Origin of the sequence: Salinivirga sp. (genome assembly GCF_035268865.1) — a bacterium.
In the GTDB taxonomy this organism is placed as follows: Bacteria; Bacteroidota; Bacteroidia; order Bacteroidales; family Salinivirgaceae; genus Salinivirga.
In genome coordinates this window covers 1-57,671 of the sequence record NZ_DATFKB010000191.1, presented here as the reverse complement: position 1 = coordinate 57,671, position 57,671 = coordinate 1, and the positions used below count along the sequence as shown (strand labels likewise).

At 38.9% G+C, this 57,671-nt stretch carries 47 protein-coding genes; 27 read left to right on the top strand and 20 right to left on the bottom strand.

Translation table 11 applies throughout. The annotated features are described in order from the left end of the window. Positions 1–136: 136 nt before the first annotated feature. From VJ937_RS11645 to VJ937_RS11595, 11 genes are all read right to left on the bottom strand, one after another. Positions 137–637, bottom strand: a complete 501-nt coding sequence (locus tag VJ937_RS11645) for a DUF4252 domain-containing protein (protein WP_324067280.1) — start codon at positions 635–637, stop codon at positions 137–139. A gap of 24 nt (positions 638–661) precedes the next feature. After that, positions 662–1,102: a hypothetical protein gene (locus VJ937_RS11640; RefSeq protein WP_324067276.1), complete on the bottom strand. Its 441-nt coding sequence runs from the start codon at positions 1,100–1,102 to the stop codon at positions 662–664. Then, the gene (locus tag VJ937_RS11635) at positions 1,099–1,629 is read right to left on the bottom strand and encodes an RNA polymerase sigma factor (RefSeq protein ID WP_324067273.1); all 531 of its coding nucleotides are present in this window, start codon (positions 1,627–1,629) and stop codon (positions 1,099–1,101) included. The genes VJ937_RS11640 and VJ937_RS11635 overlap by 4 nt, the downstream gene beginning before the upstream one ends. Positions 1,630–1,807: 178 nt before the next feature. Continuing rightward, positions 1,808–3,046, bottom strand: a complete 1,239-nt coding sequence (locus tag VJ937_RS11630) for a M48 family metallopeptidase (protein ID WP_324067271.1) — start codon at positions 3,044–3,046, stop codon at positions 1,808–1,810. 7 nt (positions 3,047–3,053) lie between these two features. After that, entirely contained in the window at positions 3,054–3,995 is a 942-nt protein-coding gene (locus VJ937_RS11625) for a DUF6340 family protein (RefSeq protein ID WP_324067270.1), read from the bottom strand. A gap of 68 nt (positions 3,996–4,063) precedes the next feature. After that, a complete protein-coding gene (locus VJ937_RS11620; protein ID WP_324067268.1) occupies positions 4,064–6,109 on the bottom strand; it encodes a hypothetical protein in 2,046 nt (681 codons plus the stop codon). A 125-nt stretch (positions 6,110–6,234) separates the two neighbouring features. Next, positions 6,235–6,981 (bottom strand): 3-oxoacyl-[acyl-carrier-protein] reductase, encoded by a 747-nt coding sequence (gene fabG / locus VJ937_RS11615; RefSeq protein WP_324067266.1) that lies wholly within the window; start codon positions 6,979–6,981, stop codon positions 6,235–6,237. A 97-nt stretch (positions 6,982–7,078) separates the two neighbouring features. Continuing rightward, the gene (map, locus tag VJ937_RS11610; RefSeq protein WP_324067264.1) at positions 7,079–7,846 is read right to left on the bottom strand and encodes a type I methionyl aminopeptidase; all 768 of its coding nucleotides are present in this window, start codon (positions 7,844–7,846) and stop codon (positions 7,079–7,081) included. Between the two features lie 137 nt (positions 7,847–7,983). Next, positions 7,984–9,408, bottom strand: a complete 1,425-nt coding sequence (gene dnaA, locus VJ937_RS11605; RefSeq protein ID WP_057951324.1) for a chromosomal replication initiator protein DnaA — start codon at positions 9,406–9,408, stop codon at positions 7,984–7,986. Positions 9,409–9,704: 296 nt separating this feature from the next. Then, positions 9,705–10,946 carry an MlaD family protein gene (locus VJ937_RS11600; RefSeq protein ID WP_324067262.1) on the bottom strand — a complete coding sequence of 414 codons (1,242 nt, stop codon included), beginning with the start codon at positions 10,944–10,946 and terminating at the stop codon, positions 9,705–9,707. A 49-nt stretch (positions 10,947–10,995) separates the two neighbouring features. Continuing rightward, positions 10,996–12,105 (bottom strand): N-acetylmuramoyl-L-alanine amidase, encoded by a 1,110-nt coding sequence (locus tag VJ937_RS11595; protein WP_324067260.1) that lies wholly within the window; start codon positions 12,103–12,105, stop codon positions 10,996–10,998. 92 nt (positions 12,106–12,197) lie between these two features. Here VJ937_RS11595 and VJ937_RS11590 point away from each other — a divergent pair, with 92 nt between their 5' ends. The 15 genes from VJ937_RS11590 to VJ937_RS11520 all read left to right on the top strand — a co-directional run bounded on the left by VJ937_RS11590 (position 12,198) and on the right by VJ937_RS11520 (position 28,889). Further along, entirely contained in the window at positions 12,198–14,783 is a 2,586-nt protein-coding gene (locus tag VJ937_RS11590) for a putative LPS assembly protein LptD (RefSeq protein WP_324067299.1), read from the top strand. Between the two features lie 2 nt (positions 14,784–14,785). Beyond that, positions 14,786–15,349 carry a DUF2179 domain-containing protein gene (locus VJ937_RS11585; RefSeq protein WP_324067257.1) on the top strand — a complete coding sequence of 188 codons (564 nt, stop codon included), beginning with the start codon at positions 14,786–14,788 and terminating at the stop codon, positions 15,347–15,349. Between the two features lie 3 nt (positions 15,350–15,352). After that, positions 15,353–16,597 (top strand): CinA family nicotinamide mononucleotide deamidase-related protein, encoded by a 1,245-nt coding sequence (locus tag VJ937_RS11580; protein WP_324067255.1) that lies wholly within the window; start codon positions 15,353–15,355, stop codon positions 16,595–16,597. A gap of 116 nt (positions 16,598–16,713) precedes the next feature. Further along, positions 16,714–16,956: a 50S ribosomal protein L28 gene (gene rpmB / locus VJ937_RS11575; protein ID WP_057954794.1), complete on the top strand. Its 243-nt coding sequence runs from the start codon at positions 16,714–16,716 to the stop codon at positions 16,954–16,956. A 16-nt stretch (positions 16,957–16,972) separates the two neighbouring features. After that, entirely contained in the window at positions 16,973–17,158 is a 186-nt protein-coding gene (rpmG, locus tag VJ937_RS11570; protein WP_057954793.1) for a 50S ribosomal protein L33, read from the top strand. A 6-nt stretch (positions 17,159–17,164) separates the two neighbouring features. Next, positions 17,165–17,320, top strand: a complete 156-nt coding sequence (locus VJ937_RS11565; protein WP_081421605.1) for a DUF4295 domain-containing protein — start codon at positions 17,165–17,167, stop codon at positions 17,318–17,320. 97 nt (positions 17,321–17,417) lie between these two features. Further along, on the top strand, positions 17,418–18,359 hold the full coding sequence (gene ftsY / locus VJ937_RS11560; protein WP_324067253.1) for a signal recognition particle-docking protein FtsY: 942 nt from the start codon (positions 17,418–17,420) through the stop codon (positions 18,357–18,359). 50 nt (positions 18,360–18,409) lie between these two features. Further along, the gene (gene rimO, locus VJ937_RS11555; protein WP_324067251.1) at positions 18,410–19,705 is read left to right on the top strand and encodes a 30S ribosomal protein S12 methylthiotransferase RimO; all 1,296 of its coding nucleotides are present in this window, start codon (positions 18,410–18,412) and stop codon (positions 19,703–19,705) included. After that, complete coding sequence (locus VJ937_RS11550) at positions 19,698–20,651, top strand: bile acid:sodium symporter family protein (RefSeq protein WP_324067249.1); 954 nt, start codon at positions 19,698–19,700, stop codon at positions 20,649–20,651. Before rimO ends, VJ937_RS11550 begins: the two co-directional genes overlap by 8 nt. A 47-nt stretch (positions 20,652–20,698) precedes the next feature. Beyond that, positions 20,699–22,024, top strand: coding sequence for a 1-acyl-sn-glycerol-3-phosphate acyltransferase (locus VJ937_RS11545; protein WP_324067247.1), 1,326 nt, complete (start codon positions 20,699–20,701; stop codon positions 22,022–22,024). A gap of 1 nt (position 22,025) precedes the next feature. Continuing rightward, a complete protein-coding gene (locus tag VJ937_RS11540; RefSeq protein WP_324067245.1) occupies positions 22,026–22,817 on the top strand; it encodes an aminotransferase class IV in 792 nt (263 codons plus the stop codon). A gap of 238 nt (positions 22,818–23,055) precedes the next feature. Beyond that, positions 23,056–26,331: a preprotein translocase subunit SecA gene (gene secA, locus VJ937_RS11535; protein ID WP_324067243.1), complete on the top strand. Its 3,276-nt coding sequence runs from the start codon at positions 23,056–23,058 to the stop codon at positions 26,329–26,331. A gap of 12 nt (positions 26,332–26,343) precedes the next feature. Continuing rightward, complete coding sequence (locus tag VJ937_RS11530) at positions 26,344–26,880, top strand: DUF6913 domain-containing protein (RefSeq protein WP_324067240.1); 537 nt, start codon at positions 26,344–26,346, stop codon at positions 26,878–26,880. A gap of 13 nt (positions 26,881–26,893) precedes the next feature. After that, positions 26,894–27,787 (top strand): 4-hydroxy-tetrahydrodipicolinate synthase, encoded by an 894-nt coding sequence (gene dapA / locus VJ937_RS11525; RefSeq protein WP_324067238.1) that lies wholly within the window; start codon positions 26,894–26,896, stop codon positions 27,785–27,787. Between the two features lie 55 nt (positions 27,788–27,842). Next, complete coding sequence (locus VJ937_RS11520; protein ID WP_324067236.1) at positions 27,843–28,889, top strand: PQQ-binding-like beta-propeller repeat protein; 1,047 nt, start codon at positions 27,843–27,845, stop codon at positions 28,887–28,889. Positions 28,890–28,938: 49 nt separating this feature from the next. On the opposite strand, the gene VJ937_RS11515 is transcribed toward VJ937_RS11520, so the two are convergent. Genes VJ937_RS11515 through VJ937_RS11505 form a run of 3 tightly spaced genes read right to left on the bottom strand, consistent with a single transcriptional unit; the run spans position 28,939 to position 32,345 of the window. Then, positions 28,939–29,568, bottom strand: a complete 630-nt coding sequence (locus tag VJ937_RS11515; RefSeq protein ID WP_324067235.1) for a peroxiredoxin — start codon at positions 29,566–29,568, stop codon at positions 28,939–28,941. A 53-nt stretch (positions 29,569–29,621) separates the two neighbouring features. Then, positions 29,622–30,071, bottom strand: a complete 450-nt coding sequence (locus VJ937_RS11510) for a transcriptional repressor (RefSeq protein WP_324067232.1) — start codon at positions 30,069–30,071, stop codon at positions 29,622–29,624. Between the two features lie 60 nt (positions 30,072–30,131). After that, on the bottom strand, positions 30,132–32,345 hold the full coding sequence (locus VJ937_RS11505; RefSeq protein WP_324067230.1) for a bifunctional (p)ppGpp synthetase/guanosine-3',5'-bis(diphosphate) 3'-pyrophosphohydrolase: 2,214 nt from the start codon (positions 32,343–32,345) through the stop codon (positions 30,132–30,134). A 128-nt stretch (positions 32,346–32,473) separates the two neighbouring features. Here VJ937_RS11505 and VJ937_RS11500 point away from each other — a divergent pair, with 128 nt between their 5' ends. Together VJ937_RS11500 and VJ937_RS11495 are read left to right on the top strand one after the other, a co-directional pair. After that, entirely contained in the window at positions 32,474–33,493 is a 1,020-nt protein-coding gene (locus tag VJ937_RS11500) for a glycosyltransferase family 2 protein (RefSeq protein ID WP_324067228.1), read from the top strand. Positions 33,494–33,560: 67 nt separating this feature from the next. After that, entirely contained in the window at positions 33,561–33,743 is a 183-nt protein-coding gene (locus VJ937_RS11495) for a hypothetical protein (protein WP_057954780.1), read from the top strand. Positions 33,744–33,886: 143 nt separating this feature from the next. Here the strand turns inward: VJ937_RS11495 and VJ937_RS11490 are convergent, their stop codons facing one another. Continuing rightward, entirely contained in the window at positions 33,887–37,117 is a 3,231-nt protein-coding gene (locus VJ937_RS11490; protein WP_324067223.1) for a S41 family peptidase, read from the bottom strand. 118 nt (positions 37,118–37,235) lie between these two features. Between VJ937_RS11490 and VJ937_RS11485 the strand changes: the two genes are divergently transcribed. From VJ937_RS11485 to VJ937_RS11450, 8 genes are all read left to right on the top strand, one after another. Continuing rightward, positions 37,236–40,181 (top strand): glycoside hydrolase family 3 N-terminal domain-containing protein, encoded by a 2,946-nt coding sequence (locus tag VJ937_RS11485; RefSeq protein ID WP_324067221.1) that lies wholly within the window; start codon positions 37,236–37,238, stop codon positions 40,179–40,181. A 146-nt stretch (positions 40,182–40,327) separates the two neighbouring features. Further along, on the top strand, positions 40,328–40,729 hold the full coding sequence (gene mce / locus VJ937_RS11480) for a methylmalonyl-CoA epimerase (RefSeq protein WP_324067218.1): 402 nt from the start codon (positions 40,328–40,330) through the stop codon (positions 40,727–40,729). 32 nt (positions 40,730–40,761) lie between these two features. Continuing rightward, the gene (locus VJ937_RS11475) at positions 40,762–42,321 is read left to right on the top strand and encodes an acyl-CoA carboxylase subunit beta (protein ID WP_324067216.1); all 1,560 of its coding nucleotides are present in this window, start codon (positions 40,762–40,764) and stop codon (positions 42,319–42,321) included. 11 nt (positions 42,322–42,332) lie between these two features. Continuing rightward, entirely contained in the window at positions 42,333–42,698 is a 366-nt protein-coding gene (locus tag VJ937_RS11470; RefSeq protein WP_324067214.1) for an OadG family protein, read from the top strand. 13 nt (positions 42,699–42,711) lie between these two features. After that, positions 42,712–43,134 carry a biotin/lipoyl-containing protein gene (locus VJ937_RS11465; RefSeq protein WP_324067213.1) on the top strand — a complete coding sequence of 141 codons (423 nt, stop codon included), beginning with the start codon at positions 42,712–42,714 and terminating at the stop codon, positions 43,132–43,134. A 440-nt stretch (positions 43,135–43,574) separates the two neighbouring features. After that, entirely contained in the window at positions 43,575–44,804 is a 1,230-nt protein-coding gene (locus tag VJ937_RS11460; protein WP_324067297.1) for a sodium ion-translocating decarboxylase subunit beta, read from the top strand. A gap of 155 nt (positions 44,805–44,959) precedes the next feature. After that, positions 44,960–45,199, top strand: a complete 240-nt coding sequence (locus tag VJ937_RS11455; protein WP_324067211.1) for a hypothetical protein — start codon at positions 44,960–44,962, stop codon at positions 45,197–45,199. Positions 45,200–45,238: 39 nt separating this feature from the next. Beyond that, positions 45,239–45,997, top strand: coding sequence for an energy transducer TonB (locus VJ937_RS11450; RefSeq protein WP_324067209.1), 759 nt, complete (start codon positions 45,239–45,241; stop codon positions 45,995–45,997). Here VJ937_RS11450 and VJ937_RS11445 read toward each other — a convergent pair whose 3' ends face one another. From VJ937_RS11445 to VJ937_RS11425, 5 genes are all read right to left on the bottom strand, one after another. After that, positions 45,998–46,186 (bottom strand): hypothetical protein, encoded by a 189-nt coding sequence (locus VJ937_RS11445; RefSeq protein WP_157754707.1) that lies wholly within the window; start codon positions 46,184–46,186, stop codon positions 45,998–46,000. 283 nt (positions 46,187–46,469) lie between these two features. Further along, positions 46,470–47,873: an alkaline phosphatase gene (locus tag VJ937_RS11440; protein ID WP_324067206.1), complete on the bottom strand. Its 1,404-nt coding sequence runs from the start codon at positions 47,871–47,873 to the stop codon at positions 46,470–46,472. A 73-nt stretch (positions 47,874–47,946) separates the two neighbouring features. Beyond that, the gene (locus VJ937_RS11435) at positions 47,947–48,417 is read right to left on the bottom strand and encodes a pyridoxamine 5'-phosphate oxidase family protein (protein ID WP_324067205.1); all 471 of its coding nucleotides are present in this window, start codon (positions 48,415–48,417) and stop codon (positions 47,947–47,949) included. Between the two features lie 12 nt (positions 48,418–48,429). Continuing rightward, positions 48,430–50,643 carry a hypothetical protein gene (locus VJ937_RS11430; protein WP_324067203.1) on the bottom strand — a complete coding sequence of 738 codons (2,214 nt, stop codon included), beginning with the start codon at positions 50,641–50,643 and terminating at the stop codon, positions 48,430–48,432. A gap of 20 nt (positions 50,644–50,663) precedes the next feature. Next, positions 50,664–54,425 carry a two-component regulator propeller domain-containing protein gene (locus tag VJ937_RS11425; protein ID WP_324067201.1) on the bottom strand — a complete coding sequence of 1,254 codons (3,762 nt, stop codon included), beginning with the start codon at positions 54,423–54,425 and terminating at the stop codon, positions 50,664–50,666. Between the two features lie 148 nt (positions 54,426–54,573). Here VJ937_RS11425 and VJ937_RS11420 point away from each other — a divergent pair, with 148 nt between their 5' ends. Further along, the gene (locus tag VJ937_RS11420) at positions 54,574–55,218 is read left to right on the top strand and encodes a hypothetical protein (RefSeq protein ID WP_324067199.1); all 645 of its coding nucleotides are present in this window, start codon (positions 54,574–54,576) and stop codon (positions 55,216–55,218) included. An 85-nt stretch (positions 55,219–55,303) separates the two neighbouring features. Further along, positions 55,304–57,412, top strand: a complete 2,109-nt coding sequence (recG, locus tag VJ937_RS11415) for an ATP-dependent DNA helicase RecG (protein WP_414706411.1) — start codon at positions 55,304–55,306, stop codon at positions 57,410–57,412. Positions 57,413–57,671 lie beyond the last annotated feature (259 nt).

Below are 57,671 nucleotides of genomic sequence, written 5' to 3'. Positions count from 1 at the left end.
TTTTTTTCACATCCCGGATAGATTTTAAGTTCAAAATTGTTGAACTTATGAGATTATGTACTTTGAGAGAAGCTAAAACAAAGAAGTGCAGAAACATTTCTGCTTCTGCACTTTATATGGCTTGTTTAAAGTTTGTTTATTCTTCTATCTCCTCAAGGTTTTCCATGCCCTGAACATTCATTGTTTTCGATATTTTGGCAATATCAGCCAGGTTAATGTCGCCTGTAATCTGAATGACGCTGGCATCATCCTCTGCAACAAGGGTTAGCTCAATAATTTTTTCGCCGGATTTTTTCATATAAAAAACCACCTTGTCGTACTTCTCTTCTACCCGCATAAACTCTTTGTAAACAGAATTATCGAAAAAGCTCCATAATTCTTTCATCAGCGCTTTTTTTGCCTGATGATTGCCACACTCTTCGGCGCTAAAAACGCGGATACCTTCTATTCCTTTAGCTACATCGGCTTCCTCTTTGTCTTCGGCATATTCAGCAGCTAGCTGAAAAAGCGCACCATTGATGGTAACTGTGGTATAATTACCTTCTCCAATATGCTTATCAAAAATAGCTTTTATGCTCTGCGCATCTGCATTTACAACTGTCATAAATAGCAGGATAATAATGGTTAAGTTTTTCATAATTAATGTTTTAAGGATTAATAATTAATGTTTTAGTGGAATTCTTTTAACGCGTTCCAGTTTTTCTAACCCATCGATTGGTTTTGCAAGAGGCTCGAAATAATTGGTTGTGTTCATCATTTTATCAATTGGTGATAATTTATCGATATTTTGATTCATATAATACGAAACTTTGTATAGTGCTGCAGTGGCTTGTTGGTATTGTAATTCGAGTTCTTGCTGCTTATGATGTGTCGTTTTAATGATTAGAAATGAAATCATTAAAGCCAAAACTGCTGCGCTGACTGTAATAATCCAGCTCATTCTTCTAATATTGCCTTGTTTGGTTTTTGCCCTGTTCCATAGCAACTCAAATTTGTCATCAGCTAAAGTATTTTTTTGCTTTAGCTGAATGCTTTGTTCCAAAAATTCATCAAAATCCATGTTTTCTGGTATGTTGCTTTTATGTAAATCAGTTTTACTCATTTTTCTGTTTTTTTGAGTGTATTTGGTGTATCGATCCGGTTAATTATATTAAACTGTTTTCGTAGGTGTTTTTTGGTCCGGCTTAGTATCGTTCTGACATTAGCGATTGGGGTATGAACGGTTTTGCTTATCTCTTCGAATGATATTCCTTCGACTTCTCTCATGTGAAAAACCGTTTGGTTTAATTCTGGCAGCTGCTCCAGAAACCGATCAATCCAGGCTACCTGGTCACTGATTTCAACCGCATTTTTATCCATGTCCATGAAATCTTCATAAATTCCGGGTTGTTCATATTTTCGATTATGCTTTTTAACCATATCCAGGCATCTGTTTCTTGTGACACGCATTAAATAGCCTCTTATATCTGAGGTAATTTGTATTTCAGTTTTTTGGTGCCAACACTTTACGAAAACATCTTGCAGCGCATCTTCAGCATCTGCTTCACTTTTGAGGATGCTTAAGGCCAGGCGATACATCGCATCTTTATTATCGTAAAGTGTTTTTTTCAACACCTTTTCTTTGATCATGCCTTTCTGTGGTTATAATTCATCTATTCGACGAATGAATGTAGGTTTTATGACAATGAAATTACATTTTTATTCATAAAAAACACATCAATAGTACAAAATGCTCATTGTGAGCCATGTATATTTACATAGAAATAGCTATTTGAAACAATAATCCTGTTAAAAAAATTTAGCGGGTTTACGATTGATCTTTTAAAGATTCAAGGTATTTGATTCGTTCATTTACAGGTGGATGACTGTAATGCATAAAAACAAAGGCAGGGTGCGGATTAATATTAGAAAGGTTTTTATCGGTTAGTTTTAACAGTGCCCCGATCAAAGCCCTGGCCTTTCCAAGTTTTGCAGCAAATGCATCGGCCTGGTATTCGGCTTTTCTGCTAAAATAGGAAGTAACCAGCCCAATTAGTATGGAGGCTGGTGTAAATAAAAATCCAAAGACCAATAGTCCCATATGGAAGGATGGTTTTACTGCTCCTATGGCTTTATAAATGGCATCATAACCTGTTATAAAATCGAATAGTAGCAAGATTGCACCTGTTTGGAGAACACCGGTTATAAAATTGCGTGTGACGTGTTTTTTCTTATAATGCCCAATCTCATGAGCCAACACCGCCACAATTTCTTCATTTGATAAATCATTAATGAGGGTATCGTAAAGTACGATCCGCTTTTTGGGACCAATGCCCGTAAAATAGGCATTTGATTTTGTAGATCTTTTAGAACCATCGATTACATAAATGTTGTCTAATTTAAAGCCAGCCTTGTCTGCGACTTCTTCAATTGCGGCTCTTAATTCGCCTTCTTCCAATGGGCGCTGCTTATTAAATAAGGGTACTATTAAATTGGAGTAAAACATGGTCATGAATAACGAAAATGAAGTGATCACGGCCCAGGCTATCCACCAAAAATGATCATTGAGGTTGTAATAAATCCATGTTACGATTGCCAGTATGCCTCCGCCCAGAAGTATACTTACGGCCATGCCTTTTATTTTGTCGAGCATAAATACTACCGGGGTTTGCCTGTTAAAATCAAACCGTTTCTCAATATAAAATGTATTGTATACTTCCCAGGGCAAGGCCAGTATTGAACCACCTACTCCAATTACTCCAAAAAAGGCCAGTGTTATCAGAATTTCATTATCAAAATAACTACGAATCCAATAGTCTATTTGCCCAAAACCGTTAAATATAAGTAGCGACAAAATTATAATGAGCGAAACCAGACTACTGAAAAAACCGGTTCGGTAATTTGCCAGGTGATATAAGTGCATTTTTTTTCGCTGCATATAACTAAATATGCGGCTCAAATAGGGTGATACAGGCTTAAGTTCATGCTTTAAATTAAGATAGTCAACTAATTCATTAACAGTGTATTCTAAAATAAGAATTACGATTACAATGTACAATATCGTCATATACTTTTTACTCCTCCAAAAGCTGTTTAATTTCTTCTTTTCTCTCTTGTAATGTCTTAAGATATTTCACTGCCAATTCATTTTTTCGTTCGGCTGCTTGCGATGCATATTCCATTGCCTGGTCAATATCCCCATTTAGCTCATGATACACAGCCAGGTTTAACAAGGCATTTTCAACTAAAGACCGATTGCCTGATTGGCTGTATTGCTTCCAGATTTTTGCTGCTTTTTCGTAATCACCATTATCCATAAAATAAGCTGCCCGCTGGAAATCATTATTGCCACTACGGTAATAATAGCGGGTTGTAAGTTTCCAGTGCGGCACCAATTGATGTGCAAACTCCACTCCCGTTTTTCTGATGATATATTTTATGACCTCATTAAACCGAACAAGGTCTGCAAGTTTATCAAAGGACCGTTTATACCCTTCAGCCCAAACAGTATCCTGATAGGTGAAAGGTGTCATTGCACCATTGCTGATTACCGTCCATTCTATTTTGTACGGTACCCTCACTGCAGCGTAATAAGCCCCGCGACTATTAACATATATGGGTTCAGTTTCAACCTCGGAGACCACATCAACATTTTTCAACAAAATGCCACTGTTTTCCGGTGCCTTATACCTTCCTAAAGAATCAATTTGCTGCAACTTCACTACTTCAGTTGCCTGCATTTCGTTACCAACAGCTTTGATTAATTCTACACTAACCAGGCTGTCTATCCTGAATTTATCATATTTTACAAGGTTTTCAAAATCTGTTTTTTGCTTCTTGTTGAATTTTAAAAACTGATTTTGTAGCCTTATATCCTCCAATTGTACCAGGGTTGGTGACTGGGCCGGTTTCAAAACCTCAAGCTCAACCTTGCCAACTGTTGCACAACTGCTTAATAGCACAACAGACAATATAAAAATTGCTGTTTTAGTCCATATGTTGTGTGAAAATTTCATAATTATTTAATTACAAACAATTTGCCAAATTAATACAATTATTTCATGGTTCCATATTGGATACATTTTTATATCCGGCCCTTAAATTTACGAATTATCCATTCAGAAACCACTAATAAAACGATTATCCATAGCAAAATATTTTGCTCTATCAGATCAGTTAAACGAATTTCGGTTTTACGAATTTGCGGAGCTTGCTTTTCATTCAGCAAAAGCGCGGTAAGTGTTTCGATATCATTATGATCAAAATACCTGTGCTCACCAACCATATTTATTAGCAATTGCCGGTTCAGGGTCATACTACTTCGTTCAATATTGTTTTGTCCAACCATAAAAGAACCTGTATCGGAAAAAGTTCTTTTTTCCGTCTCAATTACAGCCTCAAATTGATAGGCACCAGGAGGCAATACCCCTGGCCGGGCCTCAAATCGCTTTTCTTTTGGTATAAACGTATATCTAAATCTATTATTGGCAGAGTCTATAATTTCAATATGCCCAGGTAAACTATTGTCTGGCTCATAATTTTCGTTGTACCAGGTTGCTTCTATATCAATTGGCTGAGTTGCATTATAAAAATTCTCGTGCTTAATGATCAGCCGTTTTCTGGGCTCATTAAGCGAAAGGAATTTAACTGTTTTGTAAACGAGATCTTCAAGGCTTTGATGGCTGGCCGTTTGCCGATACAAATACATACTCCATTTCCAAAGGCCCGTACCTGCCAGTACAGAAAAACGATAAGGCTGATCAGTAAAAATCCACGCAGGACGTTCAGTTTCTACACCATGCAGGTTTTGCATAAAAAGCTCCACCCCCCTGTTAAGCTTATAATCTCCAAAGGCAACATTTAACGGCGGTAAAAATGCAATATTACGCTGAAGTAAAGATTCAACCCTGAACCATGAAAAAGCTTTATTATAACGTGCCGAAACTTCTTCAAACTCACCGTTAAAACCGGTTATATCCAGGGCATTTTGACCCTGATTAAAGGTAGAAAAATCGCTTTGTGGGCCAAGTATAAGCCAATATGGAATCTTTTTCTCGACCACTTGAGCAAACCAACGATCTTCAGAAAAATTCCCGGAGGGTACCTGATGAAGTAAAACCATGTTATAATCTGTAAGCTTTCCATTAAACTGGTTGGCTTGTTTCAATACCGGCTCAAAACGATTCGAATTTTCAAGGGCTTTTCTGATTACACCAATATCGGGATGCACAGCATGGTATATCAATAGTACTTTCTGCCGCTGTTTTTTCACACTCATATAAAGCGTTCGGTAGTTTTGCTGACCGAGCTTTATTTTATATTGCTGCAAACCTGTATTTTTCGGGGAAAAATACAAATTAATCTTCTGGCGCTTATGACCCTTTTTAAATGTCAGTTCTTTTGTAGATAAAACCTGGCCATTTTTTTGTATAGATAGCTCAATAGCAGTATCTTTTGCGACTCCACTTGAACGCAAATCCACCTCTACCGGTGTGCGCTCATTCAAGTACGCCACTGGATTATGGTATATCTGATGCAGATATACTTCACTTCTGGCCAAACTATCGCCAACCCCTATGGTATAGATGGGAAACGGGAGATTTTGACTTACGAAAACCGGATTTTCACCTTGATTATAATTACCATCTGTAATGAGTAAAGTCGCAGCAATTGGCTCGTTAATGGATTGATTGATTTGCTGCAAGGCATAGCCCAGGTCAGTTCCTTTACCTGAAAAGTCCCAATGCTTACCCTGTTTGATATCCTGAGCAAATGTATAAGATTTGATGTCGTAATGTCCTGAAAGTGTTCTTCGGCCAACCTCCCATAGGGAGTCAACTCTCTTTAACCTGGCAGAATCATTTAAATATCTCATCGACTGAGAGTTATCTTTCAGGATAGCCAGTATAGGTTTTTGCGACTCTGTTTTAAGTTGCCTTATACCCGGATTGAAAAGCAGTAAAAACAATAATGTAAGCACAAGCACTCTAAAGCAAAATAGTGACCATGCAACAGGTTTGCCTGTGCTGTTTTTTTTCCATGGCCATGGATATAGCAGCCTGGAAATCACAATAGCCATGACCAGTGACAGGATTATACTTAAAAAAAGGTAGGCTACGGTGGTATACATATGAGTGAAATCAGCTGTTAAATTTGAATTTCAGGTAATGGTTCCCATCTACCTGGTTATATAGGTAAAGTGCTCCTGTAATTACCCGAATGTAACTTCAGGAGCAACTTTCAGTATTAATTAAATCAGGTATTCATCGCACCACAAACATTTATAACCTGTCCACTTACGTATGATGAAAGATCTGAAGCCAAAAATAATGCTGTTTCAGCCACTTCTTTGGGCTCTCCACCGCGCTTAAGCGGTATTTGTTCACTCCAACTTTTTACTACATCTTCACCCAACTTGCCGGTCATCTCAGTAATAATAAAACCGGGAGCAATGGCATTGCATCTAATATTTCTTGAACCCAGCTCTTTGGCAATTGATTTTGTAAAACCAATAATTCCCGATTTTGATGCACTGTAATTTGATTGACCAGCATTTCCTGAAACACCCACTACAGAACTCATATTAACAATTGAGCCATGGCGCTGTTTAAGCATGGTGCGCTGCACAGCTTTTGTCATATTGAAAACAGACTTTAGGTTTACTGTCAATACAGCATCCCAATCGGCTTCTGTCATGCGCATTAACAAGTTATCCTTTGTAATTCCGGCATTATTTATCAGGGCATCAATTGAGCCAAAATCTTTTACTACCTGTGATGCCAACTCATTACAACTTTCAAAATTACTGGCATCAGAAGCATACATTTTACATTTTACGCCTTTTTCATTAAGCTCTTTTTCAAGTGCTTCCGCATTCTCATCGTATTTGAGATCGGTTCCTGCTATATTGGCACCATGCTCTGCAAATACCAAAGCAATTGCCCGGCCTATTCCTCTTGAGGCTCCTGTTACAATGGCTGTTTTTCCTTCAAGTAGTTTCATATTTATTTGTTTTAATGATCTATTTCTTTTAAGAATTTATTATAAAGCATTGATTAACTAATAAATGCGTATATTTATATAAAGTAAAATTCGGCTTCTAATATTCGTTGTGTAAGTCCGTTAAGACTTCATAACCATCTTCAGTGACCAGTATTGTATGTTCATATTGTGCAGATAGCTGCTCGTCAATGGTTCTTGCTGTCCACCCGTCGGCGTTGTCTACACTAACTTTAGGTTTTCCGGCATTAATCATTGGTTCAATTGTAAACACCATTCCGGGTTTCATTTTAGCACCGGAGTTTTTGCGTGCAATATGCTCTACTTGCGGTTCTTCATGAAATTCTAACCCAACACCATGTCCGCAAAATTCGTACACAACACTGTATCCCTTGCTTTTGGCATACCTATTAATCATAAACCCGATATTTCCGAATCGGTTTCCGGGTTTAACCTGTTGAATACCCAGATCCAGGCAATGCTTTGTAACGTCAAGTAAGCGTGCGGTTTCATCATCTATTGGTCCTACCTCGAACATGCGGCTGGTATCGCCGTAAAAACCATCTAAAATGGTAGTTACATCGATATTTATTACATCTCCATTTTTTAATATTTGGTCATCGGTAGGTATTCCGTGACATACCACATTATTGGGTGATATGCAGGTGGCTTTAGGAAAACCATGATAGTTTAGCGGCGCCGGCGTGGCACCATGCGCTCTTATATAATCTTCGATTTTTTTATCCAGATATCCGGTAGAAACACCTGGTTCTACATAGGGCTCAATATAATCCAGACAACTAGCGGCCAACCTGCTGCTTTTGCGTATCCCCTCTATTTGTTCCGGTGTTTTGATAATAATTGACATGTAAACTTTTTTTTAAAGTTACAAAATTGATGATTTAAGTCAGTTTTTCAAAATAAAAATACCGAAAAGCGCATGCAGACTGAAATAAAAAATCCTTCCCAGGTAAGGAAGGATTGCTATGTAGATGTTTTAATCACTTAGTTTTCCAGCATTTTATCAATGTCTGTTACAAATGATTTAAACCTTTTATCAGTGTCCAATAAGTTTTTAACCGTTTTACATGCGTGCAATACAGTAGCATGATCTTTTCCACCAATACGCGCCCCTATGGTAGACAAAGATGATTTTGTTTTGCTTTTGGCAAAATACATCGCTATTTGTCTGGCTTGTACAATTTCGCGCTTTCTGGTTTTTGATTTAAGCTGATCGACCGGCATACTGAAATAATCGCATACTGTTTGCTGAATCACATCCAGAGTAATCTCTTTGCGGGTATTACTGACCAATTTATCAATAAGGTCCTTCGCCAAATCAATGGTAATTTCTTTTCTATTGAGTGTACTCTGAGCCATGAGTGATACCAAAGCGCCTTCTAATTCACGCACATTGGTATTAATATGATTGGCTATGTAGTCTATAATTTCATCCTGTAGCTCAATACCATCTTTATAGGCCATTTTTTGAAGGATGGTCTTCCGGGTTTCAAAATCCGGCACCTGTAAATCGGCGCTCAGCCCCCACTTAAAGCGTGATAGCAAGCGTTGCTCTAAACCTTCAAGTTCAACCGGTGGTTTGTCTGAAGTTAGAATAAGTTGCTTACCTGATTGGTGCAGGTGGTTGAAAATATGAAAAAATACATCTTGTGTTTTCTGTTTTGCGGCCAAATGCTGAACGTCATCAATAATCAGCACATCGATCATCTGGTAAAAATGGACAAAATCGTTGCGCTCATTGCTGCGGGTAGCATCGGCATATTGGCGTTCAAATTTATTGGCTTCGACATACAACACTGTTTTTTCCGGAAACCTTTCCTTTACCTGTATTCCTATTGCGTGCGCCAGGTGAGTTTTTCCCAAACCTGAGGCTCCGTATATAAAAAGAGGATTGAAGGCAGTTTTACCCGGATTTTGAGCTATGGCAAATCCCGCTGAGCGGGCCAGTCTGTTGCACTCACCTTCGATAAAATTCTGAAAATTATAATCACTATTAAGTTGCGGGTCGATATTAAGCTTTTGAATACCAGGTATTACAAAAGGATTTTTAATATTATTGGTACTATTAGATCCCATAGGCATGGATACGGGACGGTTAGTAAGGTCAGATTTATTTTGCGTTGGTATTTTTACAGCATATGGCTTTGAGTTGTGTGTATTATTATGCACAATAATGCTGTACTCTAATTTGGCATCTGCTCCGATAACCTTAAAAAGGGTTTTTCGAAGAATATCAATAAAATGTTCCTCAAGGTACTCATAGAAAAATGATGTTGGTACTTCTATCGTGAGTACTTTATCGGATAACTTAATTGGCCTTATCGGACTGAACCAAGTTTGGAAACTTCTCTCAGGTATGTTATCGCGAATAATTGACAGACAATGATCCCATGCTTCTTTGTGATCCATAGCGAGCTAATTCCTAACAATTTATATTAATGATGATTTTTTTTATTGCGAATACTAAATTGGTGAAAAAAAACATTAAAAAAAAATAAAATTTCGCTTGTATTTTTCATTTTTTTGATATTCGTTTTAAAATCAACCGCTTGTAAAAGTAATTTTTTTTTGCTTTATAACTACCTGATTTTAAAAATATTACAGCAATTGGAATTTTAAACTGTTGAGTGTTAACCGGATTAACGATATGTTAAAATAATGTTAAGGGAAAATTAACAGGTAAAAATACCTATATGGAAATAAAATTAATCTACATAGGTAAATTGACCCTTGTTAATGTAAATAATGCGCGCTTTGGGATAGTTTTTTCTTACCTTTTTCAGAAAACGTTTTGCTTTACGCTTTTTCTCATAATTACCAACAGTATATAAGTAGGTATCTTTTACAACGCGTTGTTTAACATTGTCAATTTTATCATAATATTCAAGGGAAACAGGCGAAGGCGATTCATCAATTAAAACATGATAGTTTCCATCGTTTTTCTTCGCACGCTTTTCCATTTTATCGTCATCGAGTACATACATTGTGCGACCAAGATCAAACGCTGAAAAGTGTAAGTACCTTTTAGGATTTACGCGCAAATCTTCGGCAAGCAATCCTATATCTTCGGTACTCTCATTAAGAGCATTATAGAGCGAATCGTTATAGATAAGTTTGCCCAGAGTGCCCTCCTGAGTCTGTATTTTATTCAATACACTATTAATGGCTAAAATTGTTGAGTCTGCCTCTGCCACAGTTCCATTAAAATCTACACGTTTTAGCGAGTCTGTTAGTACCTCCAGGTTTGCCATAAGGTCTGTAATATTTTCATTATTCTCGCTAAAATTATTGGTTATAGATTCCAAATTAACCAATAGCCGGTGAATGCGTTGCTTTTCATTTAAAAGTAAAGTATCTACACTGGCAGTGCTGGAACGCAGGTTTTTAGATGTGTAATTCAATTCTTCTATAATCTGTTTTAAATTTTGCCTGGTACGCTCATTAAAAATTAAGTTGATAATATTTATTGCATTCTCCATTTCGCGCAACAAATCCTCTGCTTTGTTTTTTAATGGTAGCATTTCAATACTAACCTGTTCCTTCAGGCTCTCTTCGGTTTCAGCAATTAAGGTGTCTCCTGCGGTTAGCAGACTGTCTTTATCTGAGAATACAAGATCAATGGCTTTGGTACCCATTAAATCCTGACTAAAAATACGGGCTATGGACTTTTGGGGAATGTGGATATCTTTTTTGACGACAAATTCCACAATCAGATTGCCTTTTTTAACGTTATGAAAACTAATTTCGCGCACCTGACCCACATTATAACCGTTAAGCAGAACAGGACTGGATTTGGTTAACCCTTCTATCCTATTATAGACCACATAATAAGTATCTTCCTCAATAAAATAATTTTTGCCTTTAAGATAATTTAGCCCGAAAACAAAAACTAAAATGGTAATAGCTGCCAGAAGTCCAATTAATATGTATTTATATTTATTATTCATCACTTAGTACTTTCATTGCACGTTATGTAAAGATCAACAATATACAATTTTATTGCACACTTTTTATAGCCTTTTGCACAGAAATGGGATTATCGCCTTCGAAAGCAACTATAAATGCATCTGGAAAATGCGCCTCGCAATGTTTCTGGAGTTTTTTTGCTTCTTTATAGTTATTAACCTTCCCGTAAAAATATTTATAATATTTGCCTATTTTTTGTATTTCAAGCGGATTATCAAGATTTGAGAAAGGTGCTTTTGCAGTATCTGCCATTTGAGAAGAAGCTGTTAGCTGCACCATAAAATATACATCATTAGATTTATTTTGTGTTTCTGTTTGTGCGATTTGCTTTTCACTTTGAGGTTTTTCTTCAGCTTTTTGAGCTTTCATCTCTTCATAGTATGAACGAATGGCTCTGAATATGGCCGAAGCCAGATAGTCTTTTCCCTGGTCCGAATTCAAATAAGCCTCTTCATTGCTATTAGAAATAAAGCCTGTTTCAATAAGTATACTTGGCATGGTGGTTTTCCATAAGACCAGAAAACCGGCCTGTTTCACCCCTCTGTCTTTTCGCCTGGCGCGCTCGCGGAACTCTTTTTGAGTTAACTCGGCCGCCCTGAGGCTCTGTTCCAGAAACGCATTTTGCATTAAAGAAAAAATAATGTAGGATTCTGCACTGTGTGGATCATAACCTTCATAGTGTTCTTCATAATTTTCCTCCAGGGTTATTACAGCATTTTCCTTTTGGGCAACTTCCAAATTACTTTCTGTTTTGTGCAAACCCATTACGAATGTTTCGGTACCAAAAGCCCTGTTACTTGGCGAGGCATTAGCATGTATAGATACAAAAAGATCAGCCTCATTTCGGTTGGCTATTTCGGCCCTTTTAAAAAGCTTCACAAAACTATCATCTTCTCTGGTATAAAGTACCCGTATTTCGGGTAAATGGTTTTGTATATAATGACCAACTTGTTTGGTGATATCCAGAACAACATCTTTTTCCATTGAAAAGCTACCCCTTGCGCCACTATCTTTTCCACCATGACCAGCATCAAGTACAACCACAAATTGATCCTCATCTTCAGTACAATGTGCGGTATATGGCAAAATAAACACACTAAATATTACGTATATGATAGAAATCTTCTGTAAACGATTCATAAGGAATAAAAGATTTTAATTAGTTTTGAACCGCAAAAATTATGCATTCAAGAACAAACAAAAATAGAACAAACTAACGGGATTTGAAATTTGTGTTGAAGGTTTTTATTCGATATACTATTTACCTTTTTCTTGTTCAGATACTTTACCCGGTAAATTTATTGGGTCAGGAAGTACCTAAATCTGGCAATAGTGATAGCATTCCTCCTGTGGACACCTCCGCATGGACTTATACTAAACTGGATTCATCCAATATAAAACCCGACACAACTAAATCGACTCCTTCATCTACCCTTTCAAGTCCTGTCGATTATCAATCAGCAGATACCATAGAATCGTTTTTAAATGAAAAAAGGATCATATTAAAAGGAGACGCAAAAGTTTTATATGGCGATATTGAACTGACAGCATCTTATATCGATATAGACTTCAATAAAAATGAAATCTTTGCCAAGGGTAAAACAGATTCGTTAGGTAATGAAATTGGGTTGCCAATTTTTAAAGAAGGCGAAGATTTGTATGAATCACGGGAGATCAGGTATAATTTTAAGACCAAAAAGGGAATTATTACCGATGTCGTAACAGAGCAAGATGGTGGTTTTTTGCACAGCCGGCGCACTAAAAAGCACACCGAAAACATCATCGACCTTAAAGCAGGTAAATACACCACCTGCGATCATGAACACCCGCATTACTATATCGCCATGAGTAAGGCACGTGTAATTCAGAACGATAAAATCGTTTCGGGTCCGCTTTACCTGGTTATTGAAGATGTCCCCACTCCAATTGCCATTCCTTTTGGTTTTTTTCCATTTACAAAAGAAAAAACTTCCGGTTTAATCCTGCCCAGATACGGAGAATCGGAAAGACGCGGTTTTTCACTCGAAGATCTTGGTTACTATTGGGCGTTAAGCGATTACATGGACCTAAAAGTAGTCGGAAGTATTTATTCAAAAGGGAGCTACAAAGGAACCATTTCGTCACGATATAAAAAACGGTACAGATATAGCGGCCAATTGTCGTTTATGCTCGAAAAAATAATTGAGAGCGAAAGAGGACTGGCAGATTATGTCAACACCGATGCATACAACCTTACATGGCATCATAATCAGGATCCTAAAGCAAGGCCTAATAGTAATTTTTCAGCCAATGTAAACCTTAAAAGCACATCGGCCAACCGCTATTCCACACAAATGAATAATTACCTGCAAAATACGGTAAACTCATCAGTAAATTACAGCCATAGCCTTCCGGGTACACCGTTTTCATTTAATGCACAACTCAGGCATACACTTAACACCAAAGACAGTAGTGTAGCTATGACTTTACCGAGTGTAAACCTCAACATGCAAAGAATAACCCCTTTTGCTCCAAAAAACTCAAATAAACCACCCAACTTATTACAAAAAATTGGCATCACTTATAGCTCCAGGCTTGAAAACCGCTTTACAGTAAAAGAAGATGAACTTTTTAAAAAAGATGTGGTGGATGAGTTTAAATTCGGGGTAAAACACGATGTGGGAGTAAAAACTTCAGCAAAATTCTTAAAATTCCTCAATTTTTCTCCCAGTGCCAACTACACTGAACGTTGGTACTTTAATTCATTGCGTAAAAAATACGAAGGGAGTCTTTTTACAGAAGGAGACACTGTTTTTGGAAAAACCACAACAGATACAATTACCGGTTTCAACCGGATATATGATTATAATGTAAGTGCAGGGGTAAATACAACCCTATACGGACTATACACGTTTCAATCCTACATTCCGGTAGAAGCTATCAGGTTTGTGCATTCTCCATCGGTTTCTTATAGTTACAGACCCAATTTCTCGCTTGATAAATACGGTTACTATGACGAGGTCGAAGGGCAGCCAAATCAAACATATAGTTATTATGACAATGGCATATATGGTGTGCCATCAGGTCCGAGATCCGGGGCTATAAATCTGAGTCTGGGCAATCAAGTCAGCATGAAGGTAAGAACACCGAATGATTCAGTATCAAAAACAAAAAAAATTGATCTGCTCAAAACCTTAAACTTCTCTACTAATTACAATATTGTAGCCGACTCTATGAACTGGAGCCCCTTATCTATGCGAGCCTCGACCAATTTATTTCAAAAGGTTAATGTACAGTTTAATGCAACTATGGATCCCTACGCTTTAGATCCAATCACCTATAAACGCATAGATAAATACCAGTTCAATGTAGATGGAAAATTGGGCCGCATCACCCGCGCAGCGGTTTCATTTAATTTTAAGCTCGATTCTAAAATGTTTGAAGGCGATGAAGTTTCAGAAGAAGAACAGCAAAGAGCCGTGGTCGATTATTACGACTATTTTGATATTCCCTGGAGCTTTACCCTTAACTATAAATACACTTTCTCAAAGCCACAAAATACTAAAAGTGTAATACAAACCGTAGGTTTGAGAGGTAACTTCAGCGTTACCGATAAATGGAAAGTAGGTTTTAGGACCGGTTATGACTTTGAGCGGAGAAAAATGTCGGCCACGACGCTTGATATAACAAGGGATCTGCATTGTTGGGTGATGAGTTTTCACTGGGTACCTTTTGGAGAACGACAGAGTTATTCTTTTACAATTGGTGTTAAATCCTCAATTCTGCAAGATCTTAAATACGACAAAAGAGAAAACTGGTACGATAACGGACAATATTAATTATGGAATGGTATACTTATGTAATTCTGCCTGCTCTAATCTTTGTAGCACGCATTTTGGATGTGAGTATTGGTACAATTCGCATCATCATAGTTTCGCGCGGAAACCGTTTACTGGCCCCCTTGTTGGGCTTCTTTGAGGTGCTTATTTGGATTCTGGCCATGGGTGAGATCCTGCAAAACCTCGATAACTGGGTTTGCTACATTGCATACGCCGGTGGTTTTGCTGCAGGTAACTATATTGGGATGCTCCTTGAAGAGCGACTGGCCATCGGAACCCTTGTATTTCGGATCATTACACAGAAAGACACTACACCATTAGTTAGTGCACTCTATAAAGAAGGTTATGGTGTGACCGAAATTGATGCCAAAGGAAAATTTTCAAAAGTGAATGTTATCTACATTATCTTAAAAAGAAAAAAGCTGCAACAGGTGCAAAGCATTATTCAGCAATACAACCCCTCTGCATTTTACACGGTGGAGGATATAAGAAACGCACAATATGGCGTTTTCCCCGTAAACCGCCCGAGCACATTCCGCAGGCGCATACTCAAAATTAAACGATAACACATGGCTCGATACTCAGCATCTATCATCACCATCGGAGACGAGATACTCATTGGTCAGATTGTGGACAGCAATTCGGCATGGTTGGCAGACTACCTTTTTCATGCAGGGTTTGAAGTAAAGGAAATAAGAAGCATTAGCGACCAACCCGAACATATACAGCAAACACTTGATGATGCAATAGCCACAACTGATTTGGTTTTATTAACAGGCGGGCTTGGTCCCACAAATGATGACCGCACAAAATTTGCACTAAATGCGTATTTCAATGGAGAAATGGTATTAAATGAATCGGTGCTTGATGATATAAAAGCTTTTATTGTAAAAAAAAGGGGGTATTTAAAACTGACAGAGAATAATAAAGCTCAGGCCCTGGTATCTGATAAAGCAACGGTTTTACGTAACCCTATTGGCACAGCTCCCATTCAAATGTTTAATAAATCAGGCACGCTCATTGTTTCAATGCCCGGCGTACCCTTTGAAATGAAACACGTGTTTGAACATAAAGTAATGGCAGAACTGCACAAACATTTTGTACTGGAAGCACATGCCTATCGAACTTTTCACGTAGTTGGATATCCCGAAAGTGAACTGGCAAACAAACTTGAACAGTGGGAAAACGATCTGCCGGAATCACTTGAGCTTGCCTATCTGCCCTCACCAGGTGTTATAAGACTCAGATTGAAAAACCAGGTGAATCATACACATAATATAAATTTACAGGCAAAAAAACTATACGAAATTCTGGGTTCCCAAATTATAGCAGAAGGCAAAGAAAAGGTTGAATTTACTCTGGGTAAAATATTAAAAGACAACAACAAAACAATATCGGTGGCAGAAAGTTGTACCGGCGGTTTGCTAGGCCACAGAATAACCTCCGTGGCAGGGGCTTCAGCGTACTTAAAAGGCGGAATTACTGCCTATAGCAATGAGGCTAAAGAAAAGCAACTCGGTGTGAATTCGGCAACACTTGAAAAACATGGTGCTGTAAGCGAAGCTGTGGCTAAAGAAATGGCCATTGGAGCAGCTAAAGCGCTTAATACAAATTATGCAATTTCCACTACCGGAATTGCAGGCCCGGATGGCGGCACCGAAACAAAACCGGTAGGTACAGTTTGGATAGGATTTTACCTGGAGGGCGAAGTACATGCACAAAGTTTTCTTTTCACCCACGATCGCATGGTAAACATGGAGAGAACCGCTACAGTAGCCATGTACAACATGATCGATTGGCTAAGAAAAAGTTAAAAAATGTGCTTTTCTTAGTTTAAATTGCTAATTTCTTGAAAAAATATTTGATTTATTCATTTATTATCATGACATTTGCACACCGATTTAGAAAAAGAATTAAAAAAAATAGAAAGATGTCGAGAGTTTGTCAGATTACAGGAAAAAGACCGATGGTTGGACACCACATTTCGCACTCTAATACGAAAACGAAGAGAAAATTCTATCCCAACCTGTTGAAAAAGCGCTTCTTTCATCCGGAAGAGAAAAGATGGATCACTTTGCGTGTTTCTGCTAACGGACTGCGCGTAATTAATAAAAAAGGCCTTGCAACAGCGTTGAATGAGGCAAAAGAAAAAGGATACATTACAAAATATTAATTGAGGGAGGTCAGTCATGGCAAAGAAGAAAGGAAATCGTGTGCAGGTAATATTAGAATGCACTGAACATAAAGATAGCGGAAAACCAGGTACATCGCGCTACATTACGACTAAAAATCGTAAGAACACACCTAATCGTATTGAGTTAAAAAAGTATAACCCAGTACTCAAAAAAGTAACTTTACACAGAGAAATAAAATAATAAGATATGGCTAAGAAAGTAGTTGCAACCCTTAAGTCGGGGACAGGAAAAGAATTTGCCAAAGTTATTAAAATGGTAAAATCACCAAAAAGTGGTGCATATCAATTCAAAGAAGGAATTGTGAATAACGAGCACGTTAAAGATTTCTTCTCAAAAAAGTAACGACAATACATTCAATATCTCAAAAGGCCTGCATTTGACAGGCCTTTTTTTTTATAGGAAATATTGCTAAATTGCACGGCTTAAATGACAAATGAAGATGGGAATATTTTCAAAAGATAAAAAACAGAATCTCGATAAGGGTTTATCTAAAACAAAGCAGAGTGTTTTCCAGAAGCTGTCGAGAGCTGTGGTTGGAAAATCAAAGGTTGACGATGATGTTTTGGACCAACTGGAAGAAGTACTGATTACATCTGACGTAGGTGTCAATACAACCCTTAAAATTATTGAGCGAATTGAAGAGCGTGTTTCAAAAGACAAATATACCTCTACCTCTGAATTGAATCAGATTTTGCGTGAAGAGATCACGGGTCTGCTTACCGAAACAGAACATAAAAGCCAGAACACCTGGGAGTTACCCGAGGGTAAAAAACCTTATGTAATAATGATAGTAGGTGTGAATGGTGTTGGCAAAACCACAACCATTGGTAAACTGGCTCATAAATACAAAGAGAATGGAAAGAAAGTCATCATCGGTGCTGCCGACACTTTCCGTGCAGCTGCAATTGATCAGTTGGAAATTTGGAGTCAACGAGTGGATGTGCCGCTGATCAAACAAAAAATGGGCTCCGACCCTGCGTCTGTAGCCTACGACACTGTAGCCTCTGCACAAAAGCAGGATGCAGATGTGGTAATCATTGATACTGCAGGCCGCCTGCACAATAAAGTAAACCTGATGAATGAACTCTCTAAAATAAAGCGTGTGATGCAGAAAGTAATCCCCGATGCACCGCATGAGATTTTGCTCATTTTGGATGGATCTACAGGTCAAAATGCTTTCGAACAGGCCAAACAATTTACCAAAGCCACTGAAATTACAGCAATGGCTATTACTAAACTCGATGGAACTGCGAAAGGTGGCGTTGTAATTGGTGTTTCAGATCAATTACAAGTGCCAGTGAAATACATTGGAATTGGCGAAAAAATGGAAGATTTACAAATTTTTAATAAAACAGAGTTTGTAGATTCTCTCTTCAGCTAGTGAAAGCGAACGAATAATATCCCGCTGTTTCATTTTCAACTTTAGACAAATTGAAGAAAGTCAATATCATAAATCTGGGTTGTGCAAAAAACCTTGTCGATAGCGAACACCTGGCTCGCCAATTACAAGCCAATGGCTATAGAGTTGTATACGATCATCCGGAATTGCACGACTATACATTAATTAACACTTGTGGCTTTATACACGATGCCCAACAAGAATCTATTGATACCATACTTGAAGCTGTTACGCTAAAAAATAAGCATCCCGAAAGTTTTGTAGGGGTTTTTGGTTGCTTAACACAAATTTTTAAGGAACAACTCAAAAAAGAGATCCCCGAAGTTGATGGCTGGTTCGGGAAATATGATTTTAAAGCCATTTTAAGTGCTTTACAGGGCAAACACTATAAGGATTATGACCATGAGCGGGTAATCTCTACCCCGTCCCATTTTAGCTATTTAAAAATTTCAGAAGGCTGTCATCGCAAATGCGCCTTTTGCAGCATTCCTGTAATTACCGGAAACTATAAATCAGTACCAGCCAAAAAACTTGTAAAAGAAGCTGAGTTTCTTGCAAAGACAGGCGTTAAAGAACTTATACTCATTGCACAGGATCTGACCTACTATGGCCAGGACCTGGAACAAGGCCCTACTCTTACCGGATTAGTACAAATGCTTTCAAAAATTGAAGGAATTGAATGGATCAGGTTCCATTATGCGTATCCTGTGGGGATTCCTGAAGATTTATTTGATGAAATGCAAGCAAATCCAAAGGTCTGTCGCTACCTCGACATACCGGTTCAACACATTTCAGACAATGTACTCAAAGCAATGAAACGCGGTCACAACAGCCAAAAAACAGCACAACTCATTCAAAACATAAAAAATAAGGTGACTGGTATTGCCCTGCGAACCACAATGATGGTGGGTTTCCCTGGTGAAACCACGCAAGATTTTGAGCAATTACTCGAATTTGTCCGTACAGCAAAATTCGACCGGTTGGGTGCCTTTCCGTATTCGCATGAGAAATATACCTATGCCTATGATCATTTAAAAGATGATGTATCTGAAGAGATTAAAGAACAACGCTTAGAACAATTGATGGAGGTACAGCATGAAATTGCTCTTGAGCGAAATACAGCAATGGTTGGGCAAACCTTACGTGTAATTATTGACCGGAAAGAGGATACTGTGGGTTATGGAAGAAGCGAATTTGATTCCCCTGAGGTAGATGGAGAAATTATAATTGAGAATGGTGAATTACTTAAGGTTGGAGCTTTTTATGATATAAAAATTACGGGTGCCGAAGCTTATGAACTTTTTGGAAAGGTAACAAACTATGCATGAGGAACTTTTACTTCTTGATCAGTTAGAGTTGAATTTTAACAGCCAGGGACTTTTTGTGCTTAATCTGGTATTGGCATTTGTTATGTTTGGCGTAGCACTGGAAATTAAGCCTCAACATTTTAAGGAAATATTTAAAAAGCCCAAAAGCGCCATTATCGGTTTTTTCTCGCAATTTATAATGTTGCCTGCCCTCACCTTCTTGTTTTCATTGCTAATTAGCGACTTCATAACTGTTGGCGTCGCCCTTGGAATGATAATGGTAGCCTCATGCCCGGGGGGTAACATATCGAACTTCATATCTCACCTTGCAAAAGGAAATGCAGCACTATCTGTTAGTCTGACGGGTATTTCAAGTCTTGGTGCCATTATACTTACACCCATAAATTTTGCCTTTTACGGTAACATGTTTATAAATTACGCAGAGAAACATTCTGACCTGGTCCAACCCCTTACCATCGACCCTGTTCAGATGTTCATAACGGTTTTCATAATTTTAGGAATACCACTTATAGCAGGCTTGCAATTTTCAAGATATTTCCCTGAGTTTACAAAAAAAATTATTAAGCCAATTAAAACATTTTCTATACTTGCTTTTATTGGCTTTATTGCGGTAGCTTTTTCAAACAATTTCACCCATTTTATAAAACATTTTGAGTGGGTAACCCTTATTGTCTTTTTTCACAATCTGATTGCATTAACTTCAGGTTTTTATCTGGCAAAATTTACACGCCTCAAGCAAATTAATTGGCGCACAGTATCTATCGAAACAGGTATACAAAACTCAGGGCTGGCCCTTGTGTTAATTTTTAATCCAAAAATATTTCCACCAGAACTTGAAGTCGGTGCCATGGCCTACATAGCTGCCTGGTGGGGAATTTGGCACATAATTGCCGGATTAACCATGGCACATTTTTGGCGGAAAACACCAATCCGTTTTGAATCGTAGTAAACTGATAGATATAAAATAATTAGAAACCAACTAATTAAGTCACTATGGGGAAGAAAAAAATCGAAAAATACACATTTCCGTACTGGATAACTTATCAAATTGCAAAAGCCATACATAATCTTATTTATCGAGAGTTTTATGTAATTAACCGTCCGCAAAAAAAGCAGGAAAAGCCATCCATTATTACCCCTAACCATCAAAACGCCTTAATGGATGCAATGGCTGTATTATTTGCAAAGAAGGAACCCCTGGTATTTTTGGCACGCAGTGACATTTTCAAACAAAAAGCAGTTGCATCTATTCTATATTTTCTGAAAATTCTACCTATTTATCGTATCCGCGATGGTTTCGACAATCTGAAAAACAACCAGGAAACTTTTGACCATACGGTAAGGGTTTTATCGAACAAACGCGGACTGGTTATTTTGCCTGAAGGCAATCATTACGGAGCCAAACGTCTGCGTCCCTTAAAAAAGGGCTTTGGGCGTATTGCTTTTATGACCGAAATTAATGGTGATGAACAGGTAGATCTGCAAATTGTCCCCACAGCTATTGATTATACTGCTTATGATACTTTTTTCAGCAGGTTAACTGTGGTATTTGGAGAGCCCTTCCCTCTTAAACCCTACATGGAAGAGTACAAAAACAATTCGCAGAAAGCACTCAACAGCATCACACAGCATTTGCGTAAATCGCTACAGGAACATATTATACACATTGAGAGCGAAAAATATTACGACGCCTGCTTATTAGCATCAGCTGTTTATGCCGAAAATAAGCACAGTGGAAATAATGCAGAGGCACAAAAAGTGCGGTTCTATTCTCAACGGGATGCGGCTAAAGTACTAAACAAGGCCGTAGCAGAAGATTCAAATGAATTTAAACAGATGGTAGAATCTGCTGAGGTGTTGGATCAAAAAGCCCATGGTTTACCCCATGAAATACTGGCCAAAAAACCCTCGGCCATGTCATTTGCAGGTGCTTTATTATCTTTCTTACTGGTACCTCTGGCTATACCCGGAACAATTATTTATGGTGCCTTATGGTACTGGCCTATCGTTTTTGTCAATAAAAAAATAAAAGATGTTCAGTTCAGAACATCTTTCAGGTATGTGCTTTACATAGTTCAGTTCTTTTTGCTCCTTTTAGGTATATTTATTTACCTGTTTTCAGCCCATCCGCCTAAAACAGCTTTAATCGTATTTATCATGACCATATTGTCCGGAGTACTCAGTTTGAAAATTTGGCGACTGGTTTATTGGTATTACCTTAAGGCAAAGTGGTTTATCAAATCCCTTAAAAAGCCAGAGCTGCTTAGAGCTCGCAATATTGTGATTGAAAAAGTAGAATCTTTGATTGGTAAAGGTTAATATGGTTATCAGAGGAAAATATTGTGTTATAAACGGGTTGATTAAACCTGCAGAAAGATTTAAAACGGAATTTATCAAAAACGGATGCTCCATTTATGAAGTTTTGCGCGTGTTAAACGGGAAGCCTGTTTTTATTGAAGCACACCTGGTCAGGCTTCAAGGGTCTGCGCATCTTACCGCCGCAGAACTTCCTACGTTTACCACAATTCAAAAAGGTATAAACCAATTAATAGCAGCCAATCAGATTGAAAATGGCAACATTGAACTTGTTGCCAATGCTGCTGATGACTGGAGTGTTAGATTTATTCCGCATTACTGGCCCTTGCCAGAAGAGTATGAAAATGGAGTAAATACTATGCTCTACAAAGCCATGCGTGAAAATCCGAATGCCAAGATCAAGTTTACAGATTTAAGAGCTGCTGTAGGTACATTTATAAAGCAAAACAACATTTTTGAAGCCATATATGTCAGTAAAAATGGCTGTATTACCGAGGGCAGCAAAAGCAATATTTTTTTCATAATCCACAATACTTTTTATACTGCGCCAGATGAACAGGTACTTCCTGGGATAACCCGCAAAGTGGTACTGCATATTTTAAAAAAACACAAATATCCTGTAAAATATCGCAATGTGCATATTGATGAATTAGCTGATTTTGATGCAGCATTCATTACCGGAACTTCGCCAGGTGTATTGCCAATAGCTAAAATAAATGATTATACGTATGATGTAAGGCAAAAAGCGCTACGAAATATTATGGCTTTATTTGAAACCCGCCTGTTTTCAACGTAAAATACCTCAGCCCTGCCCTAAGCATATTTTAACAGGACCCCTAAAGTATTAAATTATAATTTTTTAATACTACTCTTGTCTTAGTCTGTGCAACAAAATCATTTTGTAGTACACGGCAAAGTGCGGCAACAAACAATAAATATTTATTAACACTTTATTTAACCAACAATTAGGCATAGCTGAAATTTTCAATTAAATTTGTGAGTTCTATAACAGCAAAATATAAAAAATACACATAATGGGTTTTGTAGATGGTTTTATAGCCAAAATGTTTGGCACAAAAGCAGATAGGGATTTAAAGGCAATAATGCCCATAGTTGAGCAGATTAAGGCCGAATACGAAAAAATAAAAGAACTTGGTCATGATGAACTAAGGGCTGCTTCTCAGGAACTTAAAAGTGAAATCCGCGAGTCGATAAAGGAAGAGCAGCAAGAAATCGACTCCCTGAAGGAAAAGGCCGAAAACACACGTAATCATACAGAAAAAGAGGAGTATTACGACGAAATAGATAAACTGGAGACAAAAATCGACGAAAAGCTTGAGGACAGTCTGAAAAAAGCACTGCCCAGAGCTTTTGCCATTGTAAAAAGTACAGCTCAACGCTTTAAAGACAATGAAGAAATAGTGGTTATGGCCAATGATTTTGATCGTAACCTCGCTGCTGACAGAGACCTTGTAGATATTGAAGGCGATAAAGCCGTTTTTTATAATTCATGGACTGCTGGCGGCAGTACCATTACATGGGATATGGTACATTACGATGTACAGCTCATTGGTGGAATAGTTTTGCATGAGGGGAAAATAGCCGAGATGGCAACAGGTGAAGGTAAAACCCTTGTTGCTACCCTGCCCGTGTTCCTTAACGCACTGACAGGTCGCGGGGTACACCTTGTAACTGTTAATGATTACCTCGCAAAGCGTGATGCCGAATGGATGGGGCCAATTTATGAATTTCACGGTCTTTCGGTAGATTGCATCGATAAGCACGAGCCCAATAGCCCGCAAAGAAGAGAAGCTTATGAATGTGATATAGCCTTTGGTACCAATAATGAATTTGGTTTCGATTATTTGAGGGATAACATGGCCCACAGGCCTGCCGATCTTGTACAAAGAAAACACAACTTCGCCATCGTCGATGAGGTCGACTCTGTACTGATTGATGATGCCCGTACCCCACTCATTATTTCTGGTCCGGTACCTAAAAGCAACGACCAGATGTTTAACGAATACAAAGCCAATGTGCAGAAACTTTTTAATGCACAAAAAAGGCTGGTAACTGATATTTTCGCAGAAGCCAAAAGGCTCATTGCAGAAGGCAACCGGGAGAAAGGTGGATTATTATTGCTGCGCGCATTTAAAGGGCTGCCTAAGAATAAAGCCATCATTAAATTCCTTAGCGAAGAAGGTATGAAAACCCTTATGCAAAAGGTTGAAAACCAATATATGCAGGAGAATGCCAAACATATGCATAAGGTTACAGATGAGCTCTATTTTGTGATTGATGAGAAACTCAACAGCATAGAGCTAACTGATAAAGGTATTGATCTGCTATCAACTGATGTCGAAGATCAGTCGTTTTTTGTTTTACCTGATATTGGTTCTGAAATTGCCGACCTTGAAAAACAGGACCTGAAAGAGCAGGAGCTTTTAAAAGCTAAAGATAAGTTACTCCAGGACTATGCTGTAAAATCGGAACGAGTACATACCATTAACCAATTGCTTAAAGCATACGCCATGTTTGAAAAAGACGTGGAGTACGTGGTTATGGACAATAAGGTTAAAATTGTAGATGAACAAACAGGTCGTATAATGGAGGGCCGTCGCTACTCTGACGGTTTGCACCAGGCCATTGAAGCCAAAGAAAACGTAAAAGTAGAGGCTGCAACCCAAACATTTGCCACCATTACATTACAGAACTATTTCCGGATGTATACCAAGCTTTCGGGTATGACCGGTACAGCCGAAACCGAGGCCGGAGAGTTTTGGAATATTTATAAACTTGACGTGGTGGTTATCCCCACCAACAAGCCAATTATACGCGACGACCGTCAGGATTTGGTATACCGTACCAAACGCGAAAAGTACAATATGGTCATTGAAGAGATTGTGAAATTGCAAAAGGAGAACAGGCCATGTCTTGTGGGTACAACCTCAGTAGAAGTATCTGAAATACTGAGTCGTATGCTCAAAATGCGCGGCATCAAGCATAATGTACTTAATGCAAAATTGCACCAGCGAGAGGCAGAAATTGTAGCTGAAGCCGGACAGCCTAAAGCTGTAACTATTGCCACCAACATGGCTGGTCGTGGTACCGATATTAAACTTACACCAGAAGTAATAAAAGCCGGAGGTTTGGCCATCGTTGCAACTGAGCGCCACGAATCAAGGCGCGTAGACAGGCAGTTACGTGGACGTGCCGGTCGTCAGGGTGATCCGGGTTCATCTCAGTTTTTTGTTTCGCTCGAGGATGACCTCATGCGATTATTTGGATCAGAGCGTATTGCAAAAATGATGGACCGCATGGGAATTGAGGAAGGTGAAGTAATTCAGCACTCCATGATTTCCAAATCCATAGAACGTGCTCAGAAAAAGGTCGAAGAGAATAACTTTGGTATCCGTAAACGCCTGCTGGAATACGATGATGTGATGAACTCACAGCGTGAAGTAATTTATGATAAGCGTAAGCACGCCTTGTACGGAGAGCGCCTCGAAGTGGATATTGCCAACATGATGTTTGATGTTTGCGAATCATTGATTGCAGATAACTACGGCATAAGCGATTTCGAAACCTTTAAGCTTGAACTTATTCGTCACCTTTCAATTGAGCCTTCGTTTACCGAAGATGAGTTTATGAAAGGTTCTCCAGATGATTTAACAGATAAACTTTTCAAAGAGGTTCGAAATGCATTTGAACGTAAAGAAGAAATTATTGCCCAGCAAGTAACACCGGTAATTAAATCGGTATATGAAAATCAGAAGCAGCAGTATGAGAATATTGTCATCCCGATTTCAGACGGTGTGAAAGTTTACCAGGTGGTTGTAAACCTTGAAGATGCCTATAACTCAAAAGGTGAAGAGGTAATGCGCTCTCTGGAGAAATTCATTACACTCGCAGTAATTGACGAAGCATGGAAAGAGCACTTACGTGAGATGGATGACCTGAAGACATCAGTGCAAAATGCATCATACGAGCAAAAAGATCCGTTGTTGATATATAAATTCGAATCATTCGAATTATTTAAAAACATGTTGGATAAAGTCAACCGAGATGTGACATCAGTGCTACTCAAGGCCTTTATTCCTTTGAAAGAAGATGACGAGGTGCAACAGGCTAAACAGGAAGGTACCGATTACAGTCAGTACGAAACTTCAAGAAGGAACGATCTGGTTGCCAACACCAAAGAAAAACAAAAACCGCAACCAGTAAGAGTAGAGAAAAAAGTGGGAAGAAATGAGCCCTGCCCCTGCGGTAGCGGCAAAAAATATAAACACTGTCACGGTCGAAGTGAATAAAAAGTTCTGCGCATGTCGTTAAAGCAAATATATCAGCAAAGTTCTTTAAAAAAGGGCCGTAAACGCAACAAACGTAAACGGGAGCTTAAGAACCTGGAAGATATCAAAAATGTAGGAATCTTATTCGAACGCGACAGTGATCACACTGCATCGAATATGCAGAAATTAGCCCAGTTCTTACACGATCAGGGTGCAAAAGTGCATGTTCTTGCATTTGTAAATATAAAAAAACCAACTTCAGAATTGGTTCAAAAAAAGAGTCTTGACCTGTTTTACCGCAAGGATCTCAATTGGTATGGGAAGCCTGTTTCCGATGAAGTGAAATCGTTTATTAATCAGCCTTTTGACTTATTAGTAAAAGCTGACTTCAGCAATGCATTTCCTTTGTCGTGGATTTGCACAGTATCGAAAACCACACTTGTAGCCGGGCCCAATGATGAATTAAAAAGCGTGTATGATTTTATAATCGAAACGCACCAGAAAGACCAGAATCAGTATCATCAGCAGTTAATACATTACCTGTCAGTAATCAATCAAAAATCACCTTAAAACAGAACCAATTATGCAGAGTAAGAAATTTGAAGGCACCGGAGTAGCGCTTGTAACTCCATTCCGAAAAGACGGAAGCGTAGATTTTAAAGCTTTTGAAAAGTTACTTGATCACGTTATCAATGATGGCGTGGACTATTTGGTTGCCCTGGGCACCACCAGTGAATATCCTGCATTAACACCCGATGAACGTGAAGCTGTAGTGAGTTTTATAACCGAAAAAAATCAACGTAAGCTACCTTTGGTGATGGGAATTGGTGGAAACAGCACATCAGAAGTAGTGAAGCAAATTCAAAAAACAGATTTTACACAAATAGATGCTATCCTATCTGTAGTTCCATATTATAATAAGCCGAGTCAAAAAGGTATAATTCAACATTTTACTAACATTGCCTCAGTTTCACCAGTGCCAATTATTTTGTATAATGTTCCAGGCCGTACAGGCAAAAACATGGAAGCTGATACCGTATTGTATCTGGCACACAACAATGACAATATCATTGCATTAAAAGAGGCTGCCGGTGATATGGTACAGGCAATGGAGATAATAAAGAAGAAACCGAATGATTTTCTTGTACTTTCTGGCGAAGACGTTTTAACAATGCCTTTAGTTGCAGCAGGGGCCAATGGAGTAATTTCGGTAACAGCTAATGCTTATCCTGCAACCTATTGCAAGATGGTACGCGCGGGTCTCGATGGAAATATAGCAGAATCAAGAAAGCTTCATTATGAACTACTGCAATTCTCTGAAATGATTTTTGAAGATGGTAATCCATCAGGAATCAAGGCTGCGCTACAAGTTAAAGATATTACACAATCTGCTGTTAGGTCGCCTCTAACAACCATTAGTCGGTCACTATACGGGAAATTAGACAATGAAATTAAGCAAATTAATCGCAAAAAGTAATCTACTTTTTGTTGTGTCCTTTTTCATTTTTTGTTTTTCGGCGCATATGCCGGGAGTGGCTCAAAACAAGGGTGATTTTGTCGTAATTTCGGTATTTGAAACCAAAGGTAAAATATATGGTGACCCACTGGTTACCGATGATACAACTGTAGTTTTGGGATGCCACAGAAAACAGGTCTATTTTCTCGATGCCACAGGCAATAAAATAAAAAGTGTTAAAACCGGTGGTTGGGTGCATGCTGCGCCAAGTCAGTTACAGGATGGCACGGTAGCAGTTGGGTGTTATGATCGCAATGTGTATTACTTTAATACCCACGGCGATATTCTGAAAAAATTTAAGCCAGGTGGCCGTATTTTCAGTAAAATAGAGCAGTTTAAAGATGGAACAATTGTTTTTGGAACCAACAGAAAAAAAATTCACTTTATTAAACCAGATGGATCCGGATATCATTTTACCACACGTAAAATGGTGCATGGAGGCATTACCATTCTCGATGATGAAAGACTTGTAGTGGGTACACATGACAATATCATCTATATGCTCGATAAACTCGGTAATATTGAGTATGAAGTTCCCACTGAACATTGGATTGTACATAGTAAGCCTACCGTGCTGCAAGACGGACACATAGCTGTAGGCAGCTATGATAAGCAACTGTATATTTTCGACGATCACTCGCAGCAAATCAAGAAAGTAAAGGTTGATGGCGCTATTCACTCCACACCATTGCAACTGGCTGATGGAACTATTGTTTTTGGATCACTTGATAAGTCTATTTACCTGGTAACGCCAAATGGTGAAATAAAAAGACGAATTAAAACCAACGGTTGGGTCGTTTCTTCACCACGCGCCCTGAACGATACTACCTTTTGCATAGGTAGCTACGATCATAATCTTTACGTTATTACAAGCAGCGGCGATATACTTAATAAATTCGATACCGGAGGAAAAATATTCTCTACTCCTGCTATGCTCCCCGATAATACAATTGTAGTAGCATCAAATAATAAAAAAGTCTATTATTTGCGATTGAATACAGATGATATTCCACTCAGCGCCGATAGCGATAAAAAGAAAGAACGTATAAAGCCAAAGCTATAAAAAAAAGGAGCTCAAATGGGCTCCTTTTTCCATTTTGAAATAGTATTAATTAATTGGCCAAATATGAGGCAATACTCTCCTGTGTTTCAGAAATGGCTTTTTCACCGTCGTGCCAGTCTGCAGGACAAACCTCACCATTTTCTTCATGGAATTTCAGTGCATCTACCATGCGAAGGGTTTCATCCACACTTCTACCCAGCGGCATGTCATTTACAACCTGATGCCTTACAACGCCTTCCTTGTCAATAAGGAATAAGCCACGGTATGCTGCAGGCTGTCCGTGGAAAACAATTTCGCCGTTTTCATTGTAATCATACGCTCCGGCCAATACACCAAAATTCTCAGCAATTGAATTCGAAGCATCGGCTATCAATGGGTATTTCACACCTTTTATACCGCCATCTCTTTGATCGGTTTGCAACCATTTCCAGTGAGAGAATTCACTATCGACGCTACAGCCAATTACAGCAACATCTCTCTTTTCAAATTCTTCTATTTTATTTTGAAAAGCAATGATTTCTGTCGGGCAGACAAAGGTAAAATCTGCCGGATAGAAGAAAAATACAACATGCTTCTTTCCAATGTACTGTTCCAATGAAAAATCTTCAACAATTTTATTTCCATTAAGCACTGCTTTTGCAGTAAATACTGGAGCTTTTTTTCCAACCAATATTGACATCTTTTTCTCTTTTTTTTAGGTTAAACTTACATGTGGCTTAACAAGCGTAATCTTTATTTGTTTCTACAATCGCTACATAATCCGTAGAGATAAAATCCGTGATAGCTAATATCAAAGTCATTCTCTTCTGCTACGCGTTCCTGAATCTCGCTTATTCTGGAATCAGAAAATTCGATCACTTTGCCACACCGTGTACAAATAAGGTGATCGTGTTCAACAGAATTATATGCTTTTTCAAATTGGGCAATGTTTTTCCCAAACTGATGTTTAATGACGAGATTACACTCTAACAGTAATTCAATGGTGTTGTAAAGCGTAGCCCTGGAAACCCTGTAGTTATTATTTTTCATAAAAATATAGAGGGATTCCACATCAAAATGGCCTTCATGAGAATAAATTTCTTCAAGTATTGCAAAACGCTCTGGTGTTTTGCGATGTCCTGTATTTTCGAGGAAAGTCGTAAAACGTTCTTTCACGGCTTCCTTAGCATCTTTAGTATTCATAACTGGTCTAATTAAAAAGAACAGTTCAAATATATAATTTTATTTAGATTAAATCAATACTCAGCTGGTAGATTCATGCTCTCTGAACACACGATTTATGCCTTTCAGGCTCTTCAGGTTTTGAATTAAGCGCCTTAAGTCCTTACGGTCATAGACATAGAGCTCAATCCAACCATTAAACGTGTTTTGATGTGTTTCGAAGTGTATGGTGCGGATATTGGCTCTTAATTCTTTAGAAATTACACCCGTCACGTCGTGAACAATACCTGGTTGGTCGATACCCTCGAGTCGAATATTGGCCAAAAACGCCATAGCCTTGTGAGATGTCCATTTGACCTTTACGATGCGATCGCCAAAACTTGATGAGAGTTTTACAGCCTGCGGACAGGTAGATTTATGGATATGAATAATGCCTTCATCGTCCTGGTATCCAATTACCGTATCTCCTGGAATGGGATTACAGCAATCTGCAATATGAAAATGTCGCTGAACATCTTCATCTGATATATTGAGTGTTTTCTTTTTGTCAAACTCAATTACTTTATCCTCCATTTCAGCTTTTGGATCGCTTTTTAGCGACCAAAAACGCATCCATCGGGGCGCACCTCTGAATCTGAGTACCTTTCGTATATCCGATGGGGATATACTACCATTCCCTAATCCGTAAAACAGATCATCTTTTTTACGGATATTCAGACGATCGCGCAAGCGCATAAATAACCGTTCACTAATCTTGATATTTTGTTTTTGCAGCAATTCAAGATATATCTCCTTTCCTGCCTCTATTTTGTTGTTTCTTATTTTGTTGAAATAGGTTCGTATGCCATTTTTGGCTTTTGCTGTAGCCACCATATTGAGCCACTCGTTTTTTGGCTGGGCTTTCGATGATGTAATTATGCGCACCTGATCGCCACTTTTCAATTTAGTGGTCAATGGCATGCTTTTATGGTTTATTTCGGCATACAAAGCCTGGTTACCCACTTCTGTGTGTATTTCATATGCGAAGTCCAGTGCTGTGGCTCCCTGAGGCAGGTTTTTCAAATCGCCTTTTGGCGTAAAAACCATTATCTCCGACGTATAGAGATTGAGTTTCACATCATCTAGAAACTCAAGTGCATCGGCATCGGGAGATTCAAGTGTCTCCTGTATTTTCTCTAACCACCGGTCGAGTTCACTCTCCTGGTCATGATGTCCTTTGTATTTCCAATGTGCTGCAAAACCACGCTCGGCTATTTCATTCATTCTGCGTGTTCTGATCTGAACTTCGACCCAGCGCCCATTGGGGCCCATAACGGTGCTGTGCAGTGCTTCATAGCCATTGGCTTTAGGGGTATTGACCCAGTCGCGGAGTCTATCGGGTCTGGGACGGTATATGTCCGTAATCAAGGAGTAAACCTTGTAACATTGTTCCTTTTCGTCGCCGCTATCTTCTTTTGGGGTAAATATCAAGCGAATGGCAAAAAGGTCGTAGATTTGCTCAAAAGTTACGCCTTTTTTCTGCATTTTTTGCCAGATACTGTAAACCGATTTTGGCCTTCCTGAGATATCGAAATCGTAACCTGCATCGGTCATTCGGGCTGCTATAGGTAGTGAAAATTTATTAATAAAATTGGTTCTTTTTTCGTCCGAGTCTCTGAGCTTTTGACTAATTCGCTCATAATCTTCCGGGTGGCGATACCTGAAACTAATATCTTCCAGCTCTGTTTTCATGCGGTAAAGCCCAAGCCGGTGTGCCAAAGGAGCATATAGAAAAAGGGTTTCACCTGCAATTTTCAACTGCTTATTATCGGGCATACTCTCCAGGGTGCGCATATTATGCAGGCGGTCGGCTAATTTTATTAATATTACGCGCACATCGTCAGCCATGCTCAAAAGAATCTTTCTGAAATTTTCAGCCTGCAGCGACGAGCGATGGTCGAAAACGCCTGACATCTTGGTCAGTCCTTCCACCATAATGGCAACTTTTTCGCCAAAAAACTGCTTAATATCGGCTTTTGTATAATCGGTATCTTCAACTACATCGTGTAATAAGGCGGTGATAATGGAAGTGGTGCCAAGCATAATTTCACTGGCCACTATTTCAGCAACAGCAATGGGATGGAATATATAAGGTTCTCCTGATTTGCGGCGTACAGGGTAATGTGCTTTATAAGCGAAATCAAAGGCCTGGTTAATGAGGTCAATACTCTCTTTTTTGCGGGATTTAACCGCCTTTTGCTTTAGCTCTTCAAATTTTTCATTGATTTTACTTACTTCTTCCTTACTAAAATCCATCCGCTATTTGTTTTGCCTGTTTTATTTGAATATCGTTGAATATAAGATATCTTTTTGAAATATTAATCAAAAATACTGCCTAAAAAAATTACTTTTGCCCAATAAATGCCCTATTTAGATTATTTGATATGAAAAAAGTTGCTGTAGTTATTTTAAACTGGAATGGAGCGAAAATGTTGCAAAAATATCTTCCATCGGTTATTAAAAACACCAGTGAGGAGTTGGCTGATATTGTTATTGCAGATAATGGCTCTACAGATAATTCACTGGAAGTTCTAAAAAAAGATTTTCCAGGTATACGCACCATACAGTTAAATAAGAACTACGGCTTTGCAGAAGGGTACAACAAAGCACTTGCGCAATGCGAACATCCATATTTTGTATTACTTAATTCAGATGTAGAGGTTACGCCAAGGTGGTTGGAACCCATTATAGAAAACCTGGACAAAAACCCGGCCATAGCGGCTGCCCAGCCAAAAATTAAAGCATGGGCCAATAAAGATATGTTTGAATATGCGGGTGCATCAGGTGGCTATTTGGACCAATATGGCTATCCGTTTTGCCGAGGACGAATTATTAATGAAGTAGAAACCGACAACGGCCAATACGATGATCCGGCAACAGTGCTTTGGGCAACGGGGGCGTGCCTGTTTATTAAATCAGATGTGTATAAAGCAATGGGCGGTTTGGACGGAACATTTTTTGCCCACATGGAGGAAATCGACCTTTGCTGGCGCATAAAAAACCGTGGCTATGAAATAATGACTTACCCCGAATCAACGGTCTACCATTTGGGCGGAGGAACCCTGCCAAATAATTCACCACGCAAGCTATTTCTAAACTACCGAAATAATTTGCTACTGCTTTATAAAAACTTACCTGAGAAATCGCTAAATAAGACCATGCGCATTCGTTTCTTATTAGATTTACTCTCCGCAGCGTTGTATGTACTTCAATTAAAACCAAATTTTGCATTACAGGTATTTAAAGCACGTAAGGCATATTGCAAACTAAAACCTTCTTATAAAACAATTCGCAATGAATTGCAACGCAAGCGCAAAACAAATTACCATCCTGAAATTTTAAATGGCAGCATACTTTGGAACTTCTTTGTTCGCGGGAAAAAGCGCTTCTCTCAAGTGAAATAATACACTAATTTATTGGCAACTAAGTTGTAATTTTCTTATTTTTAGACAAACACTAAATTATACTGTTATGAGTAAAAATTATGGAAATAATGCACCTTCAAACGCCATTTATGGGCTTGGCCTAATTGGCGCAGCTATTTATTTTATTGGTCATGCAACTACATTCTGGATGGGTGTACTAGGGTTTCTCAAAGCGCTTGTTTGGCCTGCATTTTTGGTTTTTGAGGCACTCAAGGCTGTTGGAGCATAAAAATACGGCCCTGTAGCTAAAATTTAATGCACTAATGCAACACCAGGGCATTTTGTACCCCGCGGTATTTAAGCCCCGTTATTTATTGTGATTTTAAATCAAGACTAAAAAAAGCCCGGCATGGTATACCGGGCTATTGTGTTTTATTTGCTTTTGTCCGGGAAAGGTGGAATTTCTGGTGTTTCTACCGGATTTTCTTCCAGCTTTTTCAAAACAACTTCGATAGCTTTCTGAAGTTGCGCATCCTCTCCCATATATTCTTTGTAAGGATCATTATCAATCACAATATCAGGGTCAACGCCGTGTCCCTCAATAATAAACTTGCTCCCATCTTTTGCAAAGGGTGCAAATTCAGGTTTGCGTAGCTGCCCACCGTCGATAAATGGCAGAGAGCCTGTTATACCCACAACACCACCCCATGAGCGAACGCCAATAACCGGTCCGGTTTCATGCGATTTAAAACGATAAGGAAACAGGTCACCATCTGATGCAGAATAGTTGTTGATGAGCAATACTTTTGGGCCGGCCATTATTTGATTTGGACTTGGCTCAACCGATTTTTGATTGCGGCGCATACTGTAGAATACTAATTCGCGGCGCAAACGCTCCATAATCATTGGAGAAACATTACCTCCACCGTTGCCCCTGTCATCAATAATCAATGCTTTTTTGGTTAGCTGTGGATAGAAATGCTTTACAAATTCATTCAGCCCTTTGGGGCCCATGTCAGGGATATGAATATAGCCTACCTGTCCGTTAGTGGCCTCATTTACCTTTTCGATATTGGTTTGCACCCAATTGTAATAGTAGAGTTCAGATTCATCGTCGATTGTTTTAGCGAGAATATCTTTGGCTCCATTTTCAGATGGTTTACTGTTCACAGTTAATTCTACCACCTGATTGGCCTTTCCGGTTAATAGGCTGTAAATATCCTGCACATTTTTGGTGGAATTATCATCAACTGCCAAAATATAATCACCTGCTTTGACATCGGCTCCCGGCTGGGTTAGCGGAGAGCGTGCTTTATCCCGCCAATTTTCACCATCTAAAATTTTCTCAACTTTAAAGTAACCAGATTTATCTGCTGTAATCTGTGCTCCCAGCAAACCGGTTTTAATACGCTCTACATCAGGACGGTCGCCTCCGTTCACATAAGCATGGCCAATATTCAACTCACCAATCATTTCGCCAATCAGGTAATTAAGGTCATTCCGATGATTAACCCAGGGTAGCAGTTTAGCATACTTATCATGTATTACTTTCCAATCTAAACCATGCATATTATTGGCATAGAAAAACTCGCGCATTTGCCTCCAGCTTTCTGTATAAATCTGCTCCCATTCTGCCTTTTTATCTACCCAAAGCTTCATTTTACTTTGGTCAACTTTGTTTTGAGGTTTGAGTTTTCCACCGGGGAGCTTTTCTACATAATATTTTCCATGGTAACGAACAAGTACTTTTTTGCCATTGGCCGTTATTTGCATAGAAATTTGCTCACCAATTGCTTTCTCTTTTTTCTTTTCGAGATCATACATTTTAAGCTTATACTTTCGATCGCCCGATTTCATTGTGTTGTAATACAACTTACCTTCAGAGGGCTGTAAATTATAATAATAAGCCGGCTCTACAGGTAAATCTACAACACGATCAGATAAACCATCAGTATCAATTACGATTTCTTCGTTTTCACTTTTTTCAGATTTTCCATTTTCTTCTACAACTTTAACTTTATTGTTTTCTGGTGCAAATGGTGATTTAGTGGATCTTGCCAAAGGCACCATGTAAATACTGTTCATGTTTTTATAAGCATAGTTCCATTCCACATCGTTGTAGGTTGGGCTAAAATCTCTTGCAGACACAAAATAGAGGTATTTACCTTTAGTCGAGAATATGGGTGATCCGGCATCGTACCAACTTTCTGTTACAGGATAATGTTTGTCGTCTTCAAGGTTATAAAGCTGAATAACAGTCATTTCGTTTTCTTGTGGTTTGGTGTAGGTAAGCCACTTTGAGTCGGGGCTCCAGTTGTAAGACCATATTTTTCCATGATCGCCATGAACCACTTGTTTTGTATTTCTGGAAGCAATATCGATGTAACTTAGATTATAATTTTGATCGGTCCAGGCAAGCATTTTACTATTGGGCGACCAATCGATATTAAAGATATAGGTATTTAAGTCCGTCAATTTTTCAGGTTTGGCACCTTCCTTATTTTCAAGAATATAAATTTGATCCTCTCCTGTTTTATCCGAAATCCATGCCAGGTATTTGCCATCAGGCGACCAGGCCGGTTCTCTGTCGTGATCACCAGAAGATTGTGTCAGGTTATAGGTCACACCTTCTTTGGCAGGCACACTCCAAATATCGCCTCTTGCTCCGAATACTACCCGGTTTCCTCGTGGTGATATATTTACATCGTCGACAAACTCAGAAGCATCAATATATGCTTTACGACCGTAAACCTGGTCATTATCTATTTGGATATTTAGCTTTTCGGTTTCATTATCTGTGAAATTATAGATGTATAAATACCCCTCATTTTCGAATATGATTCCGTCGGTGCCTAAAGATGGAAATTTCACATCATAGGTATCAAAATCCGTTATTTTCTCAATCTCCTCGCTTTCAGATTTATATACGAATAGATTCATTGTTCTGTCGCGGTCAGAGGCAAAATAAACATCTCCTTTATACCACATCGGGAAAATATCCTGTGCCACATTATCTGTAAGCTGTTTTGTTTCTTTTGTATTAAAGTCAAACAGCCAAACATCATCGGCCATTCCACCTTTATAATATTTCCAGGTTCGAAATTCGCGCATCACACGATTGAATGCCAGCTGGTTGCCATCATCAGACCATGTATGAAACCCACCGGTGGAGAGCGGCAACCGTTCAGAAAGTCCACCTTCGACCGGAACCTTAAAAAGATGTCCGACAAATGAGTTGAATGAAATACCCCGGCTTCGGTATACAATATTATTTCCGTCGGGCGTCCATGACATTACCATATTATTAGGTCCCATCCTGTCGCTCACATCATCGCGTGATAGTGTGGCTGTATGAGTAAGTCTTTGTGGTGTTCCCCCTTCAGCAGGCATTACATACACTTCTGTATTGCCATCATATTGCCCTGTAAAAGCAATTTTTGATCCATCAGGCGAGAAACGCGCAAACATTTCATATCCTGGGTGACTGGTGAGTCGACGAGCGACTCCGCCATCACGGTCAGCCACATACAGGTCACCTGCATAAGTAAAAACAATCTTATTCTGGTGAAAATCAGGGAAACGCATTAAGCGTGCTTCCTGACCATTTAGTTGCTGAAAAAGTCCAAATATGAGTGCTATAACTAATACTCGATAATGTACCATAATTTTAATTATTTAGATTTATCCGAAATTAACAAATTTTTAGGTAAAACGGTTCAAATACCCTATGATTTGTCGGCAAAGGCAGTTAAATTTGTAGCTTTATTAAACCAATATAGCTATGAGGCGCTACCTGCTTATCTTTTTGTTGTTTCTATTCTCTGTTCCGACACTCAAATCAGCACCTATCCAAAAAGGCGATTACGTTTTTATTGACACAACTTACCACTGGGTGGACAGTGTATTCGAATCATTAACCCTTAAGCAGCGCATAGCCCAATTAATTATGGTCAATACAAGTTCGCGCGACAGTGAAAAAAGTAGACGTAAAATTACCCGTCTGGTAAAAAAATATAATATTGGTGGTATTATATTTTTTCAGGGAGGTCCGGTGAGACAAGCGCTGCAAACCAATCACTATCAGGATCTGGCAAAAACACCAATTATGGTTGCAATGGATGCTGAATGGGGATTAGCAATGCGCCTTGACAGCGTGGAGCCTTTTCCCCGGCAAATGATGCTTGGCGCTACTGACAATAATGGTTTAATATACGATATGGGAACCGAAATCGGCAGACAATGCAGACGCATGGGTGTACACATAAATTTTGCACCTGTGGTGGATGTCAACAACAACCCGAACAATCCTGTCATTAACAGTCGTTCGTTTGGAGAAAATAAACATAAAGTGCTGCGTAAATCATATTCCTATATGCAGGGTATGATTGACAGCAGAATTTTGGTCACAGCTAAACATTTTCCGGGTCATGGCGACACCGATGCGGATTCACATCATAGCTTACCCGTTATTAACCATGAATTAAAAAGACTAAATGAGGTAGAACTCTTTCCATATAAGCATTTAATCAGACTTGGCTTAAATGGCATTATGGTAGCCCATCTTCAGGTAAATGCACTTGACAATAGAAAAAACAGACCTTCAAGTATATCGAAACCCACAATTACCGGGCTATTAAAAAACAAACTTGGTTTTAAAGGGCTTGTATTTACCGATGCGCTAAATATGCGCGGAGTAGCCGATTATTATGCACCCGGTCAGCTTGAAATAGAGGCACTCAAAGCAGGCAATGATGTACTGCTTTATCCGGCCGACGCCGAAGTAGCAATTCATGCCATAGAAAAAGCCATCAAAGATGGTGACTTATCTGAATCACTGATCAACCAAAAATGCAAAAGAGTGCTGGCTGCTAAATACTGGCTTGGTTTAGATAAAATTGAACCTATCGACACAAGAGGTTTGCTGAAAGATCTGAATTCCGAAAAAACAAATGAATTGAACAACTGGTTCGCAAGGGAATCCACAACCTGCATCAGGAACAATAACAATCATTTACCGCTTGGCAACGAATCCCTTAACAATCTTGCTGTTGTTACAATAGGTGAAACAGAGGCCAATATGTTTCATCTGAGATTAAACGATTATTGTAAACCAGATTTGTATTTTATTGGTAAAAATGCTACTGAAAAAGAAATAGCCAACGTAAGGAAAAGTATAAGCAACTATGCGAATACAATTATAGCAGTTCAGCAAACCAGTAATTCGCCATACAGGCAATATGGAATTAATGCCAATATAATATCAGCAATAGAGCGTATGGCCAATGCTGAGCAAACTTCACTCGTATATTTTGGTAATCCTTATGCCCTGAAAAAAATGAGGGGCCTGCAAGATTATCAATCAATACTGATCACCTATCACGATAATGAATATACACGTAACTATGCAGCCCAGGTTTTAATGGGCGGGCAGCAAGCATTAGGAAAATTACCTGTCAGTATTGAAGGTTATCCAACCGGTACTGCATTCAAATTAAAAAAGACCAGATTGGGTTATGTGCATCCGGATATGGTAAATGCCCGAAAAAGCGCATTAGCAAAGGTAGATGCTATTGCCGAAGAGGCTTTATTGACAAATGCAACACCGGGCTGTGTCGTGCTGGCTGCCAGACATGGTGATGTGTTTTTTCATAAAGCCTATGGTTATCATACCTACAAAAATCAACTTCCTGTACGCCGCGATGATATTTATGATTTGGCCTCAGTAACTAAAATCGCAGCCACCATGCCGGCTCTGATGTACTTCTATAGCAACCAGGAATTGAATTTACAAAAACACATTGGCGACTACCTCCCCTTACCAGACAGCTCTAACCCCGGATCTCGCAAGCTCATTAACGTTTTAACACATCAGGCTCGTTTAAAAGCCTGGTATCCGTTTTACACTCAAATGATCGATTCAACCGGAAAATATAAACCCAAATTTTTCACAACAAAAAGGAGCGATACTTACAGTATCGAGGTTGCCAAAAACCTGTTTGCATCCCAGGCAGCTGTCGACACTTTATTTCATATTCTTGACACGCTTCCGTTAAGAGAGCGCAATGGCTATAAGTATAGTGATATCGGTTATTACTACATGTACAAAATAGTGGAAACGCTCAGCGGAATGAAGTTTGAAAATTTTCTGGAGAAAACGTTTTACGAGCCAATGAAATGCATGTCTGCTACTTTTAATCCGCATAAAAACTTTCCTTTACGAAACACAATACCTACTGAACAGGATACTATTTTCCGCAAGCAACTTGTACATGGGTACGTTCACGATCCGGGAGCAGCTATTCTTGGTGGTATTTGCGGCCATGCAGGTTTATTTTCTTCGGCCAATGATTTAGCCAAAATTGGCCAGTTATATTTGAATAAAGGCACCTATGGCGATGAACGCTTTTTCAGTGAAAGTACAGTGGAGTTTTTCACCCGCGCCAGCTTTACACATCAAGATAATCGCCGCGGTATAGGTTTTGATAAACCGGAATACCGCAAAAGCCACTTAGGACCGACTTTCTGGGGCATACCCCTTGAAAGCTACGGTCATAGCGGTTTTACAGGTACTTATTTGTGGTGCGATCCGGAGAGTGGAATTTTATATGTATTTTTAAGTAACCGGATTTACCCAGATGCAAGCAACCGGAAGTTGATCAGAGACGACATCAGAACCCGCATTCATAAAGCACTTTATGAAGCTATAAAACCCAGACAGTTACTTTGATTTATAAATAAAATGAAAAGATGTTCTATAACAAGTTTTGAATCATTTTTATTCATTTATAGTATAACTACTTTTGCAGTGATAATGAACGATTAAAATATAATTTACAGACACAAAATAATACTCAAACCCATAATACAATTTTTATGAAACCTACACATATTGAGCACATTGGCATCGCAGTTAAAAAACTTGACGATGCAATCCCTTACTACGAAAAAGTTTTAGGCCTCGAATGCTATGCTGTTGAGGAAGTTAAAGACCAGAAAGTAAAAACAGCATTTTTTAAAGTTGGCGAAACAAAAATCGAATTACTCGAATCGACCGATCCTGAAGGACCTGTCGGTAAATTCATTGAGAAAAAAGGTGAAGGTATTCACCACATTGCATTTGCAGTGCCTGAAGTTGAAAAAGCACTTAAGGATGCTGAAGATAATGGAGTTCGACTGATTGACAAAGAGGGACGAAAAGGTGCAGAAGGGCTTAATATAGGTTTTTTACATCCAAAATCAACCTTTGGCGTACTCACTGAACTTTGCAGCGAATAATTTCTATTAATCATACAATCTGATATATTAAAATGTCAACGCAAGATAAAATCAAAAACCTTATTAAGCTTCGTGAAGAAGCCTATTTAGGGGGTGGTCAGAAAAAAATTGAATCTCAGCATTCAAAAGGAAAACTAACCGCCCGCGAAAGAATTGAGGAACTATTGGACGAAGGTAGTTTCGAAGAATTCGACATGTTTGTTACCCACAGATGCACAAATTTTGGGATGGAGAAAAAGAAAATACTTGGTGACGGTGTTGTGACTGGTTACGGTACAATCGATAACCGCAAAGTATTTGTATTCTCGCAAGATTTCACCGTATTTGGCGGTTCGTTGTCGGAAACGTTTGCGCAAAAAATTTGTAAAATAATGGACAAAGCCATGGAGGTTGGTGCCCCTGTTATTGGCATTAACGATTCTGGTGGCGCCCGCATTCAGGAAGGAGTGACATCATTAGCAGGCTATGCAGAAATTTTTGAACGTAATATTCTTGCTTCTGGTGTAATACCGCAAATTTCAGCCATATTCGGTCCCTGCGCAGGTGGTGCAGTATATTCACCGGCACTCACCGATTTTATCATGATGACGGAAGACAACTCCTACATGTTTGTTACCGGTCCAAAAGTGGTCAAAACTGTAACCGGGGAAGACATTACAACTGAAGATTTAGGAGGAGCAAAAGTACACGCCTCAAAATCAGGAGTCTCACATTTTATGGTAGAGAGCGAAAACGAAGGGCTTATGCTAATTCGTAAATTGCTCGAATACCTTCCGCAAAATAATCTTGAAGATCCGATTGTTACAGAATGTACAGATCCCATTGATCGTATGGAAGATGCACTTAATACCATGGTGCCAGAGAATCCAAACATACCGTACGATATGATCGATATTATTGAGGCCTTGACCGATTACGGCGAGTTTCTGGAAGTACATCGTAATTATGCTAAAAACATCATAACCGGCTTTGCCAAGTTCCACGGTCAACCTGTAGCAATTATTGCCAATCAGCCAAATTACCTGGCAGGCGTGCTCGATATTGACGCCTCACGCAAAGCAGCCCGATTTGTAAGATTTGCTGATGCATTTAATATCCCAATCATCACACTGGTTGATGTTCCAGGTTTCTTACCAGGAAGCGGACAGGAATCAGGCGGAATTATAATCCATGGAGCAAAACTTATGTTTGCCTATGGCGAAGCCACTGTACCAAAAATCACCATTTCTATACGTAAATCTTATGGTGGTGCACACGATGTAATGAGCTGCAAGCAATTAAGGGGAGACTTGAACTATGCATGGCCATCGGCTGAAATAGCTGTAATGGGTGCAAAGGGAGCTATTGAAGTGCTTGAAGGACGTAAGCTTAAAGAAATTGAAAGCGATGAAGAAAAAGAGAAATTCATGGCTGAAAAACAGGAAGAGTATGAGAAAGAGTTTTCTAACCCTTACAAAGCAGCTGCTTTAGGTTACATAGATGACGTTATAGAGCCACGTAATACGCGTTTCCGCATTTGCAGGGGACTTGACTTACTTGCGACCAAGAAAGTTGTGAATCCACCTAAAAAACACTCGAATATACCATTATAAAGCTAGAAACTATGATGAATATCATTGCATCAGTAGCCAGCCAGGGAGGATATACCGTAGCCTTAGTAGGTATTGTGGTTGTATTTGCTGCGCTGGTACTCCTTTACCTGGTATTTTCGCAACTGCCCAGAATCATTAATATGAATATTCGCAGCCAGTTAAGACGCGAAGGAAAATATGAATGTGCAGACCAGGACGACTTTTCAGTTCCTGGTGATGAGAGTGCTGCAATAGCAGCCGCAGTGCATCTTTACTACAGTGAGATGCACGATGAAGAATCCAATATCATCACCATCAAGAACATGTCGAGAAAGTACTCTCCATGGAGTTCAAAAATATATGGAGTACAAAATCAACCCGTAAAACTTAAATTTTGATAAATAACTCAAAATGAAGACATTCAAATTCATAATAAAAGGTCAGAAATACGACATTGCAGTCAATGAAACTGACGAAAACCAACTTGATGTCGATGTAAATGGAACAACCTATAAAGTAGAGGTTGAGCAGGCTGCCACATCAAAAAAGACACCGAAATTGGTTCGTAAACCAGTGTCTAAAAAACCTGGTGAAGGGAAATTACAAAAATCTCAGAGCGGGGGGCATAAAGTTAAAGCTCCACTCCCGGGTAGCATCATGAAGATTAATGTAGAACCCGGAGATACTGTCATCAAAGGGCAAACACTATTGGTTATGGAAGCCATGAAAATGGAAAATAATATTCAGGCCGAAAAAGAGGGCACAATTGCGAATATTAAAGTTAAAGAGGGCGATAGTGTGCTGCAAGATGACATCTTATTAGAAATGGAATAAGGGAACAAAAAGCCAATAATAAAATGAAAAACATATTTCTCCTGCTATTGATGTTTTTGTTCCTGGGTGCTACATCAGGTCAGGCACAGAAACAAGATATTAAAGCACAATTACTCGATGGAAAATGGCTTAACAAAGCCGGCGGCTATCTGCCCCGTCCAATAGCTGAAGACAAAAACGAGGAAGTAGAAACTGTCGAAAGATACAAGTTTTTAACTTTTAAGGCGGATGGATCTTTTGAAATGGATTCGGCTAAAACCCGGTATCCGGGAAAATGGAAGATTGTTGGAAATAAAGTGGTAATGATTTTTACTCCGAAAAAAATCACCCACTTTCACCGCAATACAGATCCCAATAACCGCTCATCAAATTACCGTACTACTGATGAAGTTGTAGACCTTGGAACGCGTGAAGGCTACCTAAAAGATGGTAAGTTGGTAATGAACCATACAACTTATACCAATTATACAGGGGCAACAGCCGGATTAATAAACTTTTATGAGTTTTCGGGTTTTGCCAATGTCACACATGGAAATCTAATCATGATCGTGATTGGGCTCTTCTTTATCTTTCTTGCCATAAAATATGATTACGAGCCACTATTGCTTATTCCTATTGGAACCGGAATTCTCATAGGTAATATCCCTATGTTCCAGGCTGTTGACTTCAACCTGCAACTGGGTGTTTATGAGCCCGGTAGCGTTATGAATTATCTGTACCAGGGTGTAGTTCAGGGATGGTATCCACCCCTCATATTCCTTGGCATTGGAGCTATGACAGATTTTTCATCTCTGATGTCGAATCCACGCCTAATGTTACTTGGCGCTGCAGCCCAGGTTGGTATATTTATCACTTTCCTTGGTGCACTTTACCTGGGTTTTGCCCCTGCAGAAGCAGGCGCAATAGGTATTATTGGAGGTGCTGATGGTCCGACTGCGATTTTTCTCTCATCTAAACTTGCCAATGGGGTCAACATTATAGGGTATGATCCGAGTGGGGCCCCCATTCTGGTGAAGAACCTGATCGGACCGATTGCCATTGCTGCCTATTCCTATATGGCACTCGTACCAGTAATTCAACCGCCTATAATTAAGCTTTTTACCAGTAAACGTGAACGTCTGATTAAAATGCGGCCGCCACGTGCTGTTTCGAGACTGGAAAAAATATTGTTTCCAATATTCGGATTGCTCATTACAGCATTTATTGCACCTACTTCACTCCCACTTCTGGGAATGCTTTTCTTTGGCAACCTCCTAAAAGAGAGCGGGGTAACAGCCCGACTGGCCAATACCGCCAGCAATGCACTAATTGATACAATTACAATTTTGCTTGGTTTAACCGTAGGTGCATCTACCCAGGCAGATGTGTTCCTTACAAAAGACTCTATATTGATTTTCGGACTTGGAGCCGCATCATTTGCTATAGCTACAATGGGTGGTCTTATTTTTGCCAAAATCATGAATTGGCTCTCTCCTAACCATAATCCGGTAAATCCAATGATTGGAGCCTCCGGAGTATCAGCTGTGCCTGATAGTGCCCGGGTTGTGCAAAATATGGGTGTGAAAGAAGATCCTACAAACCACTTGCTAATGCATGCCATGGCGCCAAACGTTTCTGGCGTTATCGGATCGGCAGTTGGTGCTGGTATATTACTGAGTTTCTTAATGTAAAAAAATATATTTGACAGTTAAAGGCAGGTTTCATATTGAGACCTGCCTTTTTTATTGACCTGCAGATATTTTAACATTTTAATAATTGTTTATCATAAAAATTAAATTTTGGAAATATTCTTTTTATACATAACTTATATGAAAAATTTATCTTTATGAACCAGGTCATTTCGCAATTGTATGCTTTACTCGAAAAGCATGCGTTAATCAATGATGAAGTATCGGGTTTCCGATTTCTTTCATCACCTGATTTTGCCACCGAACGGCACAAATTCTACGCTGACCTGGAGGAGCATTTTAGCCTGCATAACCAACAAGAAGAGCTTAATGGTATATCCAATCTGCCACAACTCATTCGGTTTCTGCAAAAAACTAAATCGGCTTTCGAGGCTTAGCCCTTCCACCTTTCACATGCTTTATTTATCTTTGCGGTAATGAAACCGAACCGTAAAGATATTACGCTATTCCAAAAAGCAGCATTGGCAACGCTTGTCACACTCATTGTGGTGTTGTCCACTCTTCTGGCTTTTGAAATGAATGCCAAAAGAAAACATCAGGAGTTTATTGTTTTGGTTGATGAACAAGATTTTGAAGCACCTGACCCATTCAAAGAAGAAAAACGAATGGAAGAGCTTGACAAATCAATTAATGAAATGCTTGAGCAGGAAATGCCTTTGGAGCAAAGAAAAAACATAGCTGTCAATAAATCCGAAGAACCTGAAGATCAGGATAATACCCAGACAAAATTAGAACAAAACCAAACCGAAGAAGCGTATCGCCAACAATTAATAAAGAATGCAATAGGTCAGGAAGAGTATGATAAATATATCACAAATAAACCCACTTATGACGAGGGCCCAGAAATAACTGTTCCAGAAAAAAGTAAACCACAGAATGTAAAAAAAGAGGTTTATACCGGGCCATCGAATATTGTTTTTTATTTAGATGACCGTCAAATTCGATATATTGATGTGCCGGTTTATTTGTGCCAGGGATCTGCTGATATTACCGTTAAAATTGTTGTATTACCCAATGGCCTTGTAAAAAGAGCCCAGCTCGATGAGCAGGCAAGCACTTCGACAGATGAGTGTTTCACTGACGCTGCCCTGCAAGCAGCTCAAAATGCCATATTCACCAGGGGAAAAAAGGGAGAACAAAGCGGCAAGATTAAGTTTCATTTTGTGGCGCAGTAATTAGACTGCCATCCTGAATAATCGTTGAACTTCATGATCGTAAACCTGCACAAGCTCTTTTGAAATCCACTGCTCCAGATCTTTTAACTCCTGTTCAGATAGCCACTGTATTGATTTTTTTATCTCCTTAATGAATAAATTGTGATTATGATGCAGGTTGCGAAGTATATTTTTTTGATGATCAAGCATTTTCATATGTTTTGTTTTATATTTTGGTCCCGGTGATTTTTTGTTTTCCTAAAAGGAACTATATACAAAAAACACTAAGTATTATTCTCTAACTAAAAAACGAAAAAATCCCGACACAGGTATAAAATAAATGTTAAAACAGGGTTAAAATTAGCCAGCTTACCATAAATACAAACAACTCACAATCAATACACTAAAAGCAATTGACTGATAATAAATAAATAAGGCGCATTGGATTTAACCACGCGCCTTATTTAATAATTTATGATAAAAAAATTAGTTTTTATTTTATGATTTTCTCAATTAGTTTGGGAATATCAGTGTTATCGAGAATTCCATCAAAATGAGTGGCCCCTACTCCATGAGCATGCACAACCACAGGAAGCCCCGTGTGTGAAGTGGAGGTCCAGCCTACTCCGGCTTTACGGTTCTGAATTTTTATGGCTTCATACAGAAACTCGTGTACTGAGCTATAGAGTAATTCGACATTTTGACCTGAATAGCCAGTTGATGCTTTCCATGATTCTTTTAGTCTTTGCCGTTCAGCTTTGGTAAGCTCTATTTGGCTACCTAAACCCAGATTTTCATCAATGAATTGCATGGCTTCTTCAAGCGTACCATCCTGCTGAATAAGCTGCTCTATTTCACGCTCAAGGGCTTCATGAGATATTTTCTGATGTTGTAATATAGTAAAGTTTGTTTCATAATGCATATCATCATTACCCAGGGTTAAACCACCAGTCTCGTGATCTCCAAGTACAACAATCAATGTTTCGTCCGGGTGCTTTTCGGCAAAGTGAAGCGCTTGACCAACCGCATTATCAAAGTCGACCATACCAGAAATAGTGGCCGCTGCGTCGTTAGCATGGCAAGCCCAGTCAATCTTTCCGCCTTCAATCATCATGAAAAAACCCTCAGGGTTGTTTAAAAGCTCAATGCTCTTTCTTGTTACCTCTTGCAGTGTAACATCGAATTCATTCATATCAATTGCAAAAGGCATGGCTGCTCCACTCTGTAAACGCTCATGCGAAAAGTAGAGGGGCAAACTACCGGGTTCAGCATTTAAGAAAGCCGCATTATTTTGTAAAATTTTCAATTTCGTCTTTTTCTCATAGAGGTCCGGTAGATCTCCCTGCTCACCCTTTGGGTCTTTAATTCCACCACCGGCAAACAAATCAAACCCACTTGCAAACATTTGATCGGCAATTTCATAATACGAGTTACGTTCGTTTGCGTTTGCATAAAAGGCAGCCGGCGTGGCATGGTTGATCGATACTGTAGAGATAATGCCTACTTTCATACCTGCTTCTTTGGCTTTATAAGCTATTGACTTATAGTTTTGAGTACGATCTGCCGATTTGGCAATTGTATTGATCGAAGTTTTATGTCCTGTAGAAAGCGCGGTACCGGCAGCAGCAGATCCTGTAATAAAGCGGTTATCGGCATATGTATAAAACCAACCGTGAGCTTCGAGCTGACTCTGATTTAATTGCTTCATTCCTTTCTGACCTGATTTCTGGGCTAAATATGCTTCTGTTAAACTGAGCTGGGGCAATGAAACACCATCTCCAATAAAATAAAACACATATTTTGCTGATTGACTTTCATTGGATTGTGGACCACTCTGGCAACTACCAAAAATAATCACAATAGCCAGCAAAGCCGGAATAAGTTTACTAATTCTCATAAGTTTAATGATTACATGAGCTAAATTCTCTTTAATTTGACAGGGGAAACAAAAATTATGCGTTTTTTACGAATTAACGTACAAATCGTCCGAAGTTTTTTGCTTTCAGATTATTTAATTTCACTTTAAAAACTGCGACCTGCTTAACGGCCGGGGAATTATAGTCAAATTCTCCTTCTACATATTGGGCCATAATCAGATTAAGTGCTTTTACTTTTTCATCATAATCTTCAACAAACTCAACTTCTCCGTCGGCAACAATGCTTTTATAATTCATGCCATATGAGCAGGCTACTTTTTCGTTTTGGTAATAAATACTGTGCTCAGTACTCATGGTGATGCAAATTTTCGGATTTTCTTTTAAAATATCCATTTTTCTTCCGTTCGGATCCCCGTGGAAATATATTACGTCATCCTCATAACCATAATTCATCATTACCACATAAGGGTCGCCATTTGTATCGACCATAGACATTGCACAGCTGTCGCAATTACGAATAATATCTTCTTGTTCTTGTTTGTCAGTTATCCAAACAGTAGGCATAGTTTTCAATTTTTATTCTACAATGGTTTTTTCATTACGCGAATTAACAAATAAAATATCACCCATGGCATCATATCCCATAAATATTGACTTTCCATCGTGTTTTACCTGTTCTTCCAGGAAACCTATAATAACCAGTCCTGCGTCGGCAGATTTTGCCTCAATAACAGACCGTTGAGTTTGGTCTTCTCCAACTTCAACACTTTCGATATTTTTTGCTGATATAGGTAATCTTCCTGCCTCCACAATTTCCAATAGTGCTTTTCTTGCTTCCTCCTTCTGGCCATGCTGGGCAATATTAAAAATACTTATACCGGCTTTTTCCCATGCTGGATGTGCTGAAATTATATAGCTTAATAAGATCATCTCATTGGCATTGTCTACATCGGTTGAACGTATCCAAACATGTATTCCATTTTTAAAATTGACGGGTTTCAAAGTCGAGCTATAAAGACAAATATCAAAATCTCCGGCCTTAGCCAGGGGCATATTTTCTACAATAGCCTGCATATGTTCTTCATCTGTACGTAGTGATTCAAATACCACCATATTATTTTCCATCCCGGAAACACCGGGCAGCTGTATAGCTTGTGCAACAGCAGAAGTATATGAAGGTGAAATCATGGTATCAACGTACACAGCACTCTCCTTTTGGTCTATTATTTCAACCAGTTTCTCAAGTTCTTTGCGGGCTTCCTGAGCCAGTTTAGTGCTGAAATAGCCATTTTTCATGTGAATATAAGTACCAAAACCGTATTTCCATGCAATCCAGTTCATAAATTCAAGTGCTTTCTGCCGATTAAACGAGTCACTGCTAATGCATATGGCAGATGGCCGCCACTCAGTTTTCTTTCTGGAACTATAGGTTTTTTGCATATAAACCTGTAGCCGCCTGTTAAGCTGGAAAAATGCTCCTTTAAATATATCTTCCATCCCCCTCCGGTGCTTATATACATTATTAATATAGACATAAAGCGCCCCAATTGCGATGACCGCTGCAAGTGCATATAGCATATCAATTTTAAACATGAGCCACACTGCCATAATAAAACCAACCAAAGAGATATACCATCGGCTTTTGAATGATGGCCTATAAGATGGAGCTGAACCAAAATGATTCAAGAATGATATTAATGAAAGAGAACCATAGGTAACCATGAAAAACATGGTAATAATTTGAGCCACAATATCCACATCGCCCAATATGACAAACACCATTGCGATTATGCAGGTTACAAGCGATGCATTAAAAGGCTCCCCATCTTTTTTACGGGTAGCAGACAATATACCGTTGGCTCGGCTCCATGGTAAGGAATGATCGCCGGAAAGAGCCTGAAGTGTACGCGGAGCTACCATAACCGAGCCAAGTGCTGAGGATATAGTAGAAGCAGCAAGCCCCAATGGTATCATAATAAATCCATAGGGAGCAATTTGAGCCATTATAAGCTGATCATTCACCAAACCTTCAGCGGGTACAGAGCTGGCCATTTTCCAGGCTAAAAATATATAAATTACAATGCCACTTATAGTAGCAGCAACAGTACCAAGTGGAATACTTTTTCCCGGGTTTCGAAGGTCGCCTGAAAGGCCAACTCCTGCTGTCATACCAGTAAATGCCGGGAAAATAATGGCAAACACTACAAAAAAATCGGAACTATTACGCAGGGCAAGGTTCTCACTAAAATAACTGGTTTCGCCACCCTGAGGGGCACCGGCAAAAATAAGTGCAAGGGCCACAAATAATACAGCTACCACTACATACAAGGCTTTTACTCCCATATTAGCTCCTTTTTTCAAAATCAGGAAAGAAAGCAGTAACATGGCTGGTACAGAAAAAGCCTGCCTGGGCAAATTAATACCATAATTTTCTTTAATCCATTCAAAAACCGGGGAAAATGCTTCAGTAAAAGCTATCACATAAAAGGCAACGCTAATGGCCTGACTAAGAAAAAGCGCCATGCCGATTGTTGCTCCAATATTAAGGCCGAAGGACCGACTGATGATAAAATACTCTCCTCCTCCCTGAACACGTTTATTGGTAGCAATTTCGGATATAGCCAGTGCAGTTGGAATGGTGACCATATGGCCAATTAAAATGATAAAAATCACGCCCCAAAAACCTACTGTGCCAATGGCATATCCAAATCTTAAAAATAATATAGCCCCAAGAATTGTGCTGATCGCAGTAAAAAAGACCGGAGCAGTACCAAATTTTGCTTTGCTCATGAACGTTAAGAGTTATAAAATTAAATTCTCAATCCTAAAACTGTGATATCATCAATTTGTTCGTGATTTCCTTTCCATTGATAAAAACTTTCCTTTAATTTTTCTAGTTGGATTGGCATTTTTTCACTGGAATTAGCTAGAAGTAGCTTTTTAAACCTGTTCCGTTTAAATTTAATGGCATTATTGCCTCCAAACTGATCTGCATATCCATCGGTAAAGATATAAATTTGGTCTCCTTTTTCTAAGTTAACTGTTGTTTGTGTAAAATCTTTCATTTTTGGATACACAGAAATTGGGGCTTTATCTGCCTTATATTCAAACAGCTTGTTTTCACGAATTAAATAAAGGGGATTTCGGGCACCTGAAAATATCATCTGATTGTTTAATAAATCAATCTTGACCAATGCGATATCAAGACCATCTTTTTGTTCGCCCGGGGCCATTTTCTGGTCTAAGGCAGTAATAACTTCTTGCCGTAAATTATTTAAGATAACGGCTGGCTCCATGTACTTTTCCTTGAGAACAATTTCGCGCAAAAATGATATACCCAGCATACTCATTAATGCACCAGGTACGCCATGGCCGGTGCAGTCTGCAACAGCAACAACAACCTGATTATTTATTTTTGCCCACCAATAAAAATCTCCGCTAACACGATCACGGGGATAAAAGAGTAAGAAATGATCATCAAAAGCTTCTGAGAGCATTCTGGGTTCAGGGAACATGTTATATTGTATAAATTTGGCATACTCAATACTCTCCGTTAAATCCTTGTGTATTATCTCTAATTTATCTTTTTGTATCACAATCTCATTGCGCTGCGCCAAAATTTCTTCCTTCTGCTGAAGTAACTCTTCATTTTTTTCTGATATTTCAGATGTGCGCTCCGATACAGTTTTTTCTAATTCCCGCTGCCGGTGCTTAAAACTGGCTATTCTCCATTGGTAAATTCCAAAAACAATTAATAGTACAAAAACAACAAAAACAATTTTGAACCATGTTGTTTTCCACCAGGGTGGTAATATTACAAACTGAAAATGAACTTCATTGCTCCATAGACCAGCACTACTCAAAGCACTAACTTTAAAAACATACGCTCCTGGCGGCAAATTGCTATAGGTAGATTTGTTTTGGCTTGTGAGCGGATTCCAGTTCTTATCATAACCTTCAAGCATAAACCGGTATTGAAGCTTCTCGGGATTTTTCCAGGCCAGCCCCGAGAAAATAAAGGTAAGATGGTTTAGTTCATGGCTGAGTTTTAAATCTTCCGGTAAATGATTCCAGGCGCTAATGCCTGAATAATCAATTGAAGCACCTTTTCCTACATTTAATTCTTCCTGAACTGTATTGTCGAGGCCATTTGTTAAGTTGGTATTTAACCAGTTTACCTTCTCATAAAAAAGCTGCAAGCTTGTTAATTCTATAGATGGCCTTATGGTATCGGGTCGTTGTATTTGAGGATTGTAAGAAATAAGCATTTTACCTGTTCCCCACCACAAATTATTATTATGGTCAATACCTGAGGAATTATTGGAGAACACATCGCCCCCAATAAATCCTTCATTATAAGTAAAATTTTCCACATCATATTGGTCATCAAATATGGACAATCCTTTCGCATATGTGCGGTCTTTAGTTGCGTTGGTTAATTTACTGACACCATTTTCTGTTCCAAGCCATATATCGCCATTGGGATGAAATACAATATTTTGAACTATATTTGAAGCCAGACCATCGTCTTTTCCAAGTTGCAGCAAACTGGCTTTGAATGCATTATAAAGATCCTCTGAGGATTCAGGTTTTTCTTCCTGACTGTGTTTATTTAGCGCACGAATAAAATCCCGGTGAAGAATATTAATTTTATTGTTACTTGTAATCCATAGATGACCATTTTTGCCCACATATATCCGATAAGTAGAATTGTTGCTTAAACTATCTGACATTGTAAAATGATAGAATCGATTTCCGGTGAAAACTGCAATACCCCGGTCGCTTGAGGCCAACCATAAATTACCGTGGCGATCTGGCGTTATATCCCTAATCTCTTTTATTTGTAGTCCCTGTTTGGTCTGATATCTGGTAATTTTATTGCCTTTTAAGCTGTTCAAACCATCATAAGTACCAATCCACAAGGTACCTGATGAATCCTGATACAGGGCCGTAACCTCGTCGTGCGTGAGGCCTTGCTTAGTGGTGATTTCATATACTTTGTCTCCCTCTAATTTATTTAAGCCTCCCCCATCTGTACCTAGCCATAGATTACCCGACAGGTCTGGTTCAATGGCCCAAATGGTATTATCGACAAGGCCATGTGATTTTTTCCAGTTATAGAAATGTTCTCCATCGTATTTTATCAAACCATCTCCCCAACTACCCATCCACATATTCTCTTTAACATCTTCATAGAATGATAAAATTATTTTACCCGGTAACCCCTGTATTTCAGACATATAATTAAAAACCCCTCCATCATATTTCATAAGGCCACCACCATAGGAAGCAATCCAATAAATTCCGGATGGATCATTCAATACATCCCAAATCATATCATTTGTAAGCCCGTGTTCAGAACTAATATTCTTAAAAGAATGACCATCATATTGTACAATACCATTTCCATCAGTACCAATCCATAGATTTCCCTGGTCATCGCGACTCATAGAGAGTATTTCGGAATTTGGGAAGCCTTGCGGATAAGTATACTGATAAAATTTTTCACCATCGAACCGAATGGCTCCTTCGCCATAAGTACCAAACCATATGGTATTATTAACATCATAATTTACAGCCCATATGGCATTTGTTGGTAATCCATTCTGCACAGTTATATGCTTAAAGGTGGTTCCGTCCCAGCGGATAACGCCGCTATTAAATGTACCAATCCATATATTGCCTTGTGCATCTTCACATAAATCATATACCTGTCTGCAATTTAGTCCCTGATCTTTAGAATAGACTTTTAGTTCCTTATCATTAAATTGCGCAATACCGTTATTTGTACCTATCCAGATATTTCCTTTCTGGTCTTCGACCAATGACATTACTTTGCTGCCGGGTAGGCCTGTTTCCTCATTAAAATAATAAAAATACCTACCATCAAAACAAACCGCCCCGTTATTAAAGGTACCTAACCACAATCGGCCTTTACGATCATATAGAACACTCATTACTTTTTTCCCAGGTAACCCTTGCTCTATACCGTATCTGACAAAAGAACGTCCATTGTAGCCGACTAATCCGGCTCCATAAGTCCCCATCCAAACCATGCCTTTATCATCTCTGGCTAATGACATGATATAGGAAGAAAACAGCCCCTGTGCAATATCGACATACTTAATATTGGCCACAATATTCTCACGATACAGGGCTTTACCGGCATCAACTAATTCGGGCAATGATGCTTGTTTTTTAAGCACTTCACCTTTTTTAATGGTTTCAGCCGTATCGTTTGTAATAAATGATATTGGATAAACAGGCGGATCTTTAACATTGACCCTGTCAGTAAATGACGATGGTTTAATTTCTTTATATTGAAATTCTAACGGAGGATGTGTGGATCGTAAAATGCCGCCGGATTCAACTCTTGTTTTACCGGGCACAATTGATTTAATTCCCTTGTAAACAGTTGTCGTGCCTGCTTGAAGTTTTTTATGCACCAGCTTTGTTTCTGCTTTTGAACCTATGACCACCTCTTCTAAAGAATCTGAGACCAATGGATTTACCTGGCTCTTTAGTAATTGGGCTGTAAGTAAAAGGCAGAAAATCAGTAATAACAAGCGCATAACCAATCTTTTGTATCAAATTGCTATCTAAAATAGTAAATTTATACAAAATATACCGCTTAATTTATATCTGAGTTGACTTTTAATTCAAAAATCTATTAAAATTCAATAACTTTACACAAATAATAAGAAAACATATTCTTTTGTTATGAACTTCCTTAGGCAAAACATATTATCAATTCTGCTACTGCTTTTTCTGTTAGGTCATTGCGTAAATGAGACATCTGCTCAAAACAATGACAGTCTGACTAAGCTAAAGATAGAACAAATACAGCAAGAAATCACCATACTACAGAATAGGTTTAACAGGCTTTATAACCGGCTCGACCGAAACACCCAACAGCTTATTAAAAATGCTGACTCCAGTACAAATTTAATACTGTCAGAAACAATCAAAGTGCAACAAAATCAAAATAGTGGATTTGAGCAGCAAGCAGAGCGCATTGCGGCATTAAAAAACGAACTAAACACCACACGTACTCAATATCGTGAAAGCTCGCTGAGACTCTATTTTTTGTTATCGCTGGCAATTTTATTGCTAATTACAGTTTTCATATTGCTATATCAAATTAGAAAGAAAACTGTGGAAGTTCTGGCTCAGAATTCTAATAAATTATTTGAAAGTCAGTCAGAAATTCACGAAAAAACCACAGAATTACTTAATCTGCATGAGGAAATAACGGAGGCTATTGCAGCGCAAAAGAAAGCAATTAAAAGCCAGAAAAAATCTACCCGGAAAGCCACAAAAAAAGCCCTGAAAGACGTGATAAAGAAAAAATACAGAAATGATTAATTTATGTTTTTGTATGGATTAGATGATTCAGGGACATACTTTTCCCGATAAAAAAATTTATGTAGGTTTGCAGGAAACACCTCTTATGACCGGTAAAAACCTAACAACACCCTTACAGTTTCTTAAAGGTGTTGGTGAAAAACGCGCAGAATTATTCGAAGAGGAACTCAACCTGACTACATTTGAGGACCTTTTGCATTACTATCCATTCCGGTATGTGGATCGTAGTAAATTTTATACCATCAGCGAGTTGTCAGCAACCCCGACACAGGTTCAGGTAAAAGGGCGATTTACCCGCAGCGAATTATTGGGAACCGGTAATAAAAAGCGGTTAACAGCCCGTTTTACCGACAACACCGGAACTGTAGAGTGCGTTTGGTTTAAAGGTTTAAAATATATCAGCGAACAAATCAAGCCGGGTGTCGATTATGTGCTATTTGGTAAGCCATCGCTTTTCAACAACCGGTTAAATTTTACACATCCCGAATTTGAGACTTTACAAACTTTTTTAACTAAAACAGCTGCTCCATTCACGCCGGTGTATCCCTTAACCGAAAAAATAAAAAAATTTCGCATAAATGCCCGTGTAATACAAAAACTCACAAGGGAATTGCTACAGGAACTCAAGCCGGTTATCAGAGATCACTATCCCGAAGAATTCCGAAAAAAGTACAACCTGATGCATTTATATAATGCGCTGCAACATGTACACTTTCCGCAAAACATGAAAACACTGGAGCAGGCACGTTTCCGGCTTAAATTTGATGAGCTTTTTTTTATTCAGCTATTTATTCTAAAATCGAAAATTAAACGTGATAATGCCATCAAGGGCATTGTTTTCCATAAGGTTGGTCATTATTTGAATACTTTCTACAAGAAACATTTACCCTTTGAACTCACCAATGCCCAAAAGAAGGTTATAAAAGAGATGCGGCACGACATGAAAAGCGGCCTGCAAATGAACCGGCTTTTACAGGGCGATGTGGGTAGCGGAAAAACACTGGTTGCGCTTATGATAGCTTTCATCGCTGCCGACAATGGATACCAGTCGGCCTTGATGGCTCCCACGGAGATACTGGCCCAACAACACTATAAAAGCCTGAAAGAGATGCTTGGAAGTCTTGATTATAAACTGGGCTTATTGACTGGCTCAACCAAAACAAAGGCCCGGAGGGAACTGCATGAAAAATTGCGCAATGGTGAAATAGACCTGCTTATTGGCACACACGCACTTATAGAAGATGAGGTAAAATTCAACAAGCTCGGTTTGGTGATTGTTGACGAACAGCACCGCTTTGGTGTTGCGCAACGTGCACGGTTATGGCGCAAAGATAAACAGCCACCACATGTACTTGTGATGACGGCCACCCCAATTCCACGCACACTTGCACTGACTGTTCACGGAGACCTGGATGTATCGGTAATTGACGAATTACCTCCGGGCAGAAAACCGGTTGAAACCCACCACCGTTTCGAAGATAAACGTGCCAACATTTATAAATTTATGCGGCAACAAATTGCGCAGGGCCGGCAAATATATGTGGTTTTCCCATTGATACAGGAGTCAGAAAAACTCGATTTTCAGAATCTTGAAGCCGGCTATGAAAGAATTATAAAAGCTTTCCCACCCCCAAAGTATAAAACTGTAATGGTACACGGACAGATGAAGCCGGAAGAAAAAGAGGAAAAAATGCAGCAATTCGTACGCAACGAAGCTCAAATAATGGTTGCCACCACTGTTATTGAGGTTGGGGTAAACGTGCCAAATGCATCAATAATGATTATTGAGAGCGCCCAACGGTTTGGCTTGTCTCAGCTCCATCAGTTACGTGGCCGTGTAGGAAGAGGGGCTTCCCAATCATTTTGCATATTGCTCAGTCCCTATAAAATAAGCCAAAACACACGTCAAAGACTTGGCATTATGACACAAACCAATGATGGTTTTCAGATTGCTGAGCAGGATATGAAACTAAGGGGCCCCGGAAACATCGATGGTACGCAACAGAGTGGTGATCCGTATGATTTTAAAATAGCCAGCCTCACACAAGACCAGTCTATCTTAATTTTAGCACGCCAGGCAGCGCTTGAAATTCTCAAAAAAGACCCTGAATTAAAAGAGCCGATTTATAAACCAATTGCCAAACAAATGAATCAGCGACACCCTAAGGAAATCAATTGGCGACAAATCAGCTAGATAAAAACGACATATTCCGGCCATACGATTTAATTCAATTGAATGGACAGACTTCGGCTAAAACCTTATTAATTTGACCAGGAACTCAGAAAGATGTTAAAATGCAATACATTTTTAGTCACATTCATCCGAAACTTTTTAAATAAAAAGGTCAACAATAGTTATAACCGATTATTATTGGGACATTTTTTTGAAATCGCCAGAAAAAAAGTGGTTTTTCAAGTCAGTTGCTATTAATTCGTTTAAACCTGATATTATA

What these genes read in the sequence shown, in the direction of transcription:
- VJ937_RS11645 (WP_324067280.1), bottom strand. Translation starts at nt 637, where the DNA reads ATGAAAAACTTAACCATTATTATCCTGCTATTTATGACAGTTGTAAAT.
- VJ937_RS11640 (WP_324067276.1), bottom strand. Translation starts at nt 1,102, where the DNA reads ATGAGTAAAACTGATTTACATAAAAGCAACATACCAGAAAACATGGAT.
- VJ937_RS11635 (WP_324067273.1), bottom strand. Translation starts at nt 1,629, where the DNA reads ATGATCAAAGAAAAGGTGTTGAAAAAAACACTTTACGATAATAAAGAT.
- VJ937_RS11630 (WP_324067271.1), bottom strand. Translation starts at nt 3,046, where the DNA reads ATGACGATATTGTACATTGTAATCGTAATTCTTATTTTAGAATACACT.
- VJ937_RS11625 (WP_324067270.1), bottom strand. Translation starts at nt 3,995, where the DNA reads ATGAAATTTTCACACAACATATGGACTAAAACAGCAATTTTTATATTG.
- VJ937_RS11620 (WP_324067268.1), bottom strand. Translation starts at nt 6,109, where the DNA reads ATGTATACCACCGTAGCCTACCTTTTTTTAAGTATAATCCTGTCACTG.
- fabG (WP_324067266.1), bottom strand. Translation starts at nt 6,981, where the DNA reads ATGAAACTACTTGAAGGAAAAACAGCCATTGTAACAGGAGCCTCAAGA.
- map (WP_324067264.1), bottom strand. Translation starts at nt 7,846, where the DNA reads ATGTCAATTATTATCAAAACACCGGAACAAATAGAGGGGATACGCAAA.
- dnaA (WP_057951324.1), bottom strand. Translation starts at nt 9,408, where the DNA reads ATGGATCACAAAGAAGCATGGGATCATTGTCTGTCAATTATTCGCGAT.
- VJ937_RS11600 (WP_324067262.1), bottom strand. Translation starts at nt 10,946, where the DNA reads ATGAATAATAAATATAAATACATATTAATTGGACTTCTGGCAGCTATT.
- VJ937_RS11595 (WP_324067260.1), bottom strand. Translation starts at nt 12,105, where the DNA reads ATGAATCGTTTACAGAAGATTTCTATCATATACGTAATATTTAGTGTG.
- VJ937_RS11585 (WP_324067257.1), top strand. Translation starts at nt 14,786, where the DNA reads ATGGAATGGTATACTTATGTAATTCTGCCTGCTCTAATCTTTGTAGCA.
- VJ937_RS11580 (WP_324067255.1), top strand. Translation starts at nt 15,353, where the DNA reads ATGGCTCGATACTCAGCATCTATCATCACCATCGGAGACGAGATACTC.
- rpmB (WP_057954794.1), top strand. Translation starts at nt 16,714, where the DNA reads ATGTCGAGAGTTTGTCAGATTACAGGAAAAAGACCGATGGTTGGACAC.
- rpmG (WP_057954793.1), top strand. Translation starts at nt 16,973, where the DNA reads ATGGCAAAGAAGAAAGGAAATCGTGTGCAGGTAATATTAGAATGCACT.
- VJ937_RS11565 (WP_081421605.1), top strand. Translation starts at nt 17,165, where the DNA reads ATGGCTAAGAAAGTAGTTGCAACCCTTAAGTCGGGGACAGGAAAAGAA.
- ftsY (WP_324067253.1), top strand. Translation starts at nt 17,418, where the DNA reads ATGGGAATATTTTCAAAAGATAAAAAACAGAATCTCGATAAGGGTTTA.
- VJ937_RS11550 (WP_324067249.1), top strand. Translation starts at nt 19,698, where the DNA reads ATGCATGAGGAACTTTTACTTCTTGATCAGTTAGAGTTGAATTTTAAC.
- VJ937_RS11545 (WP_324067247.1), top strand. Translation starts at nt 20,699, where the DNA reads ATGGGGAAGAAAAAAATCGAAAAATACACATTTCCGTACTGGATAACT.
- VJ937_RS11540 (WP_324067245.1), top strand. Translation starts at nt 22,026, where the DNA reads ATGGTTATCAGAGGAAAATATTGTGTTATAAACGGGTTGATTAAACCT.
- secA (WP_324067243.1), top strand. Translation starts at nt 23,056, where the DNA reads ATGGGTTTTGTAGATGGTTTTATAGCCAAAATGTTTGGCACAAAAGCA.
- VJ937_RS11530 (WP_324067240.1), top strand. Translation starts at nt 26,344, where the DNA reads ATGTCGTTAAAGCAAATATATCAGCAAAGTTCTTTAAAAAAGGGCCGT.
- dapA (WP_324067238.1), top strand. Translation starts at nt 26,894, where the DNA reads ATGCAGAGTAAGAAATTTGAAGGCACCGGAGTAGCGCTTGTAACTCCA.
- VJ937_RS11515 (WP_324067235.1), bottom strand. Translation starts at nt 29,568, where the DNA reads ATGTCAATATTGGTTGGAAAAAAAGCTCCAGTATTTACTGCAAAAGCA.
- VJ937_RS11510 (WP_324067232.1), bottom strand. Translation starts at nt 30,071, where the DNA reads ATGAATACTAAAGATGCTAAGGAAGCCGTGAAAGAACGTTTTACGACT.
- VJ937_RS11505 (WP_324067230.1), bottom strand. Translation starts at nt 32,345, where the DNA reads ATGGATTTTAGTAAGGAAGAAGTAAGTAAAATCAATGAAAAATTTGAA.
- VJ937_RS11500 (WP_324067228.1), top strand. Translation starts at nt 32,474, where the DNA reads ATGAAAAAAGTTGCTGTAGTTATTTTAAACTGGAATGGAGCGAAAATG.
- VJ937_RS11495 (WP_057954780.1), top strand. Translation starts at nt 33,561, where the DNA reads ATGAGTAAAAATTATGGAAATAATGCACCTTCAAACGCCATTTATGGG.
- VJ937_RS11490 (WP_324067223.1), bottom strand. Translation starts at nt 37,117, where the DNA reads ATGGTACATTATCGAGTATTAGTTATAGCACTCATATTTGGACTTTTT.
- VJ937_RS11485 (WP_324067221.1), top strand. Translation starts at nt 37,236, where the DNA reads ATGAGGCGCTACCTGCTTATCTTTTTGTTGTTTCTATTCTCTGTTCCG.
- mce (WP_324067218.1), top strand. Translation starts at nt 40,328, where the DNA reads ATGAAACCTACACATATTGAGCACATTGGCATCGCAGTTAAAAAACTT.
- VJ937_RS11475 (WP_324067216.1), top strand. Translation starts at nt 40,762, where the DNA reads ATGTCAACGCAAGATAAAATCAAAAACCTTATTAAGCTTCGTGAAGAA.
- VJ937_RS11470 (WP_324067214.1), top strand. Translation starts at nt 42,333, where the DNA reads ATGATGAATATCATTGCATCAGTAGCCAGCCAGGGAGGATATACCGTA.
- VJ937_RS11465 (WP_324067213.1), top strand. Translation starts at nt 42,712, where the DNA reads ATGAAGACATTCAAATTCATAATAAAAGGTCAGAAATACGACATTGCA.
- VJ937_RS11460 (WP_324067297.1), top strand. Translation starts at nt 43,575, where the DNA reads ATGAACCATACAACTTATACCAATTATACAGGGGCAACAGCCGGATTA.
- VJ937_RS11455 (WP_324067211.1), top strand. Translation starts at nt 44,960, where the DNA reads ATGAACCAGGTCATTTCGCAATTGTATGCTTTACTCGAAAAGCATGCG.
- VJ937_RS11450 (WP_324067209.1), top strand. Translation starts at nt 45,239, where the DNA reads ATGAAACCGAACCGTAAAGATATTACGCTATTCCAAAAAGCAGCATTG.
- VJ937_RS11445 (WP_157754707.1), bottom strand. Translation starts at nt 46,186, where the DNA reads ATGCTTGATCATCAAAAAAATATACTTCGCAACCTGCATCATAATCAC.
- VJ937_RS11440 (WP_324067206.1), bottom strand. Translation starts at nt 47,873, where the DNA reads ATGAGAATTAGTAAACTTATTCCGGCTTTGCTGGCTATTGTGATTATT.
- VJ937_RS11435 (WP_324067205.1), bottom strand. Translation starts at nt 48,417, where the DNA reads ATGCCTACTGTTTGGATAACTGACAAACAAGAACAAGAAGATATTATT.
- VJ937_RS11430 (WP_324067203.1), bottom strand. Translation starts at nt 50,643, where the DNA reads ATGAGCAAAGCAAAATTTGGTACTGCTCCGGTCTTTTTTACTGCGATC.
- VJ937_RS11425 (WP_324067201.1), bottom strand. Translation starts at nt 54,425, where the DNA reads ATGCGCTTGTTATTACTGATTTTCTGCCTTTTACTTACAGCCCAATTA.
- VJ937_RS11420 (WP_324067199.1), top strand. Translation starts at nt 54,574, where the DNA reads ATGAACTTCCTTAGGCAAAACATATTATCAATTCTGCTACTGCTTTTT.
- recG (WP_414706411.1), top strand. Translation starts at nt 55,304, where the DNA reads ATGACCGGTAAAAACCTAACAACACCCTTACAGTTTCTTAAAGGTGTT.